Annotated in this window: 61 protein-coding genes and 1 pseudogene (2 of these 62 cut by a window edge); 27 read left to right on the forward strand and 35 right to left on the reverse strand. The window is 38.9% G+C overall.

Annotated features, from left to right (window positions below):
• Positions 1–880: the 5' portion of a pectate lyase family protein gene (locus DCO56_RS10215; protein ID WP_108633625.1), read on the reverse strand. The gene continues 503 nt to the left of window position 1, outside the view; 880 of the gene's 1,383 nt are visible here — the first part of the coding sequence; its start codon is at positions 878–880; the stop codon falls past the left edge of the window.
• 57 nt (positions 881–937) lie between these two features.
• Positions 938–1,672, reverse strand: coding sequence for a DUF6250 domain-containing protein (locus tag DCO56_RS10220; RefSeq protein ID WP_108633626.1), 735 nt, complete (start codon positions 1,670–1,672; stop codon positions 938–940).
• 517 nt (positions 1,673–2,189) lie between these two features.
• Between DCO56_RS10220 and DCO56_RS10225 the strand changes: the two genes are divergently transcribed.
• The 6 genes from DCO56_RS10225 (at position 2,190) to DCO56_RS10250 (ending at position 6,105) form a co-directional block, all read left to right on the forward strand.
• On the forward strand, positions 2,190–2,918 hold the full coding sequence (locus tag DCO56_RS10225; protein WP_342749294.1) for a helix-turn-helix domain-containing protein: 729 nt from the start codon (positions 2,190–2,192) through the stop codon (positions 2,916–2,918).
• 34 nt (positions 2,919–2,952) lie between these two features.
• Complete coding sequence (locus tag DCO56_RS10230; RefSeq protein WP_108633628.1) at positions 2,953–3,324, forward strand: VOC family protein; 372 nt, start codon at positions 2,953–2,955, stop codon at positions 3,322–3,324.
• A 676-nt stretch (positions 3,325–4,000) separates the two neighbouring features.
• On the forward strand, positions 4,001–4,417 hold the full coding sequence (locus tag DCO56_RS10235; RefSeq protein ID WP_108633629.1) for a MarR family winged helix-turn-helix transcriptional regulator: 417 nt from the start codon (positions 4,001–4,003) through the stop codon (positions 4,415–4,417).
• A 9-nt stretch (positions 4,418–4,426) separates the two neighbouring features.
• The gene (locus tag DCO56_RS10240; protein WP_108633630.1) at positions 4,427–4,774 is read left to right on the forward strand and encodes a GIY-YIG nuclease family protein; all 348 of its coding nucleotides are present in this window, start codon (positions 4,427–4,429) and stop codon (positions 4,772–4,774) included.
• 1 nt (position 4,775) lies between these two features.
• Positions 4,776–5,198 (forward strand): DUF1330 domain-containing protein, encoded by a 423-nt coding sequence (locus tag DCO56_RS10245; RefSeq protein ID WP_108633631.1) that lies wholly within the window; start codon positions 4,776–4,778, stop codon positions 5,196–5,198.
• A 10-nt stretch (positions 5,199–5,208) separates the two neighbouring features.
• On the forward strand, positions 5,209–6,105 hold the full coding sequence (locus tag DCO56_RS10250) for an alpha/beta fold hydrolase (RefSeq protein ID WP_108633632.1): 897 nt from the start codon (positions 5,209–5,211) through the stop codon (positions 6,103–6,105).
• A gap of 10 nt (positions 6,106–6,115) precedes the next feature.
• On the opposite strand, the gene DCO56_RS10255 is transcribed toward DCO56_RS10250, so the two are convergent.
• The 10 genes from DCO56_RS10255 to DCO56_RS10300 form a co-directional block, all read right to left on the reverse strand.
• A complete protein-coding gene (locus tag DCO56_RS10255) occupies positions 6,116–7,015 on the reverse strand; it encodes an MBL fold metallo-hydrolase (protein ID WP_108633633.1) in 900 nt (299 codons plus the stop codon).
• Between the two features lie 18 nt (positions 7,016–7,033).
• On the reverse strand, positions 7,034–7,882 hold the full coding sequence (locus tag DCO56_RS10260) for an alpha/beta fold hydrolase (protein WP_108633634.1): 849 nt from the start codon (positions 7,880–7,882) through the stop codon (positions 7,034–7,036).
• Positions 7,883–7,917: 35 nt separating this feature from the next.
• On the reverse strand, positions 7,918–8,391 hold the full coding sequence (locus DCO56_RS10265) for a PaaI family thioesterase (protein WP_108633635.1): 474 nt from the start codon (positions 8,389–8,391) through the stop codon (positions 7,918–7,920).
• A 59-nt stretch (positions 8,392–8,450) separates the two neighbouring features.
• Positions 8,451–8,990 carry a DinB family protein gene (locus tag DCO56_RS10270; protein ID WP_108633636.1) on the reverse strand — a complete coding sequence of 180 codons (540 nt, stop codon included), beginning with the start codon at positions 8,988–8,990 and terminating at the stop codon, positions 8,451–8,453.
• A gap of 10 nt (positions 8,991–9,000) precedes the next feature.
• Complete coding sequence (locus DCO56_RS10275) at positions 9,001–9,540, reverse strand: alpha/beta hydrolase (protein ID WP_165307499.1); 540 nt, start codon at positions 9,538–9,540, stop codon at positions 9,001–9,003.
• Between the two features lie 152 nt (positions 9,541–9,692).
• Entirely contained in the window at positions 9,693–10,514 is an 822-nt protein-coding gene (locus DCO56_RS10280; protein WP_108633638.1) for a class I SAM-dependent methyltransferase, read from the reverse strand.
• Between the two features lie 10 nt (positions 10,515–10,524).
• Positions 10,525–10,980, reverse strand: coding sequence for a VOC family protein (locus tag DCO56_RS10285; protein ID WP_108633639.1), 456 nt, complete (start codon positions 10,978–10,980; stop codon positions 10,525–10,527).
• Positions 10,981–11,032: 52 nt separating this feature from the next.
• A complete protein-coding gene (locus DCO56_RS10290) occupies positions 11,033–11,467 on the reverse strand; it encodes a GNAT family N-acetyltransferase (protein ID WP_108633640.1) in 435 nt (144 codons plus the stop codon).
• A 28-nt stretch (positions 11,468–11,495) separates the two neighbouring features.
• On the reverse strand, positions 11,496–12,899 hold the full coding sequence (gene lpdA / locus DCO56_RS10295) for a dihydrolipoyl dehydrogenase (protein ID WP_108633641.1): 1,404 nt from the start codon (positions 12,897–12,899) through the stop codon (positions 11,496–11,498).
• 65 nt (positions 12,900–12,964) lie between these two features.
• The gene (locus DCO56_RS10300) at positions 12,965–13,561 is read right to left on the reverse strand and encodes a TetR/AcrR family transcriptional regulator (protein WP_219929356.1); all 597 of its coding nucleotides are present in this window, start codon (positions 13,559–13,561) and stop codon (positions 12,965–12,967) included.
• Positions 13,562–14,010: 449 nt separating this feature from the next.
• On the opposite strand from DCO56_RS10300, the gene DCO56_RS10305 reads away from it, so the two are divergent.
• The 4 genes from DCO56_RS10305 (at position 14,011) to DCO56_RS10320 (ending at position 18,347) form a co-directional block, all read left to right on the forward strand.
• On the forward strand, positions 14,011–15,432 hold the full coding sequence (locus DCO56_RS10305) for an aminotransferase-like domain-containing protein (RefSeq protein ID WP_108633643.1): 1,422 nt from the start codon (positions 14,011–14,013) through the stop codon (positions 15,430–15,432).
• Between the two features lie 81 nt (positions 15,433–15,513).
• Positions 15,514–16,428, forward strand: a complete 915-nt coding sequence (locus DCO56_RS10310) for a DMT family transporter (protein WP_108633644.1) — start codon at positions 15,514–15,516, stop codon at positions 16,426–16,428.
• A 114-nt stretch (positions 16,429–16,542) separates the two neighbouring features.
• On the forward strand, positions 16,543–17,481 hold the full coding sequence (locus DCO56_RS10315; protein ID WP_108633645.1) for an NAD(P)-dependent oxidoreductase: 939 nt from the start codon (positions 16,543–16,545) through the stop codon (positions 17,479–17,481).
• An 80-nt stretch (positions 17,482–17,561) separates the two neighbouring features.
• Complete coding sequence (locus DCO56_RS10320; RefSeq protein ID WP_108633646.1) at positions 17,562–18,347, forward strand: PhzF family phenazine biosynthesis protein; 786 nt, start codon at positions 17,562–17,564, stop codon at positions 18,345–18,347.
• 25 nt (positions 18,348–18,372) lie between these two features.
• Here the strand turns inward: DCO56_RS10320 and DCO56_RS30065 are convergent.
• From DCO56_RS30065 to DCO56_RS10360, 8 genes and pseudogenes are all read right to left on the reverse strand, one after another.
• Positions 18,373–18,549 (reverse strand): annotated as a pseudogene (locus tag DCO56_RS30065) (thioredoxin family protein); the annotation flags it as partial.
• Positions 18,550–18,554: 5 nt separating this feature from the next.
• Positions 18,555–18,998, reverse strand: coding sequence for a hypothetical protein (locus tag DCO56_RS10330; protein ID WP_219929357.1), 444 nt, complete (start codon positions 18,996–18,998; stop codon positions 18,555–18,557).
• Between the two features lie 11 nt (positions 18,999–19,009).
• Complete coding sequence (locus DCO56_RS10335; RefSeq protein ID WP_108633647.1) at positions 19,010–19,402, reverse strand: OsmC family protein; 393 nt, start codon at positions 19,400–19,402, stop codon at positions 19,010–19,012.
• 70 nt (positions 19,403–19,472) lie between these two features.
• Positions 19,473–20,174 carry a type 1 glutamine amidotransferase domain-containing protein gene (locus DCO56_RS10340; RefSeq protein WP_108633648.1) on the reverse strand — a complete coding sequence of 234 codons (702 nt, stop codon included), beginning with the start codon at positions 20,172–20,174 and terminating at the stop codon, positions 19,473–19,475.
• 111 nt (positions 20,175–20,285) lie between these two features.
• The gene (locus DCO56_RS10345; protein WP_108633649.1) at positions 20,286–20,876 is read right to left on the reverse strand and encodes a sigma-70 family RNA polymerase sigma factor; all 591 of its coding nucleotides are present in this window, start codon (positions 20,874–20,876) and stop codon (positions 20,286–20,288) included.
• 124 nt (positions 20,877–21,000) lie between these two features.
• Positions 21,001–22,044: an NAD(P)-dependent alcohol dehydrogenase gene (locus tag DCO56_RS10350; protein ID WP_108633650.1), complete on the reverse strand. Its 1,044-nt coding sequence runs from the start codon at positions 22,042–22,044 to the stop codon at positions 21,001–21,003.
• A gap of 85 nt (positions 22,045–22,129) precedes the next feature.
• Positions 22,130–22,417: a hypothetical protein gene (locus DCO56_RS10355; protein ID WP_108633651.1), complete on the reverse strand. Its 288-nt coding sequence runs from the start codon at positions 22,415–22,417 to the stop codon at positions 22,130–22,132.
• A gap of 364 nt (positions 22,418–22,781) precedes the next feature.
• Entirely contained in the window at positions 22,782–23,684 is a 903-nt protein-coding gene (locus DCO56_RS10360) for a helix-turn-helix domain-containing protein (RefSeq protein WP_108633652.1), read from the reverse strand.
• Between the two features lie 220 nt (positions 23,685–23,904).
• Here DCO56_RS10360 and DCO56_RS10365 point away from each other — a divergent pair, with 220 nt between their 5' ends.
• Positions 23,905–24,960 carry a flavin monoamine oxidase family protein gene (locus DCO56_RS10365; protein ID WP_108633653.1) on the forward strand — a complete coding sequence of 352 codons (1,056 nt, stop codon included), beginning with the start codon at positions 23,905–23,907 and terminating at the stop codon, positions 24,958–24,960.
• A gap of 285 nt (positions 24,961–25,245) precedes the next feature.
• Here the strand turns inward: DCO56_RS10365 and DCO56_RS30070 are convergent, their stop codons facing one another.
• The gene (locus DCO56_RS30070; protein WP_219929358.1) at positions 25,246–25,458 is read right to left on the reverse strand and encodes a Rid family hydrolase; all 213 of its coding nucleotides are present in this window, start codon (positions 25,456–25,458) and stop codon (positions 25,246–25,248) included.
• Positions 25,385–26,764 carry a tRNA uridine-5-carboxymethylaminomethyl(34) synthesis GTPase MnmE gene (gene mnmE / locus DCO56_RS10375; protein ID WP_108633654.1) on the reverse strand — a complete coding sequence of 460 codons (1,380 nt, stop codon included), beginning with the start codon at positions 26,762–26,764 and terminating at the stop codon, positions 25,385–25,387. Before mnmE ends, DCO56_RS30070 begins: the two co-directional genes overlap by 74 nt.
• Before the next feature lie 178 nt (positions 26,765–26,942).
• Here mnmE and DCO56_RS10380 point away from each other — a divergent pair, with 178 nt between their 5' ends.
• A complete protein-coding gene (locus DCO56_RS10380) occupies positions 26,943–27,428 on the forward strand; it encodes a hypothetical protein (protein ID WP_108633655.1) in 486 nt (161 codons plus the stop codon).
• Between the two features lie 72 nt (positions 27,429–27,500).
• Here the strand turns inward: DCO56_RS10380 and xpt are convergent, their stop codons facing one another.
• The 3 genes from xpt to DCO56_RS10395 form a co-directional block, all read right to left on the reverse strand.
• A complete protein-coding gene (gene xpt / locus DCO56_RS10385) occupies positions 27,501–28,076 on the reverse strand; it encodes a xanthine phosphoribosyltransferase (protein ID WP_108633656.1) in 576 nt (191 codons plus the stop codon).
• A gap of 54 nt (positions 28,077–28,130) precedes the next feature.
• Positions 28,131–29,909: an AMP-dependent synthetase/ligase gene (locus DCO56_RS10390; protein ID WP_108633657.1), complete on the reverse strand. Its 1,779-nt coding sequence runs from the start codon at positions 29,907–29,909 to the stop codon at positions 28,131–28,133.
• A gap of 283 nt (positions 29,910–30,192) precedes the next feature.
• Positions 30,193–31,389, reverse strand: coding sequence for a proline dehydrogenase family protein (locus DCO56_RS10395; RefSeq protein WP_108633658.1), 1,197 nt, complete (start codon positions 31,387–31,389; stop codon positions 30,193–30,195).
• A 95-nt stretch (positions 31,390–31,484) separates the two neighbouring features.
• Here DCO56_RS10395 and DCO56_RS10400 point away from each other — a divergent pair, with 95 nt between their 5' ends.
• The 3 genes from DCO56_RS10400 (at position 31,485) to DCO56_RS10410 (ending at position 33,658) form a co-directional block, all read left to right on the forward strand.
• Positions 31,485–31,691 (forward strand): RNA-binding S4 domain-containing protein, encoded by a 207-nt coding sequence (locus tag DCO56_RS10400; RefSeq protein ID WP_104381458.1) that lies wholly within the window; start codon positions 31,485–31,487, stop codon positions 31,689–31,691.
• A 50-nt stretch (positions 31,692–31,741) separates the two neighbouring features.
• Positions 31,742–32,809 carry a 3-dehydroquinate synthase gene (gene aroB, locus DCO56_RS10405; protein WP_108633659.1) on the forward strand — a complete coding sequence of 356 codons (1,068 nt, stop codon included), beginning with the start codon at positions 31,742–31,744 and terminating at the stop codon, positions 32,807–32,809.
• Between the two features lie 135 nt (positions 32,810–32,944).
• Positions 32,945–33,658, forward strand: a complete 714-nt coding sequence (locus DCO56_RS10410) for a ThuA domain-containing protein (RefSeq protein WP_108633660.1) — start codon at positions 32,945–32,947, stop codon at positions 33,656–33,658.
• 160 nt (positions 33,659–33,818) lie between these two features.
• Here the strand turns inward: DCO56_RS10410 and DCO56_RS10415 are convergent, their stop codons facing one another.
• Complete coding sequence (locus DCO56_RS10415) at positions 33,819–35,705, reverse strand: TonB-dependent receptor plug domain-containing protein (protein WP_108633661.1); 1,887 nt, start codon at positions 35,703–35,705, stop codon at positions 33,819–33,821.
• Positions 35,706–35,932: 227 nt separating this feature from the next.
• Complete coding sequence (locus tag DCO56_RS10420; RefSeq protein ID WP_108633662.1) at positions 35,933–36,880, reverse strand: zinc dependent phospholipase C family protein; 948 nt, start codon at positions 36,878–36,880, stop codon at positions 35,933–35,935.
• Between the two features lie 175 nt (positions 36,881–37,055).
• Here DCO56_RS10420 and DCO56_RS10425 point away from each other — a divergent pair, with 175 nt between their 5' ends.
• From DCO56_RS10425 to DCO56_RS10435, 3 genes are read left to right on the forward strand one after another with little or no spacing between them, the layout of a single operon-like run.
• Positions 37,056–38,042, forward strand: coding sequence for a glycosyltransferase family protein (locus tag DCO56_RS10425; RefSeq protein WP_108633663.1), 987 nt, complete (start codon positions 37,056–37,058; stop codon positions 38,040–38,042).
• 6 nt (positions 38,043–38,048) lie between these two features.
• Positions 38,049–38,783 (forward strand): BamJ family beta-barrel-assembly machinery protein, encoded by a 735-nt coding sequence (gene bamJ / locus DCO56_RS10430; RefSeq protein WP_108633664.1) that lies wholly within the window; start codon positions 38,049–38,051, stop codon positions 38,781–38,783.
• Complete coding sequence (locus DCO56_RS10435) at positions 38,770–39,675, forward strand: aldo/keto reductase (RefSeq protein ID WP_108633665.1); 906 nt, start codon at positions 38,770–38,772, stop codon at positions 39,673–39,675. Before bamJ ends, DCO56_RS10435 begins: the two co-directional genes overlap by 14 nt.
• Before the next feature lie 7 nt (positions 39,676–39,682).
• On the opposite strand, the gene kdsB is transcribed toward DCO56_RS10435, so the two are convergent.
• The 4 genes from kdsB to mazG form a co-directional block, all read right to left on the reverse strand.
• A complete protein-coding gene (gene kdsB, locus DCO56_RS10440) occupies positions 39,683–40,426 on the reverse strand; it encodes a 3-deoxy-manno-octulosonate cytidylyltransferase (RefSeq protein ID WP_108633666.1) in 744 nt (247 codons plus the stop codon).
• A 79-nt stretch (positions 40,427–40,505) separates the two neighbouring features.
• Positions 40,506–41,123: a deoxynucleoside kinase gene (locus DCO56_RS10445; RefSeq protein ID WP_104381467.1), complete on the reverse strand. Its 618-nt coding sequence runs from the start codon at positions 41,121–41,123 to the stop codon at positions 40,506–40,508.
• Positions 41,124–41,138: 15 nt separating this feature from the next.
• Positions 41,139–42,137 (reverse strand): tryptophan--tRNA ligase, encoded by a 999-nt coding sequence (trpS, locus tag DCO56_RS10450; protein WP_108633667.1) that lies wholly within the window; start codon positions 42,135–42,137, stop codon positions 41,139–41,141.
• A gap of 77 nt (positions 42,138–42,214) precedes the next feature.
• Positions 42,215–43,027 carry a nucleoside triphosphate pyrophosphohydrolase gene (gene mazG, locus DCO56_RS10455; protein ID WP_108633668.1) on the reverse strand — a complete coding sequence of 271 codons (813 nt, stop codon included), beginning with the start codon at positions 43,025–43,027 and terminating at the stop codon, positions 42,215–42,217.
• Between the two features lie 137 nt (positions 43,028–43,164).
• Here mazG and DCO56_RS10460 point away from each other — a divergent pair, with 137 nt between their 5' ends.
• The 4 genes from DCO56_RS10460 to DCO56_RS10475 all read left to right on the forward strand — a co-directional run bounded on the left by DCO56_RS10460 (position 43,165) and on the right by DCO56_RS10475 (position 45,759).
• On the forward strand, positions 43,165–43,464 hold the full coding sequence (locus DCO56_RS10460) for a hypothetical protein (RefSeq protein WP_108633669.1): 300 nt from the start codon (positions 43,165–43,167) through the stop codon (positions 43,462–43,464).
• A gap of 39 nt (positions 43,465–43,503) precedes the next feature.
• A complete protein-coding gene (locus tag DCO56_RS10465; protein ID WP_108633670.1) occupies positions 43,504–44,028 on the forward strand; it encodes a hypothetical protein in 525 nt (174 codons plus the stop codon).
• Between the two features lie 180 nt (positions 44,029–44,208).
• On the forward strand, positions 44,209–44,829 hold the full coding sequence (locus DCO56_RS10470) for a hypothetical protein (protein ID WP_146191019.1): 621 nt from the start codon (positions 44,209–44,211) through the stop codon (positions 44,827–44,829).
• Positions 44,830–45,009: 180 nt separating this feature from the next.
• Positions 45,010–45,759, forward strand: coding sequence for an SDR family NAD(P)-dependent oxidoreductase (locus DCO56_RS10475; RefSeq protein WP_108633672.1), 750 nt, complete (start codon positions 45,010–45,012; stop codon positions 45,757–45,759).
• 66 nt (positions 45,760–45,825) lie between these two features.
• Here DCO56_RS10475 and DCO56_RS10480 read toward each other — a convergent pair whose 3' ends face one another.
• From DCO56_RS10480 to DCO56_RS10495, 4 genes are all read right to left on the reverse strand, one after another.
• A complete protein-coding gene (locus tag DCO56_RS10480; RefSeq protein WP_108633748.1) occupies positions 45,826–47,385 on the reverse strand; it encodes a sulfatase family protein in 1,560 nt (519 codons plus the stop codon).
• A 231-nt stretch (positions 47,386–47,616) separates the two neighbouring features.
• The gene (locus DCO56_RS10485; protein WP_108633673.1) at positions 47,617–48,198 is read right to left on the reverse strand and encodes a YdeI/OmpD-associated family protein; all 582 of its coding nucleotides are present in this window, start codon (positions 48,196–48,198) and stop codon (positions 47,617–47,619) included.
• Positions 48,199–48,230: 32 nt separating this feature from the next.
• Positions 48,231–48,695, reverse strand: coding sequence for an SRPBCC family protein (locus tag DCO56_RS10490; protein ID WP_108633674.1), 465 nt, complete (start codon positions 48,693–48,695; stop codon positions 48,231–48,233).
• Between the two features lies 1 nt (position 48,696).
• Positions 48,697–49,017 carry an ArsR/SmtB family transcription factor gene (locus DCO56_RS10495; RefSeq protein WP_108633675.1) on the reverse strand — a complete coding sequence of 107 codons (321 nt, stop codon included), beginning with the start codon at positions 49,015–49,017 and terminating at the stop codon, positions 48,697–48,699.
• A gap of 424 nt (positions 49,018–49,441) precedes the next feature.
• On the opposite strand from DCO56_RS10495, the gene DCO56_RS10500 reads away from it, so the two are divergent.
• The 5 genes in view from DCO56_RS10500 to DCO56_RS10520 are tightly spaced (at most 39 nt apart) and all read left to right on the forward strand, a layout consistent with a single transcriptional unit that may run on beyond the window.
• Positions 49,442–52,591, forward strand: a complete 3,150-nt coding sequence (locus DCO56_RS10500) for a SusC/RagA family TonB-linked outer membrane protein (protein WP_108633676.1) — start codon at positions 49,442–49,444, stop codon at positions 52,589–52,591.
• 2 nt (positions 52,592–52,593) lie between these two features.
• Entirely contained in the window at positions 52,594–54,513 is a 1,920-nt protein-coding gene (locus DCO56_RS10505; protein WP_108633677.1) for a RagB/SusD family nutrient uptake outer membrane protein, read from the forward strand.
• A 39-nt stretch (positions 54,514–54,552) separates the two neighbouring features.
• Positions 54,553–55,722: a DUF5000 domain-containing lipoprotein gene (locus tag DCO56_RS10510; RefSeq protein WP_108633678.1), complete on the forward strand. Its 1,170-nt coding sequence runs from the start codon at positions 54,553–54,555 to the stop codon at positions 55,720–55,722.
• A gap of 30 nt (positions 55,723–55,752) precedes the next feature.
• Positions 55,753–56,955, forward strand: a complete 1,203-nt coding sequence (locus DCO56_RS10515) for a DUF4998 domain-containing protein (RefSeq protein WP_108633679.1) — start codon at positions 55,753–55,755, stop codon at positions 56,953–56,955.
• A gap of 28 nt (positions 56,956–56,983) precedes the next feature.
• On the forward strand, positions 56,984–57,671 hold the 5' portion of the coding sequence (locus DCO56_RS10520) for a GH36-type glycosyl hydrolase domain-containing protein (RefSeq protein WP_245935815.1). It continues 620 nt past the right edge of the window; only the first 688 of its 1,308 coding nucleotides appear in the window; its start codon is at positions 56,984–56,986; its stop codon lies beyond the right edge, outside the window.

Raw genomic sequence — 57,671 nt, forward strand, 5'->3', positions numbered from 1 at the left:
CCTTTGGTGAATTATTTTTGACATCAGCTATTTCTGCATCGCTTAATTGAAAAATCCGTTGCGTGACCTTTTGTTCTGTTGCAGGTCCAGGCTTATAATAATTGTTGACCCAATTCATATAGGATGCTGTTCCATCATAACAGTTGTTAAATCCCCAGTTGTAGATGACATTATTTCTAAAGTCCACCTCACAATGTCTGCGACCCGTTACTTTTGGACTTCGGGAACTGTGATGGGCATATAAATTGTGGTGAAAAGATTGACGTGTAGCACCAATGATTCCACCATAACCGTGAGAACCCTTTTTATGGAGGGAATTTTGAAGACTCTCCGAGATCATGCACCATTGAACCGTCAACAAATCTACGTGATCACTCTGACAGGATAAGGTCTCATCTATAGACCAACTTGCCGATACATGATCCAATATGATATTTTTGCCGCCAATGATACTGATTGCATCTGCCTGCTGACCGCTTTTATCTCCGAATCGTACGCGGATGTAACGAATGATAACATCGTCAGCCTTTATATAAAGTGAATTGCCTGCCAGGGTGATTCCACCACCTGGCGCTGTTTGGCCTGCAATGGTAAGATTAGAAGCATTAACAACGAGTTTTTTGGATAATAGGATATTACCTGAAATGTCGAAGACAATGGTTCTTGGACCTCTAGCCGTTTCCAGACCATACCGCAGGGAGCCAGAACCATCATCATGGAGATTGGCTACATGATAAACATCTCCCAGTCTTCCTCCTGTGGCAAAACGACCATATCCTTCGGCACCGGGAAAGGCAGGTAGCTGGGCATTTGCAAAAAAAGAAAGACAGCATAATAGGATGATCAAATAAGTTTGGGTGGCTATGGAGGTTTTTATCATTTCAGAATGTATAAGGGGTAATGGAAATGCGGATTACAGGTATATCAATCATTCAGATCACGGTCTTAACACACGAAAATTACTTATTTCATGCCTAGCGTGTGTTGATCTGAATCCGAAATAACCTTTTGTTAAAAGTTCTGGATCTGCAAAAGAGAAATACAGGACTCCATCTACTAAAAAACGGGTCATGCCGTTCGCGACTTCTATTATGATATGGTAGTTATGGTTGGGCTTGAGTAGATGAGATTTATCGGTATATTCATGTAATAATTTACGTTCACCGTTTCCCTGATATTTTCTGAATCTTGTCGTGGTATTTTTATTTCCACCCATACCAATATAATAAAGACTTAATGAATCGTATTCAGAGAACTTTCCTCTCCGTGTGAACAGATCTTCATTTCTAGGATCAGTAGCCATCCAAAACTGATTCAGATCTGAGAGTCTGTCATTTATGCCATCGGCAATGACTACTTTCCAATCATACTCAATTCTAACGGGACCTGTAAGCTCATGCCTAAACCAAACAGTAACACCATAAGGTGCATTGATAACGAGTTTTTGATTTTCAGTAATTACCTTTGCTTGATTTCCCGGAAGCATTTCGACTTTCCAGTTCAGTGTATCTAATGGTTTATCAAAACTATCTTGGTAAAGTATAGTTTGTTGCGCATTGCAAAGAAACGAGGTAAGGAGCAATAAAACTATTGATAAAGGGTAAGTAGAGAACTTAAACAAGCCGGAGGGAAATGTCGTTTTATTTCTGTGTGTACCGTTTAAGTGAACCATAGTGAAAGTTATATAAAGCAATTTACAAAATTTATAAATTGATCTGTTTACATAAATATAGTAAAAGCTAAAATAAATTGCTATTGTGATCACTTTATCATCCACCATAACTCTTGATTCATCTCTCGTCTTGTGTTGATGGTATACTGAGAAACACTTATTTATTGTAATTTTATATGAAATATAATCAAAGGAGTCTTTTGAACATTTGATCAATAAATTGAACGAGGTTGAGCACGGTGTAGTGTTTTGAAGATAGGGCATGTAACATCTTTTTATAGTAGAACCGTACCCGAATGTTTTGATATTGTTTCAGATTTAATAAATTGTGCGTATCATTAAGAGCGATTGACTGCTGTGTTTATTATATTTTTTTTGCGCAGCAATCCAAGAACGTAATTAAGATTCTCTTTGACTTGGCTTATAAATTAACTTTTGTTGTGTTGAATTGTCCATTAATAATTTAATTAATTTAATTTTTTGCTGTCTTTTGAAAACTGATTTGGAATATATCTCTTTGCCACCGCAAGAATGCCTGAGCCACCTTATTGAAAGTATATGGATGGTAAGAAATCATTCTGAGGACCGTACGGAATCCATAATTCTTCCTGACGGAAAGATCGATCTTTTCTTATTTCTGGATGATGGTGTAAATTTTGAAATTTTTATAGGAGGAATATGTAATAAACCCATAGTAAAACATCCTTTTCCCAAATCGGTAATGTTTGCCATCAGTTTTTATCCCATGGCTGCGGAATACGTATTTAAGCGTTCCTTTTCAGACTTCCTTAATAAAAAAATTATTTTACCACCTGGTTATATGGGCTTCTACAGAGAGGATATGCAAAATTTTGAAGGCTTCTACAGGAAAGCATGTGTTACCATGCAGCGAATAGTAACAGATCCGATCGATACTCGTAAGGTCAAGCTGTTTGATCTGATTAATCGTTCAAAGGGAGAAACTAAAGTTGAGGCCATTGCATCAGAAATCGGATGGAGTAGTCGAGAAATAAACCGATACTTCAGGAAATGGCTAGGGATAACTTTAAAAACCTACATTGACATTATCAAATTCTGCAATTCACTCAAACAGGTAAAAAGCGGACACTTTTATCCCGAATTAAGTTATGCGGACCAATCACACTTTATAAGAACAGTGAAGAAATTTTCGGGAACTAGACCAACTGTTTTAGGAAAAAATGAAAATGACCGATTTATCCAATTGACAACATTATCTGATGATTAATTTTGTTTTGTAAAATAAACAAGACTTAATTAAAATGGAATTAAATCACATTAATCTGGTTGTAAGAGATGTCGATAAAGCTGTTGAACTATTCAGTACACATATGGGCTTTGAACTTATAATCAATCGCAATAGTAAGATGGCTGTTATGGAAAATAACAAAAAATTTGCATTGGTAATTTGGGGACAGGTAATGAATAACGAAGAAAAAGAACCGGATTATCCGAAGAATTTTCACATTGGATTTTATCAGGAGGATGAAAATTCAGTATACCACGTTTATGATAAAATTAAAGATGAATTATATCTAAGAGTTGAAGATGTCCCAAAAAAAATGCGGAATACCTTTGGTTTTTATTTTTATTTTGAGAATCTGATGATTGAGATAAGTGTAAACCCATTTTAGTTATCAAGTAGAATTGAATCCTTATTGTCGGGCAGGTCGGATTAGCCGATCCTGTCCACTTGGTACTTAGAAACATACATATAATATTAATAAATATGAGATGTCAAGATCTCCTATGATGCCATAAAAATTTGTATGTCCATTTTAAATGGAGAGTTAAATGGGTGCAACCTGTTACTTTTGGACTTTGTGAACTTCTATGGGAATAGAAACTATCGAAAAATGCTTGTAAACATGCACATTTTGCTAAGTATATTACGGCTTCAAATCGGCTTTTAATATATTTTAAGCCGATTTCGATTATTTCTCTAAACTGAGTTATTTTTTGAGATTTTTGATATTTCACCCAATTATGGGTAACAATTGGTTAGCTGATCTTGTTTAGTATTAGAGATACGACCCAGGATGTCGGATCGCCAATCCTTCAAATTTACCTGATGATGGAAATCCTACAATATGCTGTAAATCTCCAGGGGACTGGGTTAAACTAAATCACGCCTTTTTTCTTTTCCATATCCATTCTGATGTTAAAATGAAAACATCATTAAATGATATCGAATAGTTGTCAAGATGTATTAAAGCGGGTTTACGAAATTAGCTATAGCTGTTGCACGTATAAACAAAATGCTTATATTTGCAATATACTTGACTAATCAAGTATATTGCAAATAGTAGAATGAAAGAAATAAGTACAATTCTGAATATTTTAAAGGTTCAATCTGTCATTACGAAGAAGTTTGACGGTTTAAGTCTTCATGGTATTAGCCTTACCGACTATATGATCCTGTATATTTTAAGTAGTGCACCTGGTAACCGTTTAAAAAGAATTGATCTTGCTGAGAATACAGGTTTAACCGCCTCTGGCATTACGCGGATTATTTTGCCAATGGAAAAAATGGGACTTGTAGAGAAAGAAAATAGTGATAGGGATGCGAGGGTGAGTTATGTAAAACTCACTTCTGCCGGAGAAAGAATTTTTACAGAAGCTACCACTACAGCAGGATATATATCCAAAAAGCTATTAGAAGGAATTATAACGGAAGATCTAAGTGTTTTCGCCGGACAATTGAAAATTTTAGGAGGCGATCTTTAAATTTAATGAATGAACATGGACAAAAAGTACAGAAAGAAATTAAACGCTGAGTTTTTAGAGATGAAACCGTTAATGGGTGTATTGACTATTCTGAATAATGCAGAAAATAAAATATTTATCAGGGAGAGTATTAATTTAAGAGCACTTTATAACAGAATCCGGTTTGAACTGAACAACGGACAATTTGATAACAGAAACTTACAGGACGATTGGATCCGGCTGGGAGAGAAGAGTTTCGTTTTTGAAAATACGATCATTGTTCCATGGGAAGAGAACATCATAGACTATAAAAAGAAGTTGCAGAAAGCCAGAAATGATCTGAAAGAAGAGCAAAGTAAAGCCAGAAATATATATTGATATGGAAAGCAAAACCTATTTATATCCAACCTACGAAGCCGGCCGGGATCTTATGTTAAAAAATATTCAAGGCTCAATCGTAAATTTAAATCTGATACATTTAAAGGAAATTGCTGATTATTCCGAGTTTCCTGAAATTGCACCTGCCGGCCAAATTTCTGGATACGAAGCTTTTATGCTTTATATAGAACTTGCCAAACCTTTTCTAGAGCAGGGTGGCGGAGAGATTCTTTTCATTGGAAAAGGAGACCGCTTTTTGATAGGTCCTCAGGACGAACAGTGGGATGTCTGTATGCTGGTTAGACAAAAGAGTAAATCAGATTTTTTTGCATTTGAGCAAGATCCGGATTATATGAAAATTACAGGCCATCGCTCGGCTGCTATATTGGATTCCAGACTTTTACCTTTAGAAATTGCACTGTAGTAAATTATTTATGGGGTATACTGAACTAAAAAATGCTACCATCTATTATGAAGTATTTGGAGCTGAAAACAACAAAACTATTGTACTCATCAGTGGGTTAAACACACAAATGACCCGTTGGGAACTTCCATTTTGTAATAAGCTTGCAGAAGAAGGATTTCGTGTAATCTGCTTTGACAATAGAGATTGTGGAAAAAGTACTTTTACTACCTATGATAGCAACGACAGCTATAGCTTTTCCTTGAATGATTTTCTACAGCATCCAGAAAAATATCCTGCCCCTTATTCTTTATTGGATATGGCAGATGATATAAAAGATTTGCTGCATTCACTTGGCATCCGGAACGCAAATATTGTAGGGCGTTCAATGGGTGGCATCATAGCACAGCTATTTGCATCACGGTATCCGGAAATGACTCAGACACTGACTTTATTGATATCTTCAAGCTTTAATCCTGCTCTTCCGAAGCCTGATGATGCCTTGGTAAAAAAAATGACCAGCTCATCTGTTAATTTCGAAGATAACCGGGAAGCCTATTTGAAAGAAAAAATAGGCTTTATGAAAGCTATTTATGGCAGCAGATATATCCTCAATGAGGAAAAAGAGCAGGCGCTAATTATTGAAGATGAAATCCGAAAATCTTCTTTAGTAAGACCTTATCGTCAAATAGTTGCCCTCGTAACTTATATATTTAATCCGAATGTTCTTATTGATATTCAGGCGCCTACCATAGTGATACATGGGAACGAAGATCCGCTTTTCAGTATAGAACATGCGACCGATATAAAAAATAATATATCCGGCTCTCAGCTGATCATAAAAAATGGTATGGGACACGCTATACCGGATTCACTGTTTCCGTCACTGGTGAAAGACATTTCAGATTTTATTGCTAAAACTGAATAAAAAATCATTATCAAAATGTAAGTAACAACGGTGAGAGATATGGTTTTGGAGTCCATTGCCATTGATCATGAAATCTGTCAATAAACCCTATTCCCGGCCAGGGAAGGTGGGACGCACAAACCATAGACTTTTGCTTATAACATTGTTCCAGTATATTTTTTCGGGTGTTGATTCCCAAAGAAAAATCAGCATCCCATTGTGTACCCCAAACCGGATTGGAGATCAGTACAGGACTATGAACCAGGTCAACCAGATGCGTAATGGATAGCTTACCCGAATAAACCGTAAATATAATGTGTCCGGGAGTATGTCCCGGAGCTGCCTGCGTTTTAATACAGGAAAATAATTCATCACCTGCATCAAATATTTCTAAACGGTGGGTAATGGCTCCTAATATCTGTTTAACCAGTGAAACAGACGCATGTCCAAACTCAGGCCTCCTGCTGTTGGGGAAATTAGGATGCTGTGTAAACCAAAATTCCAGTTCAGTCCGTGAAATATAGAATCTTGCATTTGGAAATACCAGATTGCCATCTTCGGTTAATATGCCTCCAATGTGATCCCGATGAGCATGCGTTATCAATACATCGGAAATATCACTGGCTCCGAATCCAGCACTTTTCAGACTATGTAATAATTTTCCTGCATTTTTTTTATCATAAATGCCTTCTCCTGTATCTACAAGTATTAATTGTTCATTCTTTCGGATAAGCATTACATTAATAGGAGCTTCATAGATATCGGCAGGTAAATGCAGTCGGTTGAGCTCTTTTTGAAGATCTGCAGATGCTGCATCCGTCGCAATAATGGGTTGATATGATCCTATATCAAAATATCCATCGGAAAGAATATAAATTTCCAGGTTATCAAATGGAATCTTGAGGTGACTGTAGTTTGTTTGCATATTCATTAGAGTACTGCGATTTAATTAGCATTTGGTTTTGTTTAAAAAAGGAAATATTCGTGGTGCTAATCCAGCCAAAACATGTCCCATTTCCGGAATGGTTATTATGGTAAAGTCGTCGATAATATTTTGAAATCTAGCGGCAATTTCCTGAGTAGAGCGGATTACATCCTGTTCTCCGCCGATGAATAGCACAGGCATTGTCAAACGGCTGAGTTCATCATCTGAAAAAATATATTCTTTTTCTATCCTCGCATTAAAATTGGTTTGTATTAAATCCATAAATGCTACAATTTTTTGATCCACACGCTGGCTTCCTAAGACCAATCTATTAATCTTGATACGACCAGTTGCTCCCAAAAGGGAATAGAGCAGGGCTTTCATGATAAATGATGTTTTGGTAGGAACTACTCCTGCAGGTGTCAGCAAAATCAGCCGGTCGACTAATTCAGGAAAGCTTGTTGCAAAGCGTAATGCCAACCATCCTCCTTGCGATAATCCGATTATATTTGCCTTGCTGATATTGAGCCTGTCGAAAACCTCTTTTAGCCATTCAGCGAAATCTTTTGTTTGATAGGAAGGTCTGGTTTCTGCGCTCTTTCCTGCCTCTCCGATAATATCTATTGCTATGACTTTATATTGTTTTGAATATTCAGCCATGTCTGATAACCATGACGTCGCGTTAGAAGACGCGCCATGCAGTAAGATGACAATTTCTTGGTGTTGACTTCCATCCTCCAAAAAATGGGTGTCCCCATAAGTTGTTTTCAGCACGCCGGTTTTCAAATTCAATGAAGCATTTTTTATTGCATCGTCGTAAGCCCGGATAATTTTGTCTTTTCCTTCAGGGCTTTTAAAGATTGATTTATTCATGAATGGTTTGTATAAAGTTGTAATTGAGCATTGGATTAACGTCCTGTCGCTTTAACACCTCTTAAAGTCATGACCGTACTTGTTATCATAGCGGCTTTTTTACCATCACTGCGGAAAATATCGCATTGATAGTGACTTAAATTTTTTCCACTATGTAAGGGGGATGCTTTGGCAGTGAGTATATCCTCGAAAACGGGCCGGTAAAAATTGATTTTCAATTCTACGGATGTAAAAGTTTCGCCTTCCTGAATAAGGGTCGAATGTGCGGTTCCGATGGCTGCGTCTGCCAGTTCACAAAGCAGGCCTCCGTGAATTGTTCCCTGCTGGTTACTGTGTTTTTCTTTTGTTGTATTGATTTGAACAGTTGCTGTACCTAAACCGACTTCCATAATGTCTATGCCCAATGTTTTTGATATTGGTGTTGGGTAATGCATGTGCGTATGCATGTCATCGGTAGTTTCACTTTTTATCAATTTATTTAGGTAATCTAATATCGATAGTTTTGTCATATACGTTGTTATTATATTTATAAAAAAATAAACCAATCGGTTTTTTTTTGGCTAAAAAATTATATGTTTTCCATGCTTCCTATTATAGACTGTATGGCATGCAAATGGTGCAAATCATGCTCAGCAACAAAATGCATCAGGTCAATGATATTCATTGGTTGATGTAATCTCGGATGCATACTTGTCTTCAACAAGTCTTCTTCACTCATTTTTTGAAGCATTGCAATTGTTTTGTGTCTTTCGCTGACCAGGTTCTTAATAAGCTCTTCAATCAACATGTTGTTGAAAGAAGACTTATCGGTTGCTGTATTGTTTAAATCGGCAGGGGACAGATCTGGTTTTCCTTCCTTTATATCTCTAAAACGGATTCGCCATAGATCTTCTAAAAGGATTAAATGCCCTATATTCTCATTGACAGACCATTTATCTCTCATTTTGCGGGTTGAAACCTCTGTAGGACAACTTTTCAGCAGCTTATTTAGAACAGCCGGAAAATGTTCAAGTCGTTTTAGAAATTCGTCAAAATATTCCGAACCTGTGTTTGAATCAAATTGCCGATCGAACCATCTGACAAACGATTGTGGCTTTACTTCTTTCATTAGTATCAATTTATAGGTTATTACTATTGATCCATGCTTTGACAGGTATTATCCACTCATCTAATGCCCTGAACAGAAAGCCGTGTTCCAGACCTGTGTTGAGGGTAATTTCCTTAAAAGATTTTAAACCAGAATTTTTAAGCCTAAGTTGCCTTGATAATAACTCAGCGCCGACATCGGTTTTTTCGTTAATCGATAAAACCTTTCCGTAGAGCCTGAACTTTCGATCTTCGTTCAACGAGTCATTTTTAAAGCTTGCGCCAATAATTACAAATTTTAAATCTGGATTTTTGGCATAATAGGAGATGTATTGAGCTATATAACCTCCCTGAGACGTTCCGACAATTGCAATCCGGTCATAGGGAACTCCGAATCTGTGTAAGCTGTCAATTTTAAGGATCACCTTTTTTGCATACATCTTAGGATCAGTGCCGGGATTTCTCTTTTCAGATATTAGTACAGAATTTGTGGATCGAAGTTTTTCTAAAATAGCTGTATATGCCGCTGGTCCGTATTTAGGATGGGATTCATTTAAGGAATGTTCTTCCAAAAATTTATTATGCAAAAAAAATACATACTTTTTTTGAGTACTATTTTGAGCATTAATAGCAAACGGAAGAAATGACAGATAAAGAAATAGTAACCTAAGAAACATATAATTTGAATAAACAGACTATTTTAATTTAGAGACAACATCAGATTTTATTGTTCCTTATCCATAAGATGCCCTTTTGAGGCTGTCAATGCATACACCATAGGGATTTTGTCTCCAAGATGAGCAATTCTGAACTTACCGGGTTCAAATTCAATTGAATTATTGAAATTATTGTATGGTGAATAATCAAATTCTTCAATGGAATTCATTTCTAAACCATTTTGCATCAGATTACTTATTACTTCAGCTAAGCCGTGGTTCCAGCCAATTGATTTGACTTCAAATTCCGCTTCTTTATCTGCATAAGTTCCTTTTTCAGTTTCTATAATGGCTCCGGAATTAAAATATCTGTATTCAATCTTTTTAAACCCCGAATCAAACATCCAGACAACCGGATGAAATTCTACAAAAACAAACGTACCACCGGGTTTCAGGAATTTCGAAATTATCTTTGCCCACCGATCCAGATCCGGAAGCCAGCCGATGGTCCCATAACTTGTAAAGACAATATCAAACTGACGATCCAGATGATTGGGAAGATCATAAACATCGCTGCAGATAAAAGTTGTTGAAACATTACTCTGTTTTGCCAGTTCCCGTGCTCGATCTATTGCTACATCCGAAAGATCAATGCCGACTAAGTCCGCTCCCAGGCGACTTAAAGAGATACTATCCTGTCCGAAATGGCACTGTAAATGCAATACGGATTTTCCTGTCAAATCTCCAAGTAAATTAAGTTCTATATCTTTTAATGAATTTTTCCCATTCAAAAAGGCATCCAGGTTATAAAAATCAGAATTGATGTGAACTTCTGTTCTGGTATTCCAAGATTCCCTGTTTATTTCCAAATAATTGTCTTCTATGTTCATATGTATTTATCTAATGAGATGAATTGATTTTTTGCCATTCCTCGTAGCTAAGTACGCCAAGCTCTGGCTGGCTTTTACCGTTCAGAATATGGATAAACTCCAGTTGATTTCCGTCTGGATCGTCAAAATAAAGAGCAAGTGCGGGCATCCAGGCAAAAACCATTGGTTCATTGCTGCCATTTTTGAGAAAATTATAAGCCTTTAATCCGTTTTTCTCTAAAAAAGTATTTGCATCTTTTAAAATAAAATCTTTGGAACAGCTGAATGCAAAATGTCTTTTATGGAGATTACCTTTTTGTTCCCAAAGTCCGAGCATGGCCTTTTTATTTTCTCCAACCCAAAGAAACGCGATCGGCCTGGTTTCATCATAATGTGCAAGCTGCAGGCCCAATATTTGAGTATAGAAATGCACTGCATTTTCCAAGTTGCTTACCTGGATGTGTGTCTCATATAGTCCTTCAATCATTTTTATGTATTTTATTCTTAATAATTAGAGTGTTGTGATAATTATGACCATTTCATTTTAGCATATGTATGATCGGGTAATCTTTACCTGAGCCATCCTTTTCGGATCTTCCTGCTCTCCTGAACCCTAATTTTTTGTAAAATCCGATGGCCTGACAGTTTTGCTCAATAACGTCAACCTTTGTAATGCCTTTTGTTTCATCCATAAATTGAAATAAGCTCTTGCCATAGCCTTCTCCACGGTAATCATTGTGAACAAACAGCATTTCAAGACTTCCTTCCGATACCGATGAAAATCCGACAGGTTTCCCATTTTCAATAAGGAGAAATACTTCGAGATTGGGCAGATAATCTTTTGGGATGGCTTCTTTAAAATAAGTAAAATCTTCTTCGGCAAGAAAGTCATGTGTAGCTTTGACCGCAGATTCCCAGATTTCCATAATACTGGGATAATCTTCTATGGTTGCCAGTCTGATCTGTTGTGACATAATTTTAAAAAATATAGATATAAATATATTAAATATTCAATGATGGTCTTCCTGATGCTATCGTATAAGCTTCTTTCATTACCTCGGAATAGGTTGGATGGGCATAACTCATTGTAGCCATATCATTTGCTGTCACTTCATATTCCAGTCCGACAACGGCCTGTGCAATCAAATCCGCCGCGCGGGCACCTATGATATGCACTCCCAAAAGTTCGCCGTACTTCGGATCGGAAAGCACCTTTACGAAACCTTCCGTTTCCATTCCGGCTCTGGCTCTGGCATTCACGGCAAAAGGAAATGTACCGACATTATATTCAACTCCCTGTTTCTTTAATTGTTCTTCGGTAGAGCCTACAGAAGCCACTTCCGGCCAGGTGTATACGACTGAAGGGATACGGTCATAATTGATATGAGGTTTCTGACCATTGATTCTCTCCACTACAAATACGGCTTCTTCCTCTGCTTTGTGAGCCAGCATCGCGCCACCTACAACATCTCCAATCGCATAAATGTTTGGAGCTGAAGTCTGAAGCAATTCATCGACTTTCACTGTACCATTGTTGTTCAATTCCACGCTGGTATTTTCTAAACCCAGACCGGTTACATAGGGTTTTCTGCCGACAGCAACTAAAATATAGTCGGCGGTGAGCTCTTGTTCTTCTCCTTGTTTATTTTTGAAAAAAACCTTAGCCGTGTTCCCATGATTTTCAGCTTTGTAGACAGCCTGCTGAAGTTTGATTTCTACACCTTCTTTGGTTAAGATCTTCGATAGAGCTTTACCTAATTCACTATCCATTGTCGCAATGAGATTATCCGCATATTCTAAGATAGTCACTTTGGTTCCGATCCTGTTGAATATGGAAGCCATTTCCACACCGATTACGCCGCCGCCGATAATCACGATGCTATCGGGCTTTTTCTGCAATTCCAGCGCTTCGGTAGAAGTGATGATCCTCTTTTTGTCGATAGTAATGCCCGGAATTGTAGCGGGTTTCGATCCTGTAGCAATAATAAACTTATCTGAATTAATTACAGTTTCAGCCTGATCATCGTGTACAATTTTCAATGTTTCATTATTGACAAAAGAACCTGAACCCTGGAAAACTGTGATCTTATTTTTTCTCATCAAAAAATCCAGACCTTGTGTGTTTTTGGCCACTACCTCGCTTTTTCGCTTAAAAAGCTGTTCAACATTGAGCCGCAGATCCGAATATTCAATGCCGTGTGTTCCGAAACTACTGAGTGCATCTGCATAATGATGCGTACTGTCCAGCAGCGCTTTTGTAGGAATGCAACCTACATTGGTACAAGTGCCACCCAAAGTATTATACTTTTCAATGATTGCTGTTTTATAGCCTAATTGAGCACTTCTAATAGCTGCTACATACCCGCCAGGACCTGACCCTATTACGGTAATATCAAATGTTTCCATCTTATTGTTTAAATATTTTTAATAATCTATAAATAAACCGATCGGTCTTTTTGTAAGCAAAAAAATTATGCTTTCAAATTTCTGATCATTTTCTCTAAAAAAGACATCGCTATATTAAGCTCTGTCATATGGTTGTTGACCTTTGCCTGCATAAATGCACCTTCGATCATCGAGATCATTACTACTGCAATTTCGATAGGATCGGCATCTGCTTTTATTTCATTTCTATCTATGCCGCGTTTGATTTGATTTTCGATAGATGTTTTCCAAAAGTTCAGGGCTTTTTGTACACGTTTCTGGAGTGATGGATGTGTATCATCAGCCTCCGTAGCTGTGTTTAAAATCGGGCAGCCTGCCTGTAAATACGGATATCTGAAATAGTTTTTGTATGTGTGGGGATAAACAAGCAATCTTTCGATAGAATCATTAGTTGCTAAAATACGTTCTTTCATATGCTGTGTTACTTTACCAAAATTGTAGTCAAATACACTTAATGCAATTTCATCCTTATTCTCAAAATTACCGTAAATGCAACCTTTCGAAAGACCGGTTGCACTCATTACATCATTTATTGAAGTACCCGCATAGCCTTTCACATTGAAAACGGTCGAAGTTTTCTCAATGATAAGCTGTTTGGTATTTTCGGATTTTTGAGTTTTCATCAGCAATAATTCTTATTCGGGACAAAGTTAAATAAAAAAATAGAACAATCGGTCTTTTTAAAAATAAACGATAAGATTTTATTTTTTAATCATTCGTTATTTGATTATTATAACTTATATTAATGGCTGCTTTAGAGGACTAAAATATAATGCAAACTGCTTTGGAGAATTATAGTTTCAAGATGTCAAATTTACAGATATTACAAAAAATAGCGTCAATTGTCTCTAGTTGGCGCCATTTGGTTGTTTGTGGCTTGACGAGTGAATCTTCAAATACTTTTATCTATGATTTTGTTCATTTGTGGCAGCTAAGAAATAGTAATGGGGTTCAAAAAAAATACAATATATATAGTGAGTTTATTTAAAATAAATAATTAGTTTTATTAATGGAACTGAATGATAATACAAAATCATTTTTCGTAATTTAAGAGTTATAAAACTTCGTGAAAATGCCAAGAGAAATTCTCTATCTTAAAATCGCAAAAATTTTAGAAAATCAGATATTAAGTGAAACCTTGAGGACTGGCGATAAATTACCCTCCTTACGTTCATTACAAAAAATTTACAACGTTGGACTAAATACTGCACAGCAGGCCTACACTTTGCTTGAGAGTAAATCTTTAATAATTTCAAAGCCAAAGTCAGGATATTTTGTCAGTGGAACCTCTAAACGAAAGTTGGCGCTTCCATCAGTAAGTAACCCGATTGTGACCGCAACAAAAAATGAAACTGAATATCTAACTTATAAGGTTTTTGACGTTTTGAGGGATAAAAGCGTAAGACAATTTTCCTTGGGCGTTCCTGATGAAAAACTTTTGCCAATTTCTAAACTTAACAAAGGAATAATAAAAGTTATGCGGGAACTTGATGGCAGCGGCACTGCATTTGAGCCCGCTCAGGGGAGTTTGAATTTGAGAAGAAATATTGCTAAATGGTCTTTAGCGAGGGAAGGAGAGCTGAGTGAAGATGATATTATAACTACCTTGGGAACAATGAATGCGATTTATCTATGTTTAAATGCTGTAACTAAACCAGGAGATACTATTGCCACTGAGAGCCCTGTATACTTTGGAATATTGCAATTGGCAAAGTCGATGGGATTAAATATTCTTGAATTGCCTACACATCCTGTTACAGGGGTTGACCTGGAGGCATTAAAACAAAATATTAATAAAATTGATCTTTGTTGTTTCACCTGCAATTTCAATAATCCACTAGGAAGTTTGATGCCAGATGAAAACAAAAAGGCCTTAGTGGAACTGTTAACACATTATAACGTTCCGTTAGTTGATGATGATCTTTTTGGGGTTCTTCATTTTGGTGAGACACATCCAACGTTGTGTAAAAATTATGATGAAGCAGGAATAGTGATGAGTTGCGGAGGCTTCTCCAAAACATTGGCGCCAGGATATAGAATAGGATGGATCGAACCAGGCCAATTTAAAGAAAAAATCCTATGGAATAAACTTGTACAAACTGTTGCGATGCCTTCATTGTTACAGGAAGTGATCGCAGATTTTATGGAAAACGGGAGGTATGATCATCATCTCAGGGTACTTCGCCATACGTTATATACTAACTGCCTCAAATTCCAACAAACCATAGAAGAACATTTTCCTGATAATACTAAAATTTCCCAGCCTCAAGGGGGATTTTTCTTATGGTTGGAGCTGGACAAAAAAATTGATACCCGAGAACTCTATGATATTGCTATCAGGCAAAAAATAAGCTTTGCTCCCGGAAGCTTATTTACTGGTCATAATCAGTTCAACAATTGCATGAGATTAAATTTTGCATTAAAATGGGATGAACATGTTTACCAAGATCTCAGACGTTTAGGAAATATGGTCAAAAGACAGATCAATCTGTAGCCATAAAAAAACATAAATCTATATCTGTATTTGTTTATTGTAACATCCGACATTTGTATTGAATGTTGAAACAATATAGTTATGAATAAAAATCTAGCTTTCGGGCTTTTATTATTAGGGATGGCTTTTATGGGCGTTGCTTTTGTATTTGTTAAAGACGCTGTGACATCGTACTCTCCATTTGTATTTCTCTTTTACAGATTTTTAATTTCCACAGTCATTTTATCTGTTATATTCAGCAAAAACTTAAAACAGATTAACATCAGAACATTCGAAGCTTCTTTCCTCTGTGGAATTCCCCTATTTTTTAGTATTTTTTTTCAAACTATTGGTTTACGCTATACGAGTGTTGCAAACTCGGCCTTCATCACTGGAATGGTTGTTCTACTTATTCCGATTTTTAAACTGATATTTTACAAGAAAAAAGTGAAATTTATCATCTGGATCTCTTGTCTGGTTGCAGCAATAGGTTTGTTTATAATTACATTAAAGAACGGGCTTCAGCTTAATATAGGTGACACATGGACCTTTGCATGTGCCATAGCCCTCGCTTTTTACGTGCTTCAAACAGGTAAATTTGCTGAGTCTCCAAATCCGATGGCCCGCGTCACCATTATTATGGCCATATGCACTATAGGCAGTTTATTTGGTGAAATGATGACCGTTGACGCAGAGTGGTTTCCATTAGATTTCAATTTCTGGAAAGGTGTTATTTTTTCGGCAATTTTTGGAACTGTATATATGTATTCGGTGCAAAACTATGTTCAACGTTTCATTTCTGAAGAAAAAGTAGCGCTTGCTTATTTAACAGAACCCATATTTGCAACAGTTTCAGCCGTTATTCTTATTGATGAAAAAGTGAATATTAATACATTCTTAGGTGGTGGCTTGATTTTACTTGCAATGTTTTTATCCGAGCTTAGAACTGCAAATCTCAAGAGATTTTTAAATAGCACTAAAACTGTAAAATCTAGCAGCAACAGTTCAAAAATTTAATGAAATTTCGATATAAAGGTGTCTGCCTCTATGATCAATAGAGAATCATAGTGTACCTGTACGCGTAATCATTTTGGTATGTAATATATTTTTGATATAATAAATTTTATAAGTATGAAAATAGTTCTTTTAGACAAAAAATACTTTCTCTCAGATTTCCCTCAAAATGAATGGGGCGCTGTATGGGAAGAATACGATGATACTCCGGAAGATAAAATTCTAGCGAGATTATCAGGTGCTCACATTGCTTTGACACATGGTGTTAAACTTAACCGTGAAATAGTAAGTAAGCTTCCTGACCTCAAAATGATCTCTGTTAACAGTACTGGTTACGAACGAATTGATGTTGAAGCTTGTAAGGAATTTGGTGTTACTGTTTGTAACATTAAAGATTGGTGTACAAATTCCGTAGTGGAGCATATCTTATCTTGTATGTTTGCTCTTAACAGGCTCTTACCTTCCTATCATAGTTTTGTAAGAAACGGGAACTGGAAAGCAACGCCTTATGAAATAGCTTTTAAACCTGCGAAGGAGCTCAGGGGATCAGTTATTGGCATCGTTGGATATGGTATGCTTGGTAAGCATTTAAAGAGCGTTTGCCAAGCAATGGGTTTAACTGTGTTAGTGTCTGAACATAAAAACAGGACTAGTGTACGTAATGGATATACGCTCTTTAACCAGGTTGTAAGGCAGAGTGACTTTCTTGTGATCCAAACACCTTTAAGTAATGAAACATACCATATGATTTCGACTGAAGAGTTTGAGATGATGCAAGATGATGCTTACCTGATCAACTGCGGTCGTGGTGGGCTAATCGATGAAGGTGCATTACTGAAAGCATTAGAACAAAATAAAATCGGTGGAGCGGCACTCGATGTATTGGAAGCTGAAACATTTGAAAACAAAGCGCTACTTCATTATAAAGGCTCCAATCTTATTTTATCGCCACATATTGCCTTTGCCAGTGTACAGTCAATCAAAAAAAATACAGAGATGGTTTTGGACAATGTCAGGCAGTATATTAATGGCAGTCCGATTAATGTTGTTAATTAGATCATTACCAAATGATATAGGCAATAATATTCATGGTCTCCTTTCAATAAATAAATGTAAATAAAAATAGAAAAAATTATATGAACCTTACAATTTATCAAGTAGATGCCTTTGCCGACGAAGTCTTCAAAGGTAATCCAGCTGCAGTATGTCCTTTAACAGAATGGCTGGAGGACGAATTGCTTTTAAAAATAGCAGCAGAGAATAATTTATCAGAAACTGCTTTTTATGTGCAGAAGGATAACCAGTTTGATATTCGATGGTTTACACCGAGCTCAGAAGTGGATCTTTGCGGCCATGCTACTCTCGCATCAGCATTTGTAATTCGTAACTGCGAAAATTATCAAGAACAGCATATCAATTTTTATTCTCCAAGAAGTGGAAGTTTACCGGTTACCGTTTTACAAGATAAATTCGTACTGAATTTTCCTACTGATCAATACATAGAAGTTCCATTATCTGATGAGTTACTTGCTGTAACAGATAAACAGCCTATTGCTGCTTATAGAGGTAAAACTGATTTTATGCTGGTGTTTGAAGACTCGGCGGATATTGCTAGCATGAAACCTAATCTTACAGTCATATCAAAGATTGATGCAAGAGGAATTATTGTCACAGCAAAAGGTATAGATCATGATTTTGTGTCACGATTCTTTGCGCCTGCCGTAGGTGTAGATGAAGATCCTGTCTGTGGTTCTGCCCACACCACGCTTGCTCCGTATTGGGGACAGCAATTGAATAAAACGAATCTGCAAGCTTTTCAGCTGTCGGCGAGAAGCGGTCAAATTTACTGTAAGTTGCTTGGTGACAGAGTTGAACTAGGTGGTACAGCAGTGCTCTATTTAAAAGGGGAGATTTATATTTAGCTTTGTGACGCGAATACATCTCAGCTATTTCTCTGTGCTGATCTATATCTATACGCCCGTAAAATATTTTCTCGCCAAACTTATCCCTGACCTTTTCCAAATTCGGTTTCATCACATGGCAAGGACCACACCATGTAGCATGGAAGTTCAACAGCGTTAGTTGATCCCCTTTAATCATTTCAGACAGATCCATCACTATCATTTTTATTAAACATTCAGTGTATTATAACCTTTGTCTTTAAGCTGGAACATATAGATCCATGAATTTTTAGTTGTATAAAGCCGCTTGTCAAGTTTTTCCAAAGGTATATTGAAATAGCTAAGGGCATTTTCACAGACAACAATCTTAGCGCCAATCTTTTCGCAGGCCGCAATGTCATCTAACAAGGAAGGATCTTCCGCAATATCCTTTGCAAGTTCGCCTGCTACAACTATCACAAAACTATACTGATTGCCTTTGACGTTCATCTCATTAGCAGTAAGTATGGAGGCCCTGAAATGTTGTACATCTGTAACCATCACTGCAAATTTGGTAGAATGCCCCTCGTACTTAGAAGCAGGGGCAGTTTGCTTTCTCTCCTGTGCAAAACAGGAACCAAGTAGCGATAATAACAAAAGTAAGGCGAACAAAGCTCCTGTTTTTAGCTTCATATTTACAGATCTTAATCGTTTTTATAAATAAACTCGTAGTTTTTTTCAATTGCGGGATCTAAACTTTTGCCAACATGACATTTAGTTTTTGCCGCAGCTTCGATCACAGCCTTTTGTTCGGGTGTATAATCATTTTTAAAGAAAATTTTTATATTCATCTTACCCACTTTAGATCCATCTTCACTCATATCATAAGTAATTTCACTTTTGGATTCTGTAGTTTCAAAATGTTCCTTTCGCGCCTCCCAATCAATTGTTCCTAAAATACAACTGCCATAGGCACTAGCCAAAAGATCTACCGGGTTAAAACGTGCAGCATTAACTGCAATTCTTTCTTCACTCAAAGGTGTTTTTGTACTTGATCTGTACTTTCCTTCGTAATTTGTTTCTATTAATATTGACATTTTGTTAAATTTTAAAAGGTTTAAAAATGCTGTTACAGTATACGTATTATAACAGCATTTTGCATTTATTTTATTTTGAAAGTACTTCAGCCAATGCCTCGGCAAGCGGAGCTGCTGATGCTGGACTCTGTCCGGTCATTAATACGCCGTCAACAACTACATTAGGCTCCCAGTTCGCAACACTTTTGTAGTTAGCGCCTCTTCTTTTTAGTTCTTGTTCCAATGAAAACAACAAGTGTTTATCCAGTTCTATTTCATTATCCTCTGCATCTTTGAACCCTGTAAGATTCAAACCTTCAACCAGATATTTTCCATTTGATAATTTGACATCTCTCAGGATAGCTGGTGCGTGACAAACCATTGCGATTGGTCTGTTTGACTCGTAAAAATCTTTTATCAATTTTATAACGAAAGAGTCACTGGCCAAGTCCCAAAGCAAGCCATATCCACCAGGAAAGAAAACGGAATCAAACGTGCTGTAGTCAATGTTTCTGAGTTTTCTTGTATTTTTTGCTGCATATAGTGCAACCGGATCTTCTAAGAAGCGTTCTGTGTATCCTGTTGTGAAGGGTTCTTTCATACTTAGCAAGTCTATCGGAGCATCACCTCCATCCGGAGAAGCAAACACTACCTCATACCCCGCTTCTGTAAGAATATAGTATGGCGCGGCTAATTCTGTAAACCATGTTCCTGATTGTTTACCACTGATACCCATTTCATCAACTGATGACATTACCAATAAAACTCTTTTTTGAATGTTTCCTGTGTTCATAATAATAAAATTTAAATGTTAATATTTTTTTTATTTGTTACTAAGACTGAAACATTTAAAAAAGATGCAAAGAAAAATTATTTTTTTAAAAAATTATTCTAACTAATTGATTTACAATGTTGTTATTTTGCTGTTTTCTATGCTTGCCCGTTCGTTTTTTAGCAATGTACACTCTGATTTGATATCAAAAGATATCATTTCACCGGTCTCTCCAAAGCTGACTACGCAACACTCCAAGAATTTTTCTTTTAGTTTTACCCGTGCTCTTTGAATTCTTGATTTTGTGTTAGGAAGTGTCAGATGCAGTTGTTCTGCTATTTTCTTTTGATCATTACCTTCTATATCGTACAGGTAAAGTGGCTGAGCATATTCCTCAGGTATCAATTTCAACAGTACTTTAATATAATCCGAAGCTTCTCCCAGGACCGATCTTTCCTGCTCGTCTTCTACTATTTCGAAATCCAGAGCATCTCTTTTATTATTCTTCTTATAATAATCTATTATTGCATTTTGCGTCACTTTATAGAGCCAGGATTTTAAGTACATGACATCTTTTCCATTTGAACAGTATTGGTAGCTCTTAAGTAAGACTTCCTGAAGTACATCCTTTGCATCATCCTGATCGGTAATGCGTTTTTTGATGAAGCCTAATAAAGAAGATTTATAATCTTCCCAAACTTCAAATATGTTACATTGTGCCATAGTATTGTTATTGCTTAAGGTTGTTATTGTTTACAAATCAGACCATGGAGCTGTTAAGCCTTTCCGAATGAATGTTTTTAGATCATAAATTATTCTAAAAATTATTAATGCTTGTTTTTAGCATTTATTTTATTTTTTTCATATCGATCACAAAACGGTAATGAACATCGCCTTTCAGCGTGCGCTCAAATGCTGTGTTTATATAATCCGGTGCAATAATTTCAATCTCTGATGTTATATTGTTTTGAGCACAATAATCCAACATTTCCTGTGTTTCGGGAATTCCACCAATAAGGGATCCTGTAATATTTCTTCTTTTAGAAATGAGGTGATATGCTGATAATTGTGGCATCTCGGGAGGCACTCCCAAAAGAATCATAGTTCCGTCTTTTTTTAATAAATTAAGATAGGTGTTATAATCATGTTTAGCCGAAACCGTATCTATAATAAAATGGAAAGACGAAGAAGCATCCTTCATTTGTTGCTGGTCAGAGGTGACTATGAAGTGATGGGCTCCTAAAGCCATTGCACTTTCCTGCTTTGATGGTGAGCCACTTAAAACTGTTACTTCAGCACCGAAACTTACCGCAAATTTTACCGCCATGTGTCCCAGGCCACCCAGCCCTAGTACAGCAACTTTATGTCCACGACCTATTTTCCAATGTTTAAGTGGTGAGTAGGTTGTAATTCCTGCACAGAGCAATGGGGCTACTGCAGCGGGATTTAACTTTTCAGAAATGTGTAAAACGTGGTTTTCATCTACCACAATAGTTTCACTGTAGCCCCCTTTAGATACTGTACCATCCGGAAGTTTGGAATTTTGAGTAGGTACAATGCCTCCGTCACAATATTGCTCTTCGCCAATAGATCCGTCTTCGCAGTTTTTGCAGGAATCAATAAAGTAACCTACGCCCACCATTTCACCTACTTTAAATTTTTTGGCATTACTTCCAACAGATTTTATTCTGCCAACAATTTCATGCCCCGGTACCAGCGGGTAAATAGTTCCCCCATATTCATTTTTTGCCTGATGGATATCTGCGTGACATATGCCGCAGTATAATATCTCGATAAGTACATCGGTATCTTTTGGTTCACTTCTTTCAAAATTGAATGGCGCCAGTTCTGTAGTTGGACTGTGTGCTGCATATCCTTTGGTTGGTATCATTGTTTTATAGTTTTTTAAATATTATACTATGCAGAAATGCTGTCATCTCTCTAGATGACAGCATTTCCCTTGTTTGGAAAATTGCTTACAGTACGCTGTAAATACGTACATCAGGGTTATCTTGCAAATAAGGTTTTAAGGCTACGACCACATCCTTGTTAAAAAGGTCACTTGAAAGATAGTTTTCAGCATCTTGTGTCGATTCAAAACCATGCAGTACCTGTACGTCTTCATCTCTGATCAATAGTTCTTTGGATGTAGCACCTTTGATTTGTTCCAGAAATGGAGCTTTATACTGGTTGTAAACACCTGCTGCATTTGCTCTGTCTGCATCATTTATTTTCAGACTAATTTCTAAATACGCTTTTGCCATGATATATAAATTTATTTTTTACAATACAAAGTTCCGAAGAAGCATACGATGCTAAAATGGACAGAAACGAAAAAAGCTGGTAGAAATCGGAAAATGTGGTAGTTTCCGTTGTTTAAAACCTTAGATTTTAGAGTTTTAATATAAACAACTAAGCAATGAGCATTATATCGAATACCAAGGTCAATTGATTATGATAGCCGTAAGCATTGAAGTCAAGTTAAACTGAGCCCAGCTACAGTGAAATTTTATTCTACTGTTTTTGATAATGAAACAAAATCAGGCTTTACTTCAAATGGATAGTTACATCATACCAATCCGGATATGGGGCATTGAGATGATAGATATGATGCATATGAATTGATAACTATTGAATTGACTTCCTGAATTCAGACGGGGAGGAACCGACGTGCTTTTTAAAATATTTAACAAAATATGATGGATCATCAAAACCCAGTTTATAGCCTATCTCATTAATATTAAAATTTGAATGGACCAACATTCGTTGGGCTTCCAAAACGATTCGTCCCTGTATAATTTGCGAAGGTGTTTTATTTAATGTCTGGCTAGTAATGTCTGATAAAGTGCGAGTCGAAATATGCATCTTTTCTGCATATTCAGCCACGGAGTAGCCTTTGGTATAATTTTCATCAAGAAGGTTGACAAACTGAATAAGTTGTGACCTTTTATCGTCCAGAGCAAAAGGGGTCTTTCCTTCATTTTGTTCAAATTCAATTTTTCTGCGCTGCACCTGGATTAGAAAAGATTTTAAATAGGTACGGAGTAATTCTTCCTGTCCAAAATATCCTGCACCACTGAGAAGTTCAGTTCTGATCAGTCTGATGTACTCCTCTAAAATATACTCAATACCGTAGCCAATGCAACAAGAAGGAGTTTGATAAGGGTTATTGAAAAGACTGCATTTTACAAGAAAATCAATTCCATTATCACTCTGCCCTAGAAACAGTTCACTAAAGTGGAGCAGGTAACCTTCGTAATCTACATTCTCATCAAAATAATGAACCTGATTTTTGGCAATAAAAAAAATGGCATTTTCAAATATTTCATATTCTTTAAAGTCGACAAAATGTTTTCCTATTCCGCTTTTAAACCAGATGATCTGATAGAAACTATGGATATGAGGCTTGGTTGCATTTCCTTGATGCTCTATAAGGTAACCCTTTAAATCGTGAACAGTAAATTGGGCCTTTTCTGGCTGGTGCTGGTTAAGGTGGTATTCCTTTATAGTTGTTGTAATTTTCTTTGCCATACTAATATACTGAGATTAAAGGTATTACTTCCTTCTATTAAAAACAGCACCATAAATAATAATTTTCCTGCCGAAAGATCAGGTAATGCTTTACAAAAATACAAAATACAGCACAAGAAAAAGTTAGATACACTTCAAATGAACAGTATTTGCTGATAAATACCTGATATTTTCCGATAATTACCATGTTTATTTTTCGGTAAATTATCAATTTCGTGCCATGGAACAGAAAGAAGAAATTGTTATTATTGGGGGAGGGCTCAGCGGCTTAGTCTTAGCTTATCTGCTGTCAAAGAGAAATATCAGAACTACAGTACTGGAAGCTGCACCACGGTTGGGAGGTAGAATTCATACAATTGAGGGTACATTGGGAACGCCTCTTGAATTGGGGGCAACATGGTTGTCGGACATGCATACTAACCTAATTAATCTTTTAGAGGAGCTTGGGTTAAATAAGTATCCGCAGTATTCAAAGGGCATTTCTTTATTCCAGACTAAATCATTTGAACCGCCGCAAAAGTTTGATGTCCCTGAATCGGAAAATCCTTCTTATAGGATCGCAGGCGGAACGCAGGAGCTTATTAATGCCCTTGCTCAAAAACTTCCTACGAACTCTATACACTTAAAAAATAAAGTCACTTCTATAGTTGAAGAAAAAGATTATCTGATTATAGAAACTACTAAAGGCCATAAATACTTTTCCACTATGGCTGTTCTGTGTATGCCTCCTCAGTTGATTGAAAATCAAATCAGCTTTCTACCTGAATTACCGGTTTCACTCACTAATATTTTATCGAAAGTCCATACCTGGATGGGGGGTGCACTTAAATTTACACTTGAATACGACCGACCCTTTTGGAAAGATAACGGATATTCGGGAATGTTGTTTAGTCATTCAGGCATCATCACAGAGATGTATGATCACACAAATTTTGAAGAAAGTAAGTTTGGATTTACAGGTTTTCTAAATGGTAGTGCTGCTTCTTATCTTCCCAATGTCAGAAAAGAAAATGTGGTACTGCAGTTAACGAACTTATTGGGAAGTCAAGCCTCAAACCCGGTATCTTATTTTGATAAAATATGGACTGATGAATTTATCCTCGGTGGCAGTCAAATAATTCAACGCCCACATCAGTTTAATGGGCATCCTTTATTGCTAGAGCATTATTTGAAGGACAAGCTGTTATTTTGTGCTACAGAAACTGCGACAGAATATGCAGGATATATGGAAGGAGCAGTAGTTGCTGCCCAGAGGGCGGCAGCACAAATTTTATAGTTTTTATACTATTAAACTTGCTTACAAAATGGGAGGCTTTGGTTCCCGAAAGAAAATAGCTGTTTGTTATATTCAGAAAGAAAATTAGCTAAATCATGTTTATCTAGATGTGAACTTTGAGATTGGGGAGAAAGCATATTGTTTTTAGAAATTTCATTCCACCGCGGAGTATTGACAAATAATTCCTCCAGATAAACTTTGTCCAATTGGTTGCACTTCAATTTATTAATTTGCTTCACCTTTTAACAGCAATACGTTCAATTTCGATACCTACACCTTTATAGCTCATGAAGAGACTTCAACCGTGCTTCTTGCCGGTAAACTATTCTTAAAATAACTGCCATAAATTTTGTTGACGGTTTCAAACTGTTTTATGTCCGTCAAAAAGCTTGTTGTTTTGGTAATATGCTGAAAATCGGATTGATTATTTTCCGATACAAAACTTCGAAAAAATATTATCCAGTAAATCGTCTGTTGACACAGTTCCCGTGATCTCACCAAGGTGATATAGCGCCTGACGGATATCCATCGCCAAAAAATCCGACGTGACCGGATTATCAATGCCGAATAGTACGCGCTCAAGTGAGTCAGATGTTTTCTGCAAAGCTTCGACATGTCGGATATTAGTGACCATGACATCCTCTGTATTCAAATTTCCGAGCTGCACCCTATTGATAAGTTCTTCTTTTAATTCTTCAACACCGATTTGCTCTTTAGCCGAAATATAAAGGGGATTCAGTGAAGCGTATTCATCTTTTTGCTGGTCAGATAATAGATCAGCCTTATTGATGATGGTCAAAAATGGAATTTGAAGGTTTTGAATTTCCTGCAACTGTGATTGCACTTCGTCTACTTTGTCCTGTAGCGGATCAAAGAGATAAATAATCAGTCTCGCTTGCTTCATTTTTGCACGGGTGCGCTCAACTCCCTTTGCTTCAATAATATCTGCGGTCTCACGAATACCTGCGGTATCAATAAATCGAAAGGTCACCCCATGGATGTTAATTTCATCTTCGATGGTATCACGTGTAGTACCTGCAATGTCCGACACGATAGCCCGCTCTTCGTTTAAAAAAGCATTTAATAGGGTTGATTTGCCTACATTTGGCTTACCGGCAATGACCACGGGAACGCCATTTTTTAACACATTTCCCTGTTCAAAAGATAGAATCAATTTTTGTACAATGACCTTAATTTTATTGATTAAATTCTTTAGCTGGTCTCTATTAGCAAATTCTACATCTTCCTCCGAAAAATCCAATTCGAGCTCAATGAGGGAGGCAAAATGGATCAAGTCTTCGCGAAGGGATTTAAGTTGATTGGAAAATCCACCCCGCATTTGTTGCATGGCTATTTGATGTGATGCTGCGGAATTGGAGGCAATCAAATCAGCGACAGCTTCGGCTTGTGAAAGATCCATTCCGCCATTTAGGAAGGCACGAAGCGTGAATTCGCCAGCTCGGGCTGCCCGGGCGCCTTGTTTGATAAGCAAATGAATAACACGCTCAATAATGTATTTGGAATTATGCGTAGATATTTCTACTGAATTTTCTTTGGTGTAGGAATTGGGCGCGACAAATAAGGATACCAGTACCTCATCAATAATCTCATCACCGTCACGGATGGTTCCAAAATGAATCGTGTGGGAGGCTTGCTGACTGAGGTCTTTACCCTTGAAAATGGCATTGGTAATTTTAATTGCTTGTTGACCCGAAACGCGAATTACAGCAATCGCACCATTAGCTCCGGAGGGTGTCGCCAATGCGACAATCGTATCTTCAGTAATATAACCTGTATTGGACATGTTGCAAAGATACGTTAAATTGACTGGAATGGGAACGGATTCATATCCGGACAAATTAATTTTATGGGGATCAATTAAACCTTTGTTCAAACACGAAAGTCATACCAATAGAAACGCTTATAAAAAAGTGAAAAAATAGGCGATAGGGTACTTGATTTACAAATTTAATTGTGTTGTTATGAAAAAGATATTATACTTCGCATTGGCAATAGGAGGACTTGCTTTGATAACTCCAAAAGAATCGTCAGCTCAACACCGCGGAAATGATAGAGAATGGAAGCATGATAAAGAGTATAGAAAATACGAGGAAAAAAGGGATAAGGAAGAACGCAAATATTGGGAAAAAAGAGAAAAGGAAGAGCGGAAGTACTACAATAAAGTAGCCAAGAATTACCGCAAAGGATACCGACATGGATCTCCAGCATGGGCGAGGGCCCATCGATATGATAATAGACACCACGTTTACTTTAGGGATTATAAAACATTCTACGACCCTTATAGAAATGGATATGTTTATATGAGAAATGGACAATGGAGTTTTTCTGCAAGTGTACCTTCTTTTATGTTGAATGTTAACCTGGGAGCAGCTAATATACGCGTGGTAAAAGATGTGCCTATCAGCAGACACCCCGAAGATTTTTACGATGACTACCGTTGGGATTAAAAATATAATTTATCTTGTTGTTTAAGCTTAAAAGCCTCACTCTTGACAGAAATGAGGCTTTTATTTGTGCCATTAATCTTGTTCGAAGCTGACTTTATCCACTTCCAAAGATTTTATGCGTGCTAAAGATTCTATTCGGATATCGGATAATTCCCGTAATCTTTTGCCTCCTTCCTGAAAGGACTTTTCAATAATAAAGCCCATACCCAATAATGTTGCGCCAGACTGTTGGATGAGATCTAATATGCCAAATGCTGCATTGCCATTGGCTAGAAAATCGTCAATAAAGAGCACCTTGTCATCCGCAGCGAGAAACTCTCTGCTTACGCATATATCGTAGGTTCGGTTTTTAGTAAAAGAATGTACTTCACTAACATACATATCGCCCATAGTCTTGGGCTTAGCCTTTTTGACAAAAACAACAGGGAGTTCCAAGAGGTATCCCAACATAATAGCTGGTGCGATGCCACTGGCCTCAATCGTTATGATCTTGTTGATGGGTAGATCTGCAAAACGACGGACAAATTCCACCGCAATAGACTTCATCAACACGGGATCCATCTGGTGGTTGATGAAGTTATCTACTTTGAGTATGCCCCCAGCGAGGCTTTTGCCGTCATTAAGGATTCTATCCTTTAATAATTTCATGTGATACTTTTTATTGATAATTGCGAAAATACAGTAAAGTAGGAGTGATTGAGATCAATCGGTCTCCATCTGATATAGATTATTGAATTCTTCCTGATGATGTTCGAGAATGACTTTACGTTTCATTTTTAATGTCGGCGTCAGTTCGCCATTGTCAATCGTGAATTCATCTCTTAGAATAATAGGTTTTTTGATTTGTTCCCAGTTGCCGAAATGCTGATTGGCGCGACGCACTTCCTGATTCACCTTTTTGATAATGACTGGATTTGTCAGAAAGTCCTCTTTGGTCATATCGGCGAGTTCAGGTGCGTCGTTTTTGGCCCAATCCAATAAGTGAGCGTAATTGGGCACAATAAAGGCAGAGGCGAATTTCATGCCATCACCGATAACCATGGCCTGTTCAATAAATTTGGATTCGACAAGTTTTGTTTCAATAGGTTGTGGAATCACGTACTTGCCACCGGATATTTTGAACATTTCTTTTTTGCGGTCTATGATTTTCAGGAATTTCTCGTCTTCCCATTTGCCGATATCGCCGGTATGCAACCATCCATCAATAATGGTTTTGTCAGTCTCAGCTTTATTTTTGTAATATCCTATCATCACATTGGGTCCTTTGACCAATATCTCGCCGTCCTCCGCGAGTTTGATTTCTACAAAGCGCACGGGTAGCCCGACTGTACCAATACGGATTCCTTTCATGTAATGGTTGACAGAGATCAAAGGCGAGGCTTCGGTCATGCCATATCCTTCGTATAGCGGAATACCTGCCGCCAAAAACGCTCTTGTCAGCCTGTTATGTAATGATGCTGATCCTGAGGCGACAGTCAAGAGTTCGCCACCGAGTGCTTCATACCATTTATTGAGCACAAGTTGTTTGGCTAGTTTAAGCTTCATTGTATAAGCGAAACTTCTTTTTGCGGGATTCGGATCATATTCTTCCGCAACGGTTACTGCCCAATCAAATATTTTTCTTTTGAATCCGGTGAGTTCATGTCCCGTTTTCATGATTTTTTCATAAACCTTCTCAAGAATACGGGGAACCACAGTCATGATATGCGGTTTTATTTCTTTTAAATTATCACCAATTTTGTCAAAAGATTCGGCAATATGTATGGTAAAGCCTAAGTACATGTAAGTATACAGTACCATTCGTTCGTAAGCATGACAGGGAGGTAGAAAAGTGAGACCCCGGTCGTATGCTTTACATGGAGTAATTTCAGCTGCACCAAGTACGTTCGAAAAAATATTATTATGGGAGAGCATGACACCTTTTGGCTTTCCTGTGGTGCCGGAGGTATAGATCAGTGTCGCCAAATCATCAGGCTTGATCTGATCACGCAATTGCGTTAATTTTTCATCTGGACAGTCGCCCCCTAGGTCGTTGAGCTCATTCCAGCTTCGTGTAGACTCCTGATCGGAAATACAGAAGATATATTTTAAGGTATAGATCGATGTGGTCAGGTTCATCAAACGGTCAAATAAGCCCTTATTGCTGACGATACAAACCCTGATTTCAGCATCATTAAAAATGTACTGATAATCAGCGTCAGTAATATTGGGATAGATGGCGACAACTACTGCACCGATTTGTTGAATTGCGAAATCTATTATATGCCATTCAATACTGCTGCCCGCGATAAGACCAACCTTTTCGTTAGGTTTGACGCCAAGCTCAATCAGTCCTTTGGAAAGATTGTCTACTTTTTTAAGAAAATCAGCCGTTTTGATATAGTTCCACTTGCCATCCAGTTTATGTGCAAACATGTCAAGATCGGGATATTTGCTGATCTGATGACGGGCAAGATCAAATAATCTAAGTTTTTCCTCCATTTCAAATATATATACTTTGTATCCCGTGGGGACACCTTCTTCCTATGAACTTTATTTTAAGGGAAAAGTTTGCAAACATAAATAATTGTTTCAATAATTGGGAATCAAGTTGTAATTAGCACACTTCGATACGGTAGACTGGAAAGCAGCTCTATTTCAGCTATTCGCTAGCTCTTGGGAGTAAGGGAGCCGTGACGCTATCCGGATTTGCGAAATAACGAGGATCTATTGCAGGTTAAAAAAGGCAGAATTTAATGGGAAGCAGTAAAAGAAAAGCTAGTCGTTATCGACGACTAGCTTTTCTTCTTTGTTTTTCCTTGATCAAAAGCCCGAGCTCCCGGCCGGTGGCTCCCGCAACGGAGGTATTTTCCTGTGCTCTTCGGAAAAGGTATGGCATAACAGCCTTCACTGGTCCGTAAGGCATGTATTTGGCAACATTATAACCATGTGCAGCCAAGTTGAAACTCAAATTGTCTGACATTCCTAAAAGTTGTGCAAAATAAATACGGTCTGAAGATCTGTCGATACCACGTCTGTCAATTTCCTTGGCCAATAACATGCTACTATCTTCGTTGTGCGTGCCAGCCATCAGTCCAAAGCTATCCAAGTGGTCCAGTATAAACTCAATTGCATCATTATAGTCTCTATCAGAAGCCGCTTTATTCGGCTGGATCGGGTCTGCATACCCCATTTGATTGGCACGGGCACGTTCGATTTCCATATAGGCACCACGTACAATTTTTGCTCCCATATGGAAACCCCTTACCTTGGCATATTCAAAATCAGCTTTTAAAGAAGCTAATTTATCGCTGCGGTACAGTTGATAGGTATTATAGACAATAGGTTTTTCCATATTGTATTTCTCCATCATCTCGCGAGCGATATCGTCAATAGCATCCTGGATCCAGGAATGCTCGGCATCGACCAAGACCTTTACCCCAGCTTCGTGACAGGCTTTACAGATGCGGTCCGTACGATCCAACATACGTTGGTATTCAGCTTGTTCCGATGCTGTTAATGTTTCTTTTGCATTCACCTTCTCGAACAATTCAAAACGACCTAATCCTGTTGGCTTAAAAACTGAAAATGGAATATATTTATTTTTGCTTGCAGCAATGACCGTACGTAACACTTCATCACAGCAGGCATCAAATGCACTTTCTGTCTCTTCACCTTCAACTGAATAGTCCAGGATGGTTCCGACGCCATTTTCACCCAATTCATTGATCGCTGTTTCGCAACCCGCGATGGTTTCTCCTCCACAAAAATGTTTGAAGATTGTACTTCGGATGATACCTTGGATCGGCAGTCCAATATTCAGCGCAAAGTTGGTCATGGATGGACCTACTTTTGTCAAAAAGTTATTCGCTATTATTTTGAATAACCAATACGCTCTTTCTAAATCCTTATCGCTTTTACTTTTAAAAGCAATCTCTGTATTATCAAAGGACAATGTTCTGGGCTCAGAATTCTCAATCATAATCTTTATTTGCAATAAGGCAAATGTAGCAATTTAGTAAACATTAAAACGATGATTATTCTTGTATTCCTCGCTTAAACCACTATTTTTGTGAAATGCAAGAATTTAAAATCGAAGGGGAATATATACAGCTTATTCAGTTACTCAAAGCTTTAAATTGGGTAGAGCATGGTGCTATGGCTCAGTGGGTTGTTGCTGAGGGCTATGTGAAGTATAACGGTCAGGTTGATTATCGCAAAAGACTGAAATTGAAGCCCGGGGATGTTGTTGAATTTGATGGGATGGAAATAAAATTGGTGTAATATTAAACAATATTGGTAAATAGAAAACTTAAACCTTAAAGAATCGTAGAATGGAAGTCATAGAAAGTTTGGGCTATCAGGTATATTTTGATGATACGTTGGTCTCACTGGAGACGTTTTTATCGGAACGCAAATATTCAAAAATTATCGTTTTGGTAGATACCAATACCTTAGACAATTGCTTGCCTTTGTTTCAACAGGCCTTACCTAATTTAACGAACTATGACGTCATAGAAGTAGATCCGGGCGAAGAGAATAAAAATATAGATTTTTGTATTGGCGTGTGGCAGAATATGCTTGATTTTGGCGCTGACAGGCATTCGTTGCTGATTAACCTTGGTGGCGGTGTCGTCACCGATATGGGCGGTTTTGCAGCATCCACGTTTAAACGCGGAATGGACTTTATTCAGATTCCGACCACCTTGCTTTCGCAGGTAGACGCCTCCGTAGGGGGTAAGACGGGGATTGATATGGGTAATGTGAAGAATATTATCGGGACATTTGCACAACCACAGGCCGTATTTATTTCGAGTCAATTTTTAAAAACATTGGAACAACGGCAATTGATTTCCGGGTTTGCCGAAGTCATTAAACATGGGCTGATCTTTGACCGGGATTACTACAACCATGTAAAAACATTAGCTATTGCTCAAGTAGACAATACACTGGTGAAGCGTTCTGTTTCCATTAAGAATAAAGTGATTTTAGACGATCCCAAAGAAAAAGGTATTCGCAAGATCCTCAATTTCGGACATACAATTGGCCATGCCATTGAAGGATATTCGTTGCTGAATGACCGTAAGCCTTTGCTGCATGGGGAGGCAATAGCTGTGGGGATGATCTGTGAAGGTTATCTTTCGCATAAATTGAATGGACTTTCGTTGGATGAATTAAATGACCTGATTGCTACTTTCAGAAAATACTTTGACGATTATTCGTTTAATCCCGCCATAGATACAACCTTGTTGGATTTGATGCGCAATGATAAGAAAAACTTGTCTAATCAGATCGGTTTTGCACTACTTGATAAGATTGGTAGCTGTCAGTATGATATTTTCGTCTCTGAGGAAGATATTATCGAAAGTCTTGATTTCTATCGGGAGCTAACAGCACGATAAAATTTTGAAAAAGCCGTGTACGGGGAGAGTACATGGCTTTTTCTATTATCAAATAACTTTTAAATGCATGAAAAAGTGCAGTGATTCAAACTTGTAGAAAACCTAAACTAAAATTTAATAATAACCAACTATATCATGAATAAATTCTTCATTTTTCTGTTTTTCTTTTTTGCGGTGAGCATGACCGCCATTGCACAAAAAAGGGTGCTGATTTTTAGTAAAACGCAAGGGTTTAGACACAGTAGTATCGAAAAAGGTGCTCAGGTGCTGAAACAATTGTTGGACAAGGAAAAGATCGCCTCCGATCATTCCGAAGATGCGGCTCTTTTTACGGATCAAGGATTAAAAAAATACGACGCGGTCATTTTTTTAAGTACCACAGGTAATATTTTGGACGACACGCAGCAAGAAGCGTTTGTCCATTATATTCAATCAGGCAAAGGCTTTGTGGGGATCCACGCGGCAACGGATACCGAATATGATTGGCCTTGGTATAACGGTTTGGTGGGAGCCTATTTTACCTCACATCCCGCCGTACAGCAAGCAAAGATAGATGTTCTCGACAGGAAACATGCGGCCACCAAACATCTTGATCCCGTCTGGCAGCATAAGGATGAATGGTACAATTTTAAAGATGTCAAAGATGATCTACACGTGTTGATGAACTTGGACGAGAAAAGTTACAATGGCGGAAAAATGGGGGATAATCACCCGATTTCCTGGAGTCAGGATTACGATGGCGGAAAAGTTTTTTATACAGGACTCGGGCATACAGAAGAATCTTATGATGAGCCCAAATTTCAAAAACACGTGATCGGCGGCATCTTATCTGTACTTCCCAAAAAATAGTATGATCACCATCGACGATTAGTGTTTCGTTTTTAGGGATTTAAAGAAATATGCCCCTTAAATAGCTGTTTTTTTAAGGGGCATATTATGTATATAAGCTTTTATTTCGCTGGGAGTACCTTGGTATCTTCTTTAGTGTTTTCCTCTTTATAAGATAGGTCTAGTACTTGAATTTATATTTCGCTCCAAGACTAAACCATCTTCCCGGCATTGGTACCGCGGCGGCTTCAATATAACTCTTGTCAAAAATATTTTGTATATCTGCAAAAACAAGAAGGTCAGCAAACTGATAGGAAGCTCTTAAATCGGCAATAAAATAGTTTTTATAGCTGATCCGCTCGTTAAAACGATTGGCTGTTGTCAGCATCCAGTTTTTATGATTTACCGTAAAATTAACTATAACCTGATGTCTTAGATTTTCGATCGCATATTTGGAACGGAGTCCGTCTTCAATTTTAATTTTGGGATTCAGGTAGTTATAACTCACTGTCGTGTAATATCGGGTGGCAGCCGAGGGATCGCTGAGTTGGTAGCGGAAAGATGTATTGAAGCCATCGACTGTGTTCTGGCCAATATTGGAAGGTTTCCAGGGAACTACAGTTCCTTCAGCAACGGCTCCGTCGGTTTTTTGCCAGTCTATGAAATCATTTATATTTCGGTGGAAATAGCTTGCCTGAGCAACAATACGATTCGATAAATACTTGATGCCACCTTCAATCTGGTAGGCATTTTCCGATGTCAGATCCGGGTTTCCGATATTAGCCGTTTGATTGGTATATAGGTCCGTAAATGACGGAATGCGTTGAGCGGATCCTGCACTGAAGACAAATTTCCAGCGTTCGGTTATCGCGTAGCCTAAGTCAAGTCCTGGGAACACTTGCCATCCGAACTTGGAATTGTAATTTACATACGCTCCCGCATTAACCATGAGTTTGCTGATCGCTTCGGTCTTAAATTCGAGGTAACCGCCGTAATTTTCCCGATTATGTGAGCCAATCGCCGTGCTATTGATTCGTTCAAATCTGCTTTCCAGTCCAATTCCAAAGGAGCCATAATGCTTTTCCAAAGCCGCATTTACCTCAGCTCCGAAGACGTTGCTATAATGTTTTGATCGTCCTTTGGTCGTTTCCTTTCCCAAATACCAGTATTCGTCTTCGTTGTATCGGTTGCTGAGCCTCGGGCTGATTGAAAATGCAGGACTCAGCTGATGTTTCGACTGTATAGATGAAAATGCTGTTTTAACTTGCTCATAAGCTTCTTTATCTGTCGGGGCAGCATAATATCCATTGGCACCAAACTGATTGTCAATGTAGCCAAAGTTTGCTTTTATTTGATTGGATTCATTTGGCTGGTAGGTACCGTCATAATACAATTTGTTGTTATTGGAGGCTGTATTGTAACGCTGACCATTGGAATCTTCATGGCCGAGATAGAGACCATGATTTGTACGCCCATTGTTGAACTGTGCCGCCAGTTGGGCTCCTTTTCCATAGTATTTGCCCGAGCTGGCCTGTTCATTGCCTTTAAATGAAGAACCGCCATAAGCCTGTGCAGTAATCAGATTGGATTCCACTTTTTTGGTCACGATATTGATTGCACCGGTCAGGGCATTTATACCGTAGATACGCGAAGCCGGTCCCCGGATGATTTCAATACGTTCAATCGCTTCCACAGGTACGGGTAGATTCATGTTATGGTGTGCACTCTGTGGGTCCGTAATTTTTACACCGTTCAATAGGATAGCTGTTTGTTCAAACGAACCACCATCTATACTAATATCTGCCTGCGAGCCAAATGGTCCTCTCTGCCGCACATCTACGCCCGGAATATTCGTTAGCAGCTCGTTGATCGAACGGTTGGGAAGGCGCTGAATATCTTCCTGAGTAAGGATCTGTATATTCTTACTTTGTTTCGAGAAGGGAATCTGAAGTCTATTCTGATTGATAACAACCTCATTCAATGCTGTTGTATCTTTTACCTGTGCAAAGGAGGTGCCCACAGTCAGCAGGATAGCAAGTTTTGTTAACGCAGTTTTCTTATTCAACATGATTTATCTAGTTGCCCTATTAAATCCGAACTAATTGAAAGTAAGGTGGAGCTATAAGTTCACATCATTACTTTTAATTAATCTGCACCAGACCGTTTTCGTGTCATTCTAAAATTACGGTCGGGCCATTCATAGGTTTTATGCCGCAAAACTAGTGCAGATGAATAAGAAAGTAAATAGTCCGGTATCAATATAGTGTGTAGTCCGGTTGTATTTATCTGCTCGGATTACATCCATTCTTCTCGGCCAATTGGTTTTTTATCCTTGATGATAATGCTATCTGCCTTATTTTCGAATTTTATCGTTGTGGAAAGCTCGGGTTGTCCGGATTCAATCCAGGCAGAATACCAGTACGAAGCTACGCGCAGGATCGTTCTGCGCATTCTTCGTTCCACCATTCCGTTCAAAGCCTGATGGTAAGCCTTTGCATAATCGTCCGAATAGGTCCATAATAACTGATTGTTTCGCTCAATAAACGAGTTTTTTTGTGAAGCTTTAAATTGTTTGTTGAGCAAAGACTCCATATGAAGTACAGAGTCAACGAGTAGGTTACTCTCACGGACAATATTCCATGCTTCACTTAGGGGATCCTCGATAAAAATCGCCTTTCCGACGAGGAGGTTATAGCTGTCGGCGAACATTTCGGGTAATCGGCTTTCCCAAAAAGCATGAATGCCGATCTGACCGGTTAATTGTCCGTTGTAATTTTTGGTTGTATGTAGCGGAACGTGGGCATCGGCGATATAATGTCCAAGATCTGCCGAATGCTTGATGATTTTGTCGTAGTCTTTCGAGTGGAAAGCTTTTACAAGTTTGAGATAAGTAAAGTGGATCTGCCAGGGGACGATACCATTTTTGAGTAGCTGTCTTTCTTGGAATTTCTCTTTGGCCTGTGACCAATGGATGGGTATTGAATCTATTTGTCGATCTTCCCGATAATCTTCAACGTCTATAAAATGCCGTGGTCCTTCCGCACTGTCGATAAAACAACGTTTATCGGGATCAACAGCTTTCTCCGTAATCAGATCGATATTGGGTTTGTAAAACTTTGCCAATTTTGCAGGGAGTGCAAAAACTGCATAATGGTTAATTTTTTTATGTGCAAAAAATCCCCAGGAACTAAATGTGAGCAGAGCCACAATGGAAAGTGTCCAAAGGAGAGGATACTTTATCATAGTAAATTGGTTATTAAATAATTGTTGGTATTAAATATACGCAAAAAGAAAGTAAATGTGTGTTAACTGGATTGGTTTATTGTGTTAATTTATATTTTCTTAACCCAACGAAACAATAAAATAATATTGAAATTCGTTAAAATTCATTAATTTGCCGACACAAAATACAGTCGTTATGAAGATATTGTATGCCGTACAAGGGACCGGTAACGGACATCTAAGCCGTGCTATGGATATTGTTCCCTGTTTGAAAGCCTTAGGAGAAGTGGATGTTTTGGTCAGTGGGATTCAGGCGGATCTTTCGTTGCCTTTCGAAGTCAAGTATCGTTTTCATGGTTTAAGTTTCATATTTGGAAAATCCGGGGGGGTGGATCTGTGGAAGACTTTTATGAGCTCAACCATACGTAAATTTACCAACGAGATCAAGACTTTGCCGATCGAAGATTATGATTTGGTTATTAATGATTTTGAGCCCATTTCGGCCTGGGCTTGTCATTCTAAAGATCTCCAATGTATTGGACTGAGCCATCAGATCGGTGCCTTGGACCCCGCAAGCCCTAAACCAGAAGAAAGTGACATGTTAGGGAAGTTTATTATGAAAAATTATGCTCCCGCAACGCATTCTTATGGCTTTCATTTTAAAAGATATGCCAAAAATATTTTTCCACCAGTTATCCGCAATGCTGTTCGCGATCTAAGTGTTACGGACGAGGGGCATTATACGGTTTATTTACCGGCCTACGATGATGCACACTTACTGAAGCATTTAATGAAATTTCCTGATGTGAAGTGGGATGTATTCAGTAAGCACAATTCAAGACCGTTTGAAATGAAGAATGTGACCATAAGACCCATCAATAACCAGGCTTTTATTGATAGTATGGCATCTTCTTCAGGAGTTTTATGCGGTGCGGGTTTTGAAACCCCCGCAGAAGCCTTATATTTGAAAAAGAAACTGTTGGTCGTCCCAATGAAAAATCAATATGAACAGCATCTGAATGCCGCATCATTGGAAGAAATGGGGGTACCGGTAATTTCGAGTTTAAAACAGAAAAATATGCTAGCCATAGAAGCTTGGCTAAACAGTAAATCAAGGGTTGAGGTTGATTACCCTAATATAACACAGGAAATTATTGAAGAAATTGTGCAAAAGCACCGTTAAGTAAACATGAAATACATCGCATTAGCCCTATTGTCTCTGACAACCGCGACTGGATTTGCCCAGCAGAAAAAAAAGACCAGTTCGGTCAGAAAAAAAACGACGGCAACAAAACCTGGTTCAACCAATGTGTTAACTAGCAAAGCTGACTCCGTATCGTATGCATTTGGTATGGATATCGGAAAATCGCTGAAATCTACTGAAGTAGACTATTTAAAAGCTGATCTTATCGCAAAAGCAATTACCGCTACTTTAAAAAACGAGAAAACTTTATTGGAAGATGGACAAACAAGAGAGGTTATCCAGAAAGCCATTATGGACATACGCGCTGAGAAAGAGGCCATAAGTCGCGCCCAAGAAGATAAGTTCTTTGCTGAAAATGCAAAAATAGCTGGGATGAAAACAACAGCCGAGGGAATTCAGTATCTTGTATTAAATCAGGCAGAAGGAGCGAAGCCTACTGTGAATGATGAAGTTACTGTGCATTATAAAGGGACCTTATTAAATGGTAAACAATTTGATAGTTCTTATGATCGCAATGAGCCATTAAAACTTTCGTTGGGACAAGTGATTAAAGGTTGGCAAATTGGCATTCCATTGATGTCAAAAGGGGCTAAATATAAATTTTTTATACCAAGCAGACTTGCCTATGGCGGGCAGGCGAAAGGCAATGAGATTCCAGCCAATAGTACCTTGGTGTTTGAGGTGGAATTGCTTGATTTCAACACAAATGAAACAACGTAAATTAGGTAACAGTGGCCTGATGGTTTCGGAAATTGGTTTGGGCTGTATGTCGTTAAAAAGCAATCAGCCCAAGCAATCCAAAGATATTATCCAAAAGGCATTCGATATAGGGATTACATTTTTTGATACAGCGGACCTTTATGACAAAGGTCAAAATGAGATGGCTGTCGGTGATAGTGTACAGGCTTTTCGCAAACAAATTGTATTAGCCAGTAAAGTAGGTAATCTCTGGCGGGCGGATGGCTCGGGCTGGGACTGGAAAGCATCAAAAGATTATATTGTCAAAGCTATTGAAGGGTCTCTTTCACGATTGAAAACAGATTACATCGATCTCTATCAGCTGCATGGCGGTACTATTGATGATCCGATAGATGAAATAATTGAAGCTTTTGAATTACTGAAGAAGCAAGGGAAGATCCGTGCCTACGGACTGTCGTCCATTCGTCCTAATGTCATTAAAGAATTTCTGTCAAAATCTGCAATTTCGTCGGTCATGATGCAATATAATCTCCTGGACAGAAGGCTCGAGGAGGAGATGGATACATTGTTGACCGCAAACGATGTGTCTATTCTGGCCCGGGGCACATTGGCAAAAGGACTTTTAGTAAATAAACCTGTGGAACCTTATCTTCAATATACGTCGGGGGAGGTGTCACATCTGCTCCGTAACCTGGACAAGATGGTGAAACAATCGGGAAAAGACAGAACGACTGAAGCCTTATCCTACGTACTTTCCAATGCTGCCGTAGCGACGGCGGTGGTAGGGGTGAGCACCAGACTACAACTCGATGAATTGACGGCGACAAAACAGCAGCTTGCCCAATTGAATGCGCAGGACAAAAAGAAATTATTGGACGGTGTCCGGTCTTTGCTGTATACCGAACACCGGTAGGTCGCAATTATTTGTTAAAAAATAACTTTAAAATCTTATCAAGATCTTCTTTCGTGTCCACAGCAACAGTTTCATGTGTGGTCACTGCGGTTTGTATTGCATACCCGTTTTCTATCCAGCGTAACTGTTCAAGTGCTTCAGCTTCCTCAAGACCCGAGACTGGTAGCTGGGTCAATGCCCTTAACGTATCCACTTGGTAGGCATAAATTCCAATATGTTTGTAGAATTTCTGCTTCTCAAGCCATTGCTCCTGATTAACTCCTCTTAAAAAGGGGATCGTTTGCCTGCTGAAATAGATGGCTTCACCGGAGACGTTTCGGACGACTTTTGGAATATTCAGATTGAACAATTCTTCCGATGTTTTGATCTCTTTTACTAAAGTCGCTATTTTGGTCTGTGGATTTTCAAAACAAGCTGCAAGTAAATCAATTTGTTCAGGGTTAATAAAAGGCTCGTCACCCTGAATGTTGATGACAACATCATACTCCTGATCATGGCTGATGACTTCGGCACAGCGGTCTGTACCCGATTGATGCGTTTCGGAGGTCATGACCACATTACCGCCAAAAGAGCGTACTTCGGATGCGATACGTTGATCGTCTGTGGCGACAATTACTTTGGTTATTTTTTTTGATTTTTTTACCTGCTCGTAGACCCGTTGGATCATGGTCTGACCTTCAATATCAACCAACGGTTTGCCGGGAAATCTACTGGAAGCAAATCGCGCTGGAATAATGCCTAAAAATTTCATGATACTTTGCGAATTTTTATGTATTAAAAAGCCTGTAAATGGATGATTTTACAGGCTTTTGTCTATTTGTTTTCTGCGATTATTCAAACAACCCGAATAATTCAGCTTCTATTTTTTGTATAATGCCACCCAGATCTTCGGGGTTAGAAGTAAAGTCAAGGTTATCCTTGTCGAGGATCATCACTTTTCCTTCTTTATAATTATTGATCCATTTGTCATATTTATCATTCAGTTTAGATAAATAATCCAATCGGATTGCTGATTCATAATCACGCCCTCTTTTTTGAATATTGTTTACCAAAGTAGGGACAGAGGCTTTCAGGTAGATCAGCAGATCTGGTGGTTTAATGTAATGAATTATACTTTGGAAGATGTTGCTATAGTTTTCAAAGTCACGTGCACTCATTAAGCCCATATCATACAAGTTTTCAGCGAAGATATAAGCATCTTCATAGATCGTGCGATCCTGAATCATATCTATGTTTGTTTCCTGAAGCTTTACGATGTGTCTAAAGCGACTATTTAAGAAGAAAATCTGAAGGTTGAAGGCCCAACGTTTCATGTCTGAATAAAAATCTTCCAGATAGGGATTATTGTCTACCGCCTCAAATTGAGGCTCAAATTTGAAATGACTCGCCAATAATTCCGTTAGCGTTGTTTTTCCAGCACCTATATTTCCTACGATAGCTATATGCATATTCTCTTTCCTTATTTAATAAAATCTTTTGATACCAATGATCTCACGCACTTCTTTCAGTGTTTTGCGAGCAGACTCTCCCGCCTTTTCAGCGCCTAATTTTGCAACTTTTGCGATATAGGCATCATCGTTTGATATATCCTCGATACGTAGGCGTACATCATTTGTTGCCAATACCATATCTTCTGCCAATTGCTTCTTGAAATCGCCATAACGAATCTCACATTTATTATAAAGCTCATCAAAGTGCTGTAATGTGTCAGGCGTAGAAACTACTTTCATTAAATCAAATAGATTTTGGATTGCTTCAGGTTTGGCCTGGTTCATTTCAGTCGGACCTGAATCAGAAACGGCACGCATTACCTTTTTGCGAATGGCATCGGCGCTATCTGAAAGGTAGATACAGTCGGCTTCACCATTGGATTTGCCCATTTTGCCCTGTCCGGCTAATCCCGGTATTTTAACCAATTTGTCTGAATAGGAAAAAGCAAAAGCTTCTTTAAAATAATCGACATTATATAAACGGTTAAAGCGATTACCAAATGTACGCGTCATTTCCAGATGTTGTTCCTGATCTTTGCCGACAGGAACTTTCGTTCCGTGGTGAATCAGGATATCGCAAGCCATCAATACTGGGTACGTGAGTAAGCCGGCATTGACATTATCCGGATTGCTGCGTACTTTGTCTTTAAACGCGGTAGCTCGTTCAAGCTCACCTAAATATGCATTCATATTCATGTAAAGGTAAAGCTCAGCAACTTCCGGAACATCAGACTGGACGTAGATGGTTGATTTTTCAGGGTCGATTCCAGCCGCCAAATATTCAACGATAACTTGACGTACAGTTCCCTGGAGACCATGTGGTGTAGGGTGTGTCGTCAACGAATGTAGATCCGCAATAAAAAAAAAGCAATTATATTCATTTTGCATTTTCACAAAATTGCTCAATGCGCCATAGTAATTTCCTAAATGTAATTTTCCGGTACTTCTGATACCACTAACAACTGTTTCCATATTCCTGCGAATTTACGGATAAATTTGACAAAGTAGAATTAAATTCCATGAGTCGCCCACCTTTTAATGGATAGTTGTTATTTTTTTAATTTTTTGGCCTCATTCCAATAAACGTCCATTTCTTCGAGACTCATATCCTGAAGTTTTTGATCGTTTTCGGCAGCCCTCTGCTCCAAGTAGGTAAACCTGTTGATGAATTTCTTATTGGTGCGTTCCAACGCATTTTCAGGGTTGATACCGATATGTCTGGCATAATTAATTAACGAGAATAAGAGATCTCCAAATTCGCCTTCAGCCTTTTCGCGGTCAATAGCCTCGGTTGTTTCGATATTGAATTCTGTTTTAAATTCAGCAAGTTCTTCTTCAACTTTTTCCCATACTTGTCTTTTATCTTCCCAGTCAAAACCCACACCTCTTACTTTATCCTGAATGCGATAGGCTTTGACAAGGGCAGGTAGTCCTTTTGGTACACCTGCAAGAACAGATTTATTGCCCTCTTTCAGCTTGATCGCTTCCCAGTTGGATTTGACTTGATCTTCCGTATTTGCACTTGTGTCGGCATAGATATGAGGATGGCGCGTAATGAGTTTATCACAGATTGCATTCAGGACGTCAACGATATTAAATTGCCCTTCTTCTTCTGCTATGCGGGCATAAAATAGGAGGTGCATTAAGACATCGCCGAGTTCTTTTTTTATTTCGGGATAATCCTGTTCCAGGATGGCATCCGTCAACTCGTAGAGTTCTTCCATCGTTAGATGGCGTAGTGATTCCATCGTCTGTTTCTTATCCCAGGGACACTCGAGTCTTAAGGTGTACAGTACATCAAGTAAACGCTGGAAAGCAAGTTGGGGTGTATGTTGATAAGCCGGAGCTGCTAGATTTGCCATATCATATTTCGTTTTGGTTCCACAAAAATAGAAATATGATCTTGAATAAACTATTTGAAATTGAGGAAAACAAAAACGGTTAAATAATCGTTTTATAATAAAAATGGTGATAACGGTTAAACAAAGAAGATTCAGTTATGGAAAGAATGCATGGGTATTCCTCAGCTAGTGTAGCATTGGCAAAGTTAAGTGATATGGGCTATACAATAGATTACAACATCGAATTTGATGATCTATTGGCAGATGCAGACCAGTTTAAAATTGATTATTTGTTTCGTTATGAAGGGGCCTCAGATCCGGATGATGAATCTACCCTATATGGCATAAGTAGAAATTCTGGGGAAAAAGGCGTTTTTGTGGCCGGTAATTTATCTTTGATCGAGGGCAAAAAACGGGACATTCTGCTGCAGCTTGAACTTAAAGAAAGAGAGCATTAGCAATATGCAATAAAATGACGACTATTTAGCACATAAGCAATGGAAGGGAATAGTTTTACAGAATCAGAAAGGCTCAAAGAACTTAAAACCTGGGCCTTACGTCGCGATGGAAAACCCCTGGATGGCGGGTATTCCGATTTAAATGCTGATCGTCATCTGCAAGTGTACCGCAATGAAGCGCTCAACTTAATGAAGGCAGGAGCTTACAACAGGGGCACGGGGCTTTTTGAGTCTTATGTTGAACGTCATTATCCGCAAGAGCTGGAGAAACTCATTGGTAAATTGGAACGAAGTTACGATAGTCTTGAAAAGTTCAGTCCTGACTTGCTCGAAGAAGGGTTTTATAACCTCGTTTTGGGTGATCTTCCGCTCACGATGAAAGGAACAATAGTAGTGTTGTTACGTGTAAAGGAGTCGGAATTTCCTTCCATTTATAATAATGATCAAGATGCAGATATGCGTAGTTCACCAAATTGGTTATTGAAGCAGTCTTACGGCGATATCTGGGTAGATATGCATCAAACGGCATTAAATAATATTTATTATCCGGATCGGATACTCTGATTTGGCAAAATTTTTGTTGTGAAATATAACGGTAAGGGGATACTGAAAATCAATATCCTCTTTTTTGACGCTAAATTTATTTGTGAACTATTAACCAATTTCTAAATTATAAATCATATGATTTTATACATCGGTATTTTTGTAGTGATTGTGGCAGCCTGTGTTTTTATCTCTATCATTATGATGAAAAAACAAAAAGAGACCGCCCGAAAGTATGAAGGAGAGGCCGGGATTGCTTTGGCCTCTGGGGTTAAGGATGAGTTGTTGGGCCAGGAGTTTCAAGAACTAAGCAAGCAGATGAATGGGGCACCGATTGAGGCGTTTACACAGTGTGCCTACATTGCGACGGTCGGGGATAAAGTAGCTTCGGCTGCGAAAACAGCCGCTAAGACAGTGGCCTGGGCGGCTGTTGGGGTCAAAGCACGTTACCACGAGCGAGACAATGCATCTTATCTTGTCCTTAGCAATAATGAATTGCATTATGTCTTTTTTGATGACGGCGAAGCAAAGGACCATTTGGTGTTTGACCATGAAACGTTATTGAATGCCCGGCCTGCCCAGATCAGTAATTCGGAGAAAGTTACCCGGATGGGATCTATCATGGGATTGAAACCTAAAAAGATGCATCTTGACATTAATGGAAACGGGCTTGATATAATCTATTATGGTGCTGTTCAGCGAATGCCAGATGGCATGATATCTCCGGGCCCGGGTATGTTTGAAACGCAGTCAAAACTTCAGTTGATGGGTCGTTTTTTTCTTAACCGACTGTATCAAAAATATCCCCAGCTCCAAGATTAAAAACACTTAGCGCTAAGGTAGTATAGCTCCATTGTTCGTAGCAATGGAGCTATTTTTTTGCCTAGGTTGAATGCCGCGGGAATGTCATTTAAGTTTCTTTTTTTTGTTTTTTTGGGGCGCAGTTTGGACAGATTGCGTTAAAATTTTGGTAAATTGTATATGTCATAAAATTTATATACTATGGATATTTTAGCAGATAAAGTTGCTTTGGTGACAGGAGCTGGCTCCGGTATAGGGTTAGCAGTTGCTTTGGCATACGCAAAAGAAGGAGCGAAAGTAGTGGTATCGGATATTAATGAGCAGGCTGGCCTGGATGCGGTGCAACAGATTAAAGCATTAGGAGCTGAGGCCGCTTTTTATAAAGCAGATAGTTCATTGGCGGAAGATAATGAAGCCTTGGTGCGTTTTGTAGTAAACACCTATGGGAAATTGGACATTGCCTGTAATAATGCGGGTATCGGAGGTGAGGCAGCATTGACGGGAGACTATAGTTTGGACGGTTGGAAAAAGGTGATTGATATTAATTTCAATGGCGTATTCTATGGCTGCAAATACCAGCTTGAGGCCATGGAGGCAAATGGTGCTGGCGTTATTGTCAATATGGCTTCGATTCATGGCACAGTTGCTGCTCCTATGTCAAGCGCTTATACGGCGGCAAAACATGCTGTGGTAGGTCTGACTAAAAATATAGGAGCAGAATATGGTCAGAAAAATATTCGTTGCAACGCAGTAGGCCCCGGATATATCGATACGCCCCTGCTCAAAAATTTGGATGAGGAGCACGTTCATGCTTTGATTAGTAAACACCCTATTGGTCGTTTAGGGAAGGCCGAAGAGGTGGCGGAACTGGTGCTGTTTCTGAGCTCCGAAAAGTCATCTTTTATGACCGGTGGTTATTATTTGGTTGATGGCGGTTATACTGCAGTTTAATTACACGATAGATATGCAAGGAAGCGGAATTGTCCATGGAGACAGTTCCGCTTCTTTATAATGAACCTATTTTTCGATCAGATTTTCTTTGCGTAATTGTTGTTGAAATACCGGCCGATTTTCATCATCGTCACCCGCTTCGGTTTTCAGTTTAACGAGTTTCTTTTTTAAGCGACTAATTTCTTTTGCATATTGCTTGTCATGGATTGCATTATGTGTTTCCATTGGGTCTTTTTGCAGGTCGTAAAACTCCCAGGCGGCTGCTGTAGACTTTTTGTCGCTGCCGGTCATTTCCAGCGGCTGGCCATAAAAATAAATCAGTTTGTAACGTTCATCACGCACACCCAGGTGGGCGGGACGTATGGGGTCATGTTGCCAATAACGGTAATACATGGAAGAGCGCCAACTACTTGGCGTATTTCCTTTCAGATTTTTACGAAAGCTTTCTCCTTGTATGTAAGACGGCTTTTTTATGCCGGCATAATCCGCAAATAATGCAGCGAAGTCAATATTTAAAACCATATCATTCAGCTTACTGCCGGCCTTTATTTCTTTGGGATAACTGATGATGAAAGGCATGCGTAGCGACTCTTCGTACATGAGGCGTTTGTCCATAAAATTATGTTCGCCCAAAAAATACCCTTGGTCAGAGGAAAGGATGACAACCGTATTTTCGTCTAGTTTGGCCGCTTTAAGATAGCGCATGATTTTTCCGAGATTGTCATCTATGCCCGCCACACAACGTAGGTAATCCTTCATCAATTTTTGATAGATTTTTTTTCGTGCGTCGATCGCACTCATCCCCTTGGTAGAGAAGGGAAGATCAGGGTAGGAGGTCCAGAAAGGTCCTGTTGAGGCTAGCTCATAACGATGGCCAAGTTCTTCAAGTGGCTGGCCTTCAAAAGACCTCCCTGTGGTTGTTGCGCCAGAATCCAAAAATGTTGCTGGATAAGGAACTTCAATATCCTGGTATAAGTCCTTGAACCTGTCAGCAAAGTCAAAGGGCTCATGCGTTGCTTTGTAATGGCAAAGCAAAAAGAAAGGCTTTTCCGGATTGCGTTTGGATAACCAGTCAAGACTCAGGTCTGTCGTGATGTCATCGACATAGCCCTGATAGGGAGTGCCAGCCTCTTCATTGTCATTCCAGTTATCTTTGGATAGAAATGTAGGGTTGTGATAAACACCATGTCCCGGTAATACGTTGTACTCATCAAATCCCGACGGTCTGTTTTTGAGATGCCATTTTCCAAAAACAGCCGTTTGATAACCTGCATGTTGCAAGTCTTTGGCGATATTTTCTTTATTAGGGTCTAATGCATCATCAAGGGTATATACCTTGTTTTTGTTGCTGTACTGTCCGGTAAGAATAGCTGCCCGGCTCGGCGTGCAAATGGAGTTTGTACAGAAAGCATTATTCAATATCGCTCCCTGTCTGGCAAGGCTTTCGATATTTGGATTTTTTACAATATCTTTTAAAATTCCGCCATAAACACCCCATGCTTGCGCCGTGAAGTCGTCGGTCAGTATAAAGACAATATTTGGACGTGTTTTGCTATTGATTTGTTGCTGGGCCTGTGTCAGGAATGGCAGTAGGCCACAGATGAACAGGAAAATTTTTTTATTCATGTTACGCTCCTTGTGTAAAATTAAGTGTTTTAATGCAGTCGTACGGGATGTACCGATAGCACGCATAGTGGTTTAGACGCTGTTTCACAACGCAGATCAAAGTTATCAAATTTTGCTCATATTATATGCTACAATCACCATAAGTTCACTTCCCATGTTGAGCCTATCTTTCTGGACTGAACCTATGCAGTCAGCTGTAATATTACATTGCTTGCCCAGCGTATGGCATTTTTAATCGTCTATACCTTTTCCATCCAAAATGTGTTGATAGTACTTTTCGATTCTTGATTCACGTGTTTTTGCTTGTTTTGCCTGATTGAAATAAAATAAATATCCTTTCTGACGGCCCGGGGTTAAAGATGAAAAAGCAGCTTTAAGTTCTTTATCCTCATTTAAGGCTCTTGCGAATTCGTCCGGAATCGGATAATCTTCAGTCTTTCGCATAATGACTTTTGCTCCGGATTTTTCAACGGTTATGGCCTCTTGGATATAATCAGCTATTGTCTCGCTCAGGTTTATAATTTGTTCAATACTGGTAAATCTCAACTGTCTGCCGGACTGCACGTTTTCAGTTTGTTGAATTAATAGTTGTTTTGGATCTTTTAGCAGCACGCCTTTGTGAAATAATAAGGCGCAGTAATCTTTAAATCCATGGATCAGGACAACATTCTTTCCCTCAAAGGTATAGCAAGGGTGCATCCATTTGTAATCTTCCACGAGAGCCTTGTTTTCGGTGACAATTTTCCGTAATAAATTAAACTCTTCGTTCCATCTCGAGGCATTTTCGAAGAAATGTGCTGCTTTTAGGTTCATTTTGTTGCTTTGGTTTAGTGAAAATTTTAGGTTTATGCGAGTTTGGACACCATATCCTGAAGTCTGTTATGCGCCATATTGATACCCTGGGCGAAAGGCATCCGGAGAAGCTGGTCACGAAACTCAATGGACTGAAAGACAATATGCATGATCAGTTTGCTGCTCGTGTCGGTTATCTTTTCGAAGTTTAGGTATTCTAATTGGACAGGGAAGGGAGTACCTTCCATTTCAAAAGTTCTAGTGATTTTCTCGTTGGGTATAAATTCGTGTATCGTTCCGTTGGCTTTGAAGGCGACCATATTGTTGTGGAAGGTTTCAAAAGCAAAAGAGCCATGTCGTTTATTCTCCCATTTTGACACCTTGGTCCCCATCCATTGCTCGAAGATTTCAGCTTCTTCATAAGCTTTGAATAGCAAATGAAGGGGTAAGTCAAATTCTCTGGTAATCAAAATTTCCTGTTTACCATCTTCGGCATGGATTTTTGTTTTCTTTTCCATTTTATTTGTCTTTATAGTTTTTCATAATTTCTTCCAATTTATTAAAACGGTCATCCCACATGCTACGGAACGGCTCTATAAAATCTGCTATTTCTTTCATTTTAGGTGCGTTGAGCTGGTAGTAAATTTCACGGCCATTTTGTTCAGATTTAAGCAGTTCACATTCACTGAGTATCTGCAAGTGCTTGGACACGGTCGGTCTTGCGGTATCAAAGTTTGCGGCAATAGCCCCTGCCGTCATTGATTGCGAAGCCAAAAGAAGGAGTATTGCCCTTCTCGTTGGGTCCGCAATGGCTTGGAAAACATCTCGTCTTAAATTCATTATGAAGTTATTTAGCTACAAATATATGTGTCGCTATTTAACTACGCAAGTTTTTTTTATTTTTTTGCATGTGTGGAAGAAGTGGGGACGGAATATTTTGGGTAGTTATCTGTAATCAAATAAATGTGGAATTTTTATATATGTAGATAATTTATTTATATGTATGTACAATTGAAATTTTTACTATAGTTTCAGACATGTTGGTTATCACTTCTGCACGGCAATTTCATTTTTTCTAAGAAAGTCAAGATGGAGGAAAAACTTGTAATTGGGTTGAAATATTTAGTTAATACCGTGCAATCGCTTGCATAAAATTTTTTCTTAAAAAAGCAAGTAAAAATTTGAAATTAAAATTTTAATATGTAACTATGTATATACAAATTGAATTTAATTTCATACAAACCAAGTTAAACTAACCAAAATTATGAGCCAAAGTATCTTATTTTACTTTATGGTGCGACTTCTTCTCTGTCTATTCTTGATAGGAATTTATGCACAATTATGCAACGCTCAGTCCGGCAGTTTTACAATAAAAGGAAAAGTGACAGATCAAGCCGGGAAGGGCTTGCCTGGGGTGAGTGTATTATTGAAAAATAGCAAGACCGGAGCGACAACTGACTCCATTGGAAGTTACACGATCACAGTACCCGAAACGAAAGGTACTCTTATTTTTTCCTTTGTTGGGTTTGTGGGGGAGGAAGAGGAAATAAAAGAACGGAACCAGATTGATGTTGTCTTAAAAGACAATCAAAACGAATTGGGAGAAGTTGTGGTTGTGGCCTATGGACATCAGAAAAAAGAGAGTATGGTCAGTTCGATTACGACAATCAATCCAAAGGAGCTTAAGGGACCGACCAGCAATCTGACCACGATGCTGGCAGGTAGGCTATCTGGTGTCATTGCTTATCAGCGTAGCGGTGAACCTGGAGCGGACAATGCGCAGTTTTTTATTCGTGGCATCACTTCTTTTGGAAGTGGGAAGGTAGATCCACTGATTCTGATTGACGGTATGGAATCTACCCCGACGGCGTTAGCGAGGCTTCAACCTGATGATGTTGCTGGCTTCTCTGTTCTTAAAGATGCAGCTGCCTCTTCACTATATGGTGCACGAGGTGCAAATGGTGTCGTGCTGGTTACTACGAAGACAGGTTCGGATGGAAAGACCAAATTTAACTTTAGACTGGAAAATTCGATCTCCACCAATACACAAAACTTTAAACTTGCCGACAATATCACATATATGAGACTGGCGAACGAAGCGGTATTGACAAGAAATCCAATCGGGGTATTGCCTTATTCGCAAAATAAAATTGATCATACAATCGCCGGGGATAATCCATTATTATATCCTAACAATGATTGGGTCGGTTTGCTGATTAAAGATTATACGATGAATCAGCGCTTCAATTTCAATATGAATGGTGGTGGAAAAGCTGCTCAATACTATATCTCGGGAACAGTTAATCAGGACAATGGTGTCTTAAAGACGAATAAGCAAAATAACTTTAATAATAATATTAACCTTAAGAGTTATGAAATCCGTTCCAATGTCAACGTTAAGCTGACACCGACAACTGACGGGGCGGTTAAGACTTCAGGAAGCTTTGACGATTATAATGGTCCGATAGGGGGAGGTGGAGCTATTTTTAAGAGTGCCCTGACCTCCAATCCGGTCTTATTCCCTGCGATTTTTCCGGCGTCGGATATGCCACGTGTAAAACATCCGTTGTTTGGAAATGCAGTCCTTGCGGAAGATAGATTCTATAATAACCCTTATGCTTCTATGGTATCAGGTTTTCAGGAATACAATACATCTACCTTAAATGTACAGTTGGAAATAAAACAAGATTTCAATTTCTTGACAAAGGGCCTGACTGGTCGATTGATGGCTTACACACAACGTTATTCTTATTTTACGCTGAGCCGCCAATATAATCCATTTTTTTATCAGGCGACTCCAACAAATGCTAATAACAACGGTTATAATTTGTCTTTATTGAATGAGAAAACGGCAACTGAATACTTGAATTATAATGAGGGAGCAAAAATTGTAAACACAAATACTTACGGCGAGGCAGCTCTTAATTATAACCGGACATTTGGTGAAAAACATAATTTCGGAGGTATGTTGATTACAATTATACGCAACTATCTGAATGGAAACGCAGGAAACCTCCAGGCCTCGTTGCCGTTTAGGAATCAGGGACTTTCAGGAAGATTTACGTATGACTATGACAACCGTTATCTACTTGAAACCAATTTTGGTTATAACGGATCTGAACGTTTTGCCAAAAAGCAACGGTTTGGATTTTTTCCATCTATTGGAGTTGGGTGGAATATAGGCAACGAAGCTTTCTTTAAGCCAATTGCTCAGGTGATAACAAAACTGAAACTGAGGGCTACCTATGGGCTCGCGGGGAATGATCAGATAGGAAAACCCGAAGACCGGTTTTTCTATCTCTCTGACGTAAACCTAAATAATGCAGGCAGAGGTGCTTTCTTTGGTGAAGATTATGGGTACTCAAGGCCGGGTGTATCGGTATCAAGGTATGCTAATGACGAAATTACCTGGGAAAAGGGAAATACAACGAATATCGGCTTGGATCTAAGTATATTAAATTCATTAAATATTGTAGTGGAAGTATATAAACAACGCCGGAGCAATATTTTGATGGAAAGAGTTTATATCCCCACAACTGTGGGGTTGGAACCCAAAATAAGTGCGAACGTAGGAAAAGCCGAGGGTAAGGGCATCGATATATCGATGGATTATCATCGGAATTTTGGAAACGCCTGGTTACAGGCACGAGGAACATTCACCTATGCAACAAGCAAATTACTGGTCAACGAAGAGCCTGATTATCCGGATAATATGTACTATTTATCCCGTGTTGGACATTCATTGGCTCAGAATTATGGTTTTATCGCCGAACGGCTCTTTGTTGATGATGATGATGTTAAGAGCTCTCCTAGGCAGAATTTTGGTGAGGTGAGGGGAGGAGATATTAAGTATAGGGATTTGAACGGCGATGGCGAAATCACCAACTTAGACATGATTAATGGACTGGGGCATCCGGTTACCCCTGAAATTACGTATGGGGCCGGCTTTTCTCTAGGCTACAAAAATCTTGATATCAGTGCTTTTTTTCAGGGCTCCGGACGATCGTCTTTATTTATAGACCCCGCAGCGATTTCCCCATTTATACTAAAAGAAGGCATGCAGAATGGATTATTGGATGTGATTGCCAAAGATCACTGGTCTGAAGATAATAATAATCTTTACGCATTTTGGCCTCGGCTTAGTTCGACAGTAAATGAAAACAACAATAAACCTTCAAATTGGTGGATGCGAAACGGATCTTTTCTGCGGTTGAAAACAGTGGAGATCGGTTATAATTTTCAGGATACTATGCTAAAAAAAATGCGGATCTCAGGACTACGCTTTTATGCCAATGGAAGCAACCTGTTTTTACTGAGTGCTTTTAAAATGTGGGATCCGGAACAAGGCGGTAATGGCTTGGGCTATCCGCTTCAAAAAGTATTTAATATTGGAGTAAATGTTCAATTAAACTAATTATGAAACAATCGAATTTTCTATGCAGAAATATCGGCGGATACTGCGTCTTTGCCATTATTTTATTGGTTTCAAGTTGTAAAAAGAGCTTTCTGGATGTTGTGCCTGATAATGTAGCGACCATAGATCATGCCTTTGCAAATCGTGTTGAAGCAGAAAAATACCTATTCACCTGTTATTCTTATTTGCCTCGGGAGGGAAATCCCGATATGAATCCAGGTTTTAATGGTGGGGATGAAACTTGGACTTATTGGCCCATGACACTTGATTATTTTTCTTTGGATTCCTATGAAATTGCCCGTGGCCTACAGACCAAAGTAAACCCAAAAATGAATTATTGGGATGGGTATGATAGCCGCCCTCTTTGGACCGGCATACGAAATTGTAATATTTTCCTGGAAAATTTAGACAAAGTTGTTGATCTAGAGCCCTATGTAAAAGACCGGTGGGTAGCTGAAGTAAAATTTTTAAAAGCCTATTTTCATTGGTATTTATTCCGAATGTACGGGCCCATTCCGATTTTGGATAAGAATTTCTCCACAACGGCTACACCAGAGGAAGTAAAAGTTTATCGGCAGCCAGTGGATTCCGTGGTCAACTATATCGCTAATTTAATTGATGAAGCCTCATTTGGCAATGCCAACGTCGGGTTGCCAACTAAAATTAATAATCGGTTTACTGAACTCGGTCGTGTGACTAAGGTTGCGGCACTGTCAATCAAAGCAAGGTTGTTAGTTACCGCTGCGAGTCCATTGTTTAACGGGAATACCGATTATGTTAATTTAAAAAACAATGATGGAACGGTGCTTTTTAACCCTGTTTATGATGAAAAAAAATGGGTGAAAGCCACTGAGGCCTGTAAAAAAGCTATTGATATGGCATTAGCGTCAGATGTTGGGCTATACCGTTTTGTCCCAAAAGCCGGGACGGTAGATGAAGATACACAGATCGAAATGAACATCCGAAATGCTGTATGTGAAAAATGGAATAAAGAACTCATTTGGGGATCGACTTCAGATGGAACACCGACTTACTGGCTACAGCTTTTCGCATGCCCCCAATTAGACCCCAATGAAATTAGCAGGGAGCTCAAAGGTAAATATGCCCCTACACTGAAAATGGCTGAATTATTCTACTCCAAAAATGGTGTACCTATCGAAGAAGACAAAGATTGGGATTATGCAAACAGATATGAATTAAAAACGGTGACAGCGCAGGACAAGGCTATGCAAGAAGGTTATCAGACTGTAGCACTGCATTTTGGACGTGAACCGCGATTTTATGCAGATATTGCTTTCGATGGCTCTAAATGGCTGATGGCAAATAAAGAGTATCAGATCAAAAGCAAATCCGGTGAACATAGTGGCAAAAAACAGGCTCGAATGTATTCCGTTACAGGATATTATACAAAAAAGCTTGTGAATTGGAATTTGGTGGCAACCAAGACTTCAACTACGGTTGAATCGTATCCATGGCCGATCATGCGTCTGGCCGATCTTTATCTGCTTTATGCGGAAGCATTAAATGAAACCGGGAATTCAAAAGAGGCTTTGCCCTACCTCAATCAAATCCGGGAGAGAGCGGGACTTAAATCTATAGAAGAATCATGGGCTACGCATTCAAAACGGCCCGATAAATACATGACCGTTGTGGGATTGCGAGACATTATCCATCGTGAACGGGGCATAGAAATGGCTTTTGAAGCTAGCCGGTTCTGGGATCTACGGAGATGGAAAACTGCCGCGAGAGCACTTAATGAACCTGTTTATGGTTGGAATATTACACAGGAAACAGTCGAGGAGTACAATACGAGAGTGTTTTTATTTAACCAAGGATTTATCGCTCCACGTGATTATTTATGGCCTATCAATGATTATGCGCTGCAGATTAATCCCAAGCTTGTACAAAATATAGGTTGGTAAACAGTAAGTTGTTGAAATTCGACGTAAAATCTAATATTAATGAAACAGATAATATATAAGTATTTAGGAGTGTTGCTTTTGCTGTCTATGTATGCCTGCAAACAAGACGAAATGGGCCCTACCCAAAGCGACGGAATAGCACCTGATCCAGTCAGCAATGTGACTGTGAAAAATTTAAATGGTGCTGCTGAAATTACTTACGAGCTTCCCGAAGATCCGGATCTTCTTTATGTCAAAGCCGCATATACCGCAGCCAATGGTGAGGTTCGCGAGACAAAAGTGAGTAAACACAAGAATACAGTGCTCGTAGAGGGTTTTGGCGATACGCGAGCATATGTTGTCAGCTTATTCGCTGTCGATAAAGGAGAAAATGCGTCAGCGGTAGTCAATGTTACGGTCAACCCAAAGGAACCGCCGATGAAGCTGGTCAAGGAAACAATCACTGTCGTTCCCGATTTTGGAGGCGTGAATGTGAGCTATGAAAATGTTACCGCTGCAAACATGGCCATTGTTGTGTTAACCAATGATTCGTTGGGACAGTTTGTGCCGGTTAATACACACTATACCAATCTAAAGAAGAGCGTCTTTCCGACCAGAAACTTGAAGCCGGAAGAAGCTAAATTTGGATTTTTCGTACGCGACAGATGGGGTAATCTTTCAGATACATTGTATCTAAACTTGACACCGTATTTCGAGACAAGGCTGGACCGTACAAAGATGAGGGGGCTTATGTTGCCAACAGATGCAGGACTGGATTACGGTGGGACAATGGCAGGGCTATTTGACGGAAGCGTTGGGGACGGTACATTTTACCATTCCAATGATGTTGCTAAAATGCCACAATGGTTTACATTTGATATGGGAGTAACCGCGAAATTGAGCCGTCTGGTCTATTTTATGCGACAAGCATACTATTATGGCTTACACAATCCACGTGAAGTAGAAGTCTGGGGTTCCAATGCCCCTTCGGCAGATGGAAGTTTTGATAATTGGGTGCTACTGACAAAGCATATGCAGGTTAAACCATCGGGGCTGCCTGATGGACAGCTGTCACAGGCAGATCGGGAGGCGGCTGAGGCCGGTGAATCCATACCTATTCCCAGAGATGCCCCAAAAGTGCGCTATCTCAGGTTTAAGACATTGAGAAATTGGACAAATGGTACTTATGTCAATTTCAATGAACTGGAAGCCTGGGGAGATCCGAGATAACTAATAAATTATAACATAAAGCAGAACAAAATGAAACTTAAATATATTGTTGAATGCTTGGCTTTTCTCTTATGTCTGGCTGTTTTTTCATCCTGTAGAAAAGGAGACGAGTATAAGAAATTTTTTGGTGACGGGGAACTTATTTATGCCAGTAGGGTGAATAAGGTTATTGTACATCCAGGAAACAGAAGGATACTGCTTTCCGCCATACTTTCAAATGATCCATTAGTGGCAAAAATTAAGGTTTTGTGGAATCAAGGCAAAGACTCCCTGGTGCAAAAGATAGTACGCGCCCCAGAGAATGATACCTTGGACTTGATGATCGACAATTTAGAGGAAGGCGGATATAATTTTGTCTTTTATACTTATGACAAAGAAAATCACCCTTCTGTCGCATTGAATGTGTCGGGAGTTGTGTATGGCGAAAGTTACAGTAATTCACTGGTGAATAGAAGGGTAAAAGCTTTGAAATATGGTCCTAACGAAAATATTCTCCATTTCTCCTGGGCGAATCCCAACCTTGATGATGTTGGTGTCGAATTGCTGTACAAGCATAAAGACGGCAGTATACGGACAAAGATGTTTCTGCCGAATAGCACTGATACAACCCTGTATGACTTCGATGCAAACACAAACTTTAGGTACAGGACATTATTTAAGCCTGATTCAAATGCAGTGGATCTATTCACTGTCAATTATACCGAGATTATAGTCCCTGGATTCGAACGTGAGCTTGATAAATCCAAGTTTAATTTATATCTGCTTCCTACAGACGCTACAACTGCGCATGGGTGGGTAATGCCCAATATGTGGGATGAAAAGTATGATAATGGATTTGCTACGATTAATCAGATGCCTCAATGGTTTACTTTTGATATTGGGCTCTCTGCATCACCGAGTAAATTCAAGATTTGGCAGGCTGCCGACAGGATCTATGAAAAAGAAAATATGCGAAAATTTGAAATTTGGGGCAGTGGCAATCCCGCGGCGGATGGTAGCTGGGATAATTGGACAAAGTTGGCAAGCTGTGAATCGCGTAAACCATCAGGATTGCCCGGAATAGAAAAAAACGAGGTTGATATTGCCTTTGCAAAGGCTGGCGAGGACTTTGTTCTGCCAGCTGATTTGCCAAGGGTAAGATATATCCGTATCAAAGTGCTTGAAACATGGGGTAAGGCTGGCTTTGTCACAATAGGAGAGCTGAATGTATATACAAAAGACAAGAATAAATAAGAGAGTTTAAACCAATTAATATTATAAGATGCAAAAGAAAGTAAAAATGTTAATGCTAGCGGGGCTATGCACTTTTGTCACGGGGCATACCTTGTATGGTCAAGACATGAAAACTGCAAGGAAGTCGGAGATAATTGCTGAAATTAAGTCCAAAGCAGACGCTGTGAAAATGAAAGCGGAACAACTGGTCCGGAATGGGTTTACAGCTGGCGATGGTTATGGCGAAGTATGGATAAGAGATTTGAATACCTTCGTTACTGTGGCTAGCCGCGTAAACGATAAGGAATTGATCAAAAAACACCTGCTTACCTTCTTTCAATTCCAGCAACCAGATGGTGGTATCCTAGATGGCTACGTACCTGTAAAAAAAGGGGCGGTTCCTTATAATTATTACCATTCCGCACTGGCACCCGAATATGCAGGACATAAGAATACTGTAGAGACTGATCAGGAAACTTCTCTAATACAGGCTGTCGCGAAGTACATTAGAAGTACTGGCGATAAAAGCATTTTGAAAGAAATGGTCGGTGGCGTTTCTGTACAGAAGGGACTTGAACGAGCAATGGACTTTCTCCTGACCAAACGTTTTAATGAAAAATACGGTTTGTTATGGGGTGCGACGACAGTGGATTGGGGGGACGTTCAACCAGAGCACGATTGGGGGGTTGTTTTGGATGAAAATTCCCATCTTACACTGGATATCTACGACAACGCGA

It is taken from the genome of Sphingobacterium athyrii (assembly GCF_003071065.1).
Lineage (GTDB): Bacteria > Bacteroidota > Bacteroidia > Sphingobacteriales > Sphingobacteriaceae > Sphingobacterium > Sphingobacterium athyrii.

Coding starts and splice junctions, on each gene's coding strand:
- DCO56_RS10245 (WP_108633631.1), top strand. CDS start 4,776: ATGGAAAGCAAAACCTATTTATATCCAACCTACGAAGCCGGCCGGGAT.
- DCO56_RS10345 (WP_108633649.1), bottom strand. CDS start 20,876: ATGGCACAATGTAACATATTTGAAGTTTGGGAAGATTATAAATCTTCT.
- DCO56_RS10220 (WP_108633626.1), bottom strand. CDS start 1,672: ATGGTTCACTTAAACGGTACACACAGAAATAAAACGACATTTCCCTCC.
- DCO56_RS10500 (WP_108633676.1), top strand. CDS start 49,442: ATGAGCCAAAGTATCTTATTTTACTTTATGGTGCGACTTCTTCTCTGT.
- DCO56_RS10435 (WP_108633665.1), top strand. CDS start 38,770: ATGAAACAACGTAAATTAGGTAACAGTGGCCTGATGGTTTCGGAAATT.
- DCO56_RS10315 (WP_108633645.1), top strand. CDS start 16,543: ATGAAAATAGTTCTTTTAGACAAAAAATACTTTCTCTCAGATTTCCCT.
- aroB (WP_108633659.1), top strand. CDS start 31,742: ATGGAAGTCATAGAAAGTTTGGGCTATCAGGTATATTTTGATGATACG.
- DCO56_RS10495 (WP_108633675.1), bottom strand. CDS start 49,017: ATGAATTTAAGACGAGATGTTTTCCAAGCCATTGCGGACCCAACGAGA.
- DCO56_RS10350 (WP_108633650.1), bottom strand. CDS start 22,044: ATGATACCAACCAAAGGATATGCAGCACACAGTCCAACTACAGAACTG.
- DCO56_RS10505 (WP_108633677.1), top strand. CDS start 52,594: ATGAAACAATCGAATTTTCTATGCAGAAATATCGGCGGATACTGCGTC.
- DCO56_RS10400 (WP_104381458.1), top strand. CDS start 31,485: ATGCAAGAATTTAAAATCGAAGGGGAATATATACAGCTTATTCAGTTA.
- DCO56_RS10420 (WP_108633662.1), bottom strand. CDS start 36,880: ATGATAAAGTATCCTCTCCTTTGGACACTTTCCATTGTGGCTCTGCTC.
- DCO56_RS10390 (WP_108633657.1), bottom strand. CDS start 29,909: ATGGAGGAAAAACTTAGATTATTTGATCTTGCCCGTCATCAGATCAGC.
- mnmE (WP_108633654.1), bottom strand. CDS start 26,764: ATGTCCAATACAGGTTATATTACTGAAGATACGATTGTCGCATTGGCG.
- DCO56_RS10310 (WP_108633644.1), top strand. CDS start 15,514: ATGAATAAAAATCTAGCTTTCGGGCTTTTATTATTAGGGATGGCTTTT.
- DCO56_RS10335 (WP_108633647.1), bottom strand. CDS start 19,402: ATGTCAATATTAATAGAAACAAATTACGAAGGAAAGTACAGATCAAGT.
- DCO56_RS10425 (WP_108633663.1), top strand. CDS start 37,056: ATGAAGATATTGTATGCCGTACAAGGGACCGGTAACGGACATCTAAGC.
- DCO56_RS10280 (WP_108633638.1), bottom strand. CDS start 10,514: ATGAACATAGAAGACAATTATTTGGAAATAAACAGGGAATCTTGGAAT.
- DCO56_RS10355 (WP_108633651.1), bottom strand. CDS start 22,417: ATGGCAAAAGCGTATTTAGAAATTAGTCTGAAAATAAATGATGCAGAC.
- DCO56_RS10300 (WP_219929356.1), bottom strand. CDS start 13,561: ATGAAAACTCAAAAATCCGAAAATACCAAACAGCTTATCATTGAGAAA.
- DCO56_RS10320 (WP_108633646.1), top strand. CDS start 17,562: ATGAACCTTACAATTTATCAAGTAGATGCCTTTGCCGACGAAGTCTTC.
- DCO56_RS10445 (WP_104381467.1), bottom strand. CDS start 41,123: ATGCATATAGCTATCGTAGGAAATATAGGTGCTGGAAAAACAACGCTA.
- xpt (WP_108633656.1), bottom strand. CDS start 28,076: ATGAAATTATTAAAGGATAGAATCCTTAATGACGGCAAAAGCCTCGCT.
- DCO56_RS10265 (WP_108633635.1), bottom strand. CDS start 8,391: ATGACAAAACTATCGATATTAGATTACCTAAATAAATTGATAAAAAGT.
- DCO56_RS10475 (WP_108633672.1), top strand. CDS start 45,010: ATGGATATTTTAGCAGATAAAGTTGCTTTGGTGACAGGAGCTGGCTCC.
- DCO56_RS10230 (WP_108633628.1), top strand. CDS start 2,953: ATGGAATTAAATCACATTAATCTGGTTGTAAGAGATGTCGATAAAGCT.
- DCO56_RS10255 (WP_108633633.1), bottom strand. CDS start 7,015: ATGAATATGCAAACAAACTACAGTCACCTCAAGATTCCATTTGATAAC.
- DCO56_RS10365 (WP_108633653.1), top strand. CDS start 23,905: ATGGAACAGAAAGAAGAAATTGTTATTATTGGGGGAGGGCTCAGCGGC.
- DCO56_RS10515 (WP_108633679.1), top strand. CDS start 55,753: ATGAAACTTAAATATATTGTTGAATGCTTGGCTTTTCTCTTATGTCTG.
- DCO56_RS10305 (WP_108633643.1), top strand. CDS start 14,011: ATGCCAAGAGAAATTCTCTATCTTAAAATCGCAAAAATTTTAGAAAAT.
- DCO56_RS10340 (WP_108633648.1), bottom strand. CDS start 20,174: ATGAACACAGGAAACATTCAAAAAAGAGTTTTATTGGTAATGTCATCA.
- DCO56_RS10270 (WP_108633636.1), bottom strand. CDS start 8,990: ATGAAAGAAGTAAAGCCACAATCGTTTGTCAGATGGTTCGATCGGCAA.
- DCO56_RS10490 (WP_108633674.1), bottom strand. CDS start 48,695: ATGGAAAAGAAAACAAAAATCCATGCCGAAGATGGTAAACAGGAAATT.
- DCO56_RS10360 (WP_108633652.1), bottom strand. CDS start 23,684: ATGGCAAAGAAAATTACAACAACTATAAAGGAATACCACCTTAACCAG.
- DCO56_RS10485 (WP_108633673.1), bottom strand. CDS start 48,198: ATGAACCTAAAAGCAGCACATTTCTTCGAAAATGCCTCGAGATGGAAC.
- DCO56_RS10260 (WP_108633634.1), bottom strand. CDS start 7,882: ATGAATAAATCAATCTTTAAAAGCCCTGAAGGAAAAGACAAAATTATC.
- lpdA (WP_108633641.1), bottom strand. CDS start 12,899: ATGGAAACATTTGATATTACCGTAATAGGGTCAGGTCCTGGCGGGTAT.
- DCO56_RS10510 (WP_108633678.1), top strand. CDS start 54,553: ATGAAACAGATAATATATAAGTATTTAGGAGTGTTGCTTTTGCTGTCT.
- bamJ (WP_108633664.1), top strand. CDS start 38,049: ATGAAATACATCGCATTAGCCCTATTGTCTCTGACAACCGCGACTGGA.
- DCO56_RS10290 (WP_108633640.1), bottom strand. CDS start 11,467: ATGTCACAACAGATCAGACTGGCAACCATAGAAGATTATCCCAGTATT.
- DCO56_RS10240 (WP_108633630.1), top strand. CDS start 4,427: ATGAACATGGACAAAAAGTACAGAAAGAAATTAAACGCTGAGTTTTTA.
- DCO56_RS10285 (WP_108633639.1), bottom strand. CDS start 10,980: ATGATTGAAGGACTATATGAGACACACATCCAGGTAAGCAACTTGGAA.
- DCO56_RS10415 (WP_108633661.1), bottom strand. CDS start 35,705: ATGTTGAATAAGAAAACTGCGTTAACAAAACTTGCTATCCTGCTGACT.
- DCO56_RS10465 (WP_108633670.1), top strand. CDS start 43,504: ATGGAAGGGAATAGTTTTACAGAATCAGAAAGGCTCAAAGAACTTAAA.
- DCO56_RS10395 (WP_108633658.1), bottom strand. CDS start 31,389: ATGATTGAGAATTCTGAGCCCAGAACATTGTCCTTTGATAATACAGAG.
- trpS (WP_108633667.1), bottom strand. CDS start 42,137: ATGGAAACAGTTGTTAGTGGTATCAGAAGTACCGGAAAATTACATTTA.
- kdsB (WP_108633666.1), bottom strand. CDS start 40,426: ATGAAATTTTTAGGCATTATTCCAGCGCGATTTGCTTCCAGTAGATTT.
- DCO56_RS10480 (WP_108633748.1), bottom strand. CDS start 47,385: ATGAATAAAAAAATTTTCCTGTTCATCTGTGGCCTACTGCCATTCCTG.
- DCO56_RS10235 (WP_108633629.1), top strand. CDS start 4,001: ATGAAAGAAATAAGTACAATTCTGAATATTTTAAAGGTTCAATCTGTC.
- DCO56_RS10380 (WP_108633655.1), top strand. CDS start 26,943: ATGAAAAAGATATTATACTTCGCATTGGCAATAGGAGGACTTGCTTTG.
- mazG (WP_108633668.1), bottom strand. CDS start 43,027: ATGGCAAATCTAGCAGCTCCGGCTTATCAACATACACCCCAACTTGCT.
- DCO56_RS10330 (WP_219929357.1), bottom strand. CDS start 18,998: ATGAAGCTAAAAACAGGAGCTTTGTTCGCCTTACTTTTGTTATTATCG.
- DCO56_RS10410 (WP_108633660.1), top strand. CDS start 32,945: ATGAATAAATTCTTCATTTTTCTGTTTTTCTTTTTTGCGGTGAGCATG.
- DCO56_RS10250 (WP_108633632.1), top strand. CDS start 5,209: ATGGGGTATACTGAACTAAAAAATGCTACCATCTATTATGAAGTATTT.
- DCO56_RS10470 (WP_146191019.1), top strand. CDS start 44,209: ATGATGAAAAAACAAAAAGAGACCGCCCGAAAGTATGAAGGAGAGGCC.
- DCO56_RS10460 (WP_108633669.1), top strand. CDS start 43,165: ATGGAAAGAATGCATGGGTATTCCTCAGCTAGTGTAGCATTGGCAAAG.